The following is a 57,114-nucleotide window of genomic DNA, read 5'->3' on the forward strand; positions in this document are numbered from 1 at the left end:
CAACCCGGTTGAGGGCATCTGGTCCGTCCTGCGACGCACCACCGTGGCCAATCGTGCCTTCGCCGACCCCGATGACTTGATCACTGCCGTCCGACGCGGCCTTCGCCAGCTCCAGTACCGCCACGACGTCCTCGACGGCTGCCTCACCGGCACCGGCCTCCGACGCCAGCCACCATGACGACGTCACGCATTCAAGGTCAGTAGGTGCCCAAAGACCCCGCCATCAGCGAGAACGCTGAGGACGGGGTCTTCGCGTATGTGCAGGCATGTGGCACCCGGAGCGGCCGCATGCCGGGGTCATGGACTGTTGATGGACAGGATCTTGGGGCATTCGTCCTGGTCAGCCCCGGAGTTTTCCGAGTGCCCGTCAGCCCGGCGTCCGGGTTTTCCGAGTGCGCGTCAGCCGGCGTCCGGCCATTGCTCAGGGGGTGGAGGCGGCTCCGGCTCGTCCCGTTCCGCCTGCCGCGCGTTCTCTCCTCGTAGGGCCGTCAGCCAGGGCCATAGATCCGGCAGTGGTTGTGCCGGGCAGGCCAGGCGGTGCTCGACACGGCACCGCTGGAACTGATCCGGCGGACAGACCCCGTAGACGGTCACCCGCCCATCGGGCAGCTCGATCCACCGGTGCTCTGCCGGCACGGTGTGGGCGAGCGGAGCCATGTCCGGTTCCAACATCACCCAGTCATACTCAAGCGTCGCCACCCGATCTTGCGGTAAGCCGCAGTACGGGCAGCGCGACTGTCCGCCGCCGAGCCGGCGCGGCGTCTTTTCTAAAGCCCCCATAGAGTGAGGGTCGACAACTCTGCGGCCCGGGCGTAGAGCGCGAACCAGACGGGATACCTGGGGCAGTCGTGCACTGGTGGAATGGAATACGACCCGGCAGGTGAAACCAGCAACCACCGGCCGAGGAAATGCGGCTGAGACGCGACGAACCCCGCAATCCGGAGACCGGTGGCTAGCACCCTGGGGGCGGCCGTTCACTCAATTCGTAACAACAGCTCTCGATCTTGCGGTTTGCGATTTCCTTTCGGCCATCAACGCACTTGGCATAGCGGGACCGCAGAACCTCGACGCTGACCCCCGCACGCTCGGCAACCTCGGTGGGATCCACCCCGGCGTTGAGTCAGGTCGACAGTGCCGAGTGCCGGAGCTCGTACGGACGCGCAGCGAGCGGGGGAGGCGACCGCGGCCGGTGGCAGGGGCAGGGCGCGGGCTTCCTGCCAGACGCGGTAGTACGTGGACGAGCTCCCGGGACGGACAGGAACCTCGCGATGCGCTTCCGATAACAGGGCGTAGCGCTTAACGCACCGAACGAGATTGCCGCCGCCGGCCACCTCCGGCAGGACGAGGAGCAGCGGGACACCTCCTGCTGAGGGTTTTGCCCGTGCCGCACGGGCACTCGGTCAGTGAGCGCGGAGGTGCTGAGATGGGTGCGACAGAGAGGGCCAAGGCAAAGGCCGAGCAGGTCGTCGGAAAGACGGTGCGAAAGGCGGCCCACGCGCTGCACAAGGATGGGCTCGCAGCAAAGGGTGCCGCTCTCGAAGGACGGGGCAGGATGCGGGACGCGAAAGAGAGGACCAAGGGCTCCTTCAAGCACTGAACGTCAAGGGCAGTGGGGCCGAGCAGGGACAGATCGCGTTCTTGTTCCATCCCTCGCGCTTCGTCCCGGCCGGCGCCCAGGCCGCTGGGACGCCGGCGCGAGCGCGGGCGCGGGCCTCGGAGGTCGTGGCCCGCCGCTTCTTTGAGCGCTCGTGCCCCGCTGCTTCCTTGAGCGCTCGTGCCCCGCTGCTTCCTTGAGCGCTCGTGCCCCGCTGCTTCCTTGAGCGCTCGTGCCCCGCTGCTTCCTTGAGCGCTCGTGCCCGCGGCTTGCTTGAGCGCTCGTGCGCATCGCAGCCTCAACCCCGAAGCCGCCCCGTCGGTCCCCGGCGCCCCGCGCCCGTCGGACGACTTCGCGACATCCTGCACATGGCGGCTCACCGCCCTACTCTGGGGAGCCAAGCGAGCCAAGGGAGCCCGGGGGCGCGTTCGGACTGGGCTTGTGTGCAAGGGGGGTTGGGGATGGTGGGTTCGGAGATCGTTCAGTGGGTGGAGCAGGCCGGTCCCACGGTGTCCGCTGCGGTGGGGGCCTATGGGGCGGCGGTGCTGACGCGGGCGGAGGACACTGCCGCGGATGCCACCGTCAGTGTGGGCCGGCGCATTCTGCAGGCGGTGTGGCGGCGCGGGGACGAGGCAGGCAGGGCCGAGCTGGAGCGGGCGGTGGCCGAGGTTGCCGATGCGCCGGAGGATCCCGACACCCATGCGGTGGTGCGTCAGGTGCTCAAGCGCGCGCTGCGGGACGATCCGCAGCTGCGGGAGGAGCTGGCGGGTCTGTTGCCCGCTCCCGCACCCGGCGTCGTCAACATCACCGCGTCGGGCACCCGCTCGATCGCCGCTCAACACATCGGCACCGCCATCACCGGTGACGGGCGAACCGCACGCCCGTGACAGCCCGCGACTCCGAGCCGGAGCTCCACATCGAGGCACCCGGCAACCGTTCGATCGCCGCCCAGCAGATCGGTGCGGCCATAAGCGGTGACGTGCTGCCCGCCGAGGCCCTGCACGCACCGCACCGGGTCGCGGCCGCTCCGGGTACGTCCAACCTGCCCACGAACGGGCTGTGTCTGGGGCGTGAGAACGAGCTGACCTGGCTGCGGCGCACCTTGAGCGGACAGCGGGAGAGCGCCATCACCCAGAGCGGTACGGTGCACGGGCTGGGCGGGGTCGGCAAGAGCACCCTGGCCCTGCACTACGCGTTCCGCCACCGCAGCGACTACACCCTCATCTGGTGGATCAACGCCGCCTCCCCGGACACCATCGAGCAGTCCCTGACCGAACTCACCCATCGGCTGGTCCCCGAATGGGCAGCGAGAGCGCCTCGCGAGGCGCAGGTGGCATGGGCCATGCAGTGGCTGAGCTGGCATTCGGGCTGGCTGCTGGTGTACGACAACGTCGAGGATCCCGCCGACCTGGCCCCCTACACCGGCTCCCTCAACAACGGGCACCATCTGGCCACCAGCCGGCGCACCCGGGGGTGGCCGGACAGCGCACCCACCTTGTCGTTGGGCAACCTGGATCCTGACCACGCCACCGATCTGCTGTGCACGCTCGTCTTCAAGGACACCACTCCCAGTGCGCGGCAGGTGGCCGATGCCCGTTCCCTGGCCGCGGACCTGGGGTACCTGCCATTGGCTTTGAAGCAGGCCGGCGCGTACCTGGCGCAGAACCGTGGTGTCACCTTCGACGCCTACCGCCGCGGCCTGGGCACCAAGCTGCACAAGAACGCCGATGGCGTCGCCGCCGAGCAGACCATCGCCCGGGTCTGGCACGTCACCCTGCGTGCTCTGGCCCGACGGGACCCGCTGGCCGTGGACGTGCTGTACATCGCCGCCTGGCTCGCCCCCGACGACATCGCTCACACGCTGCTCGCCCTGCCCGGCACCGACCCGGCCACCCTGGCCGAGGCGATCGGGACCCTGGCCGCCTACAGCATGGTCACCGACACCGGCACCACCATCAGCATTCATCGCCTGGTCCAGACCGTTCTCCGCGCGCCCCAGGAGGAGGACGACCGCCGGCCGGAACAAGGACGCGAACGGGCCGAAGAAGCGCTGCTGCGCGCCTTTGTACGTGCCCCCGGTCAGGAGCCCATCGGCGACGCCCAGTGGGACGCCTTGACTCCTCATCTGATCGCCCTCGCCGCCGCCTCCCCGGCCGAGGATCACAACGCCTCTCTCACCGACGCCTACAAGATCACTGCTCGCCGCCTCTACGAGAGGGGTCACTCCGCTCGCGCGATTCCGTTGCTGGAGGTGACCTTGGCCCAGCGGCGGCGGGCTCTGGGTGATACCCACCCCGAGACTCTGACCAGCTGCAACAACCTCGGCTACGCCTACCGGGACGCGGGAGACCTGAAGCGGGCGATCCCCCTGCTGGAGACCACCCTCGCCCAGCGCGAGCAGATGCTCGGCGATGCCCACCCCAGCACGCTGACCAGCTGCAACAACCTCGGGCACGCCTACCGGTTGGCGGGGCATCTGGGGAAGGCGATCCCGCTGCTGGAGGACAGCCTGGGCCGCTGCGAGCAGGTGCTGGGCGACACCCACCCCACCACCCTGAACTGCCGCAACAACCTCGCCGGCGCCTACCGGGACGCGGGAGACCTGAAGCGGGCGATCCCCCTGCTGGAGACCACCCTCGCCCAGCGCGAGCAGGTGCTCGGCGACACCCACCCCGACACGCTGACCAGCCGCAGCGACCTCGCCAGCGCCTACCGGGACGCGGGAGACCTGAAGCGGGCGATCCCCCTGCTGGAGACCACCCTCGTCCAGCTGGAGCAGGTGCTCGGTGACACCCACCCCAGCACCCTGACCGCTCGCAACAACCTCGCCAGCGCCTACCGGCTGGCGGGACGTCTGCGGCAGGCGATCCCGCTGCTGGAGACCAGTCTGGGCCGAAGCGAGCAGGTGCTGGGCGACACCCATCCCGCCACCCTGACCAGCCGCAACAACCTCGCCAGCGCCTACCACGAGGCGGGGCAGCTCTCGCGGGCCATCGCCCTGCTCGAGGCCACCCTCGCCCAGCGGGAGCAGGTGCTCGGCGACACCCACCCCTCCACGCTGACCAGCCGCAACAACCTCGCCAGCGCGTACCGGCGGGCGGGGCGGCTCCAGCAGGCGATCGCCCTGCTCGAAACCACGCTCGCCCAGCGGGAGCAGGTGCTCGGCGACACCCACCCCTCCACGCTGACCAGCCGCAACAACCTCGCCAGCGCCTACCAGGACGCGGGGCGGCTCCAGCAGGCCATCGCGCTGTTCGAGACTGCCCTCGCCCAGCGGGAGCAGGTGCTCGGCGACACCCACCCCTCTACGCTGACCAGCCGCAACAACCTCGCCAGCGCCTACCAGGACGCGGGAGATCTCCAGCGGGCGATCGCACTGTTCGAAACCACCCTCAGCCAGCTGGAGCAGGTGCTGGGTGACACCCACCACTACACGGTGACCACCCGCGCCAATCTCGCCGGCGCGCGCCAAGCCCTGCACGACGTACAGCAGCCCGGTACGGCGACATCGGCAACGTCGGCAACCGAGCCCGGCCGGAACGGGGGTACGGGGCCCGCCTGACGTCCGCAGGCCGGGAAGGAGCCGGGCGGGACGGTGAGCCCGCGTGATCTCGGCGTCGGGTTCGGACTACCGACCGGTCCGTTCGGGTGCGGCGGGGCCGGCCGTCTGCTCGGCCACCGGCCTCTCCCGCCCCGCCGGCCCCGGCCCCGGCCCACACCCGCCGCGCGGTCCGCTGCCGATCCCGACCCCACACCCGCCGCGCGCTCCCCTGCCGACCCTGGCCCCACACCCGCCCCACACTCCCCTGCCAACCCCGGCCCCGCGCCCACCACGCTTCCCGGCCTGGTCAGTCACCCTCCGGCGGCGTCCACGCCACCACCAGGTCCAGCAGGCCGGGGAAGCGGGCGTTCAGGTCGGCCACCCGGACCTGACTGCGGCGCTCCAGGCCGTACTGGCGCTGCCGGGTGACCCCCGCCTCACGCAGGGCCCGGAAGTGGTGGGTCAGTGAGGACTTGGGGCGGTCGAGGCCGAACCAGCCACAGGTGTGGTCGAACTCCTGGGACTCCAGGAGCAGTTTGCGGACGATCCGCAGCCGCAGCGGGTCGCTGAGCGCGCCCAGCACGGTCTCCAGCCGCAGTTCGGAGACGGCCGGCTCGGGCAGCGGGTCGGGCAGGCCGGCTGGCTCCGGCAGCACCTTGATCCGCCCGGCTCGCCCGGTTCGCCCGTCCCGCCCGGTCTCTGTGATCGCCTGCCCGCTCAACTGCGGCTCCCTCTCCCCGACTTCCTGTACGAGTTCGATCGTACTACGTGCTAAGTTCGATCCCGCTCGTACAAGTACGACTCAACCAGTACTGCGTCCCGGGGAGGACTGCGCCATGACGGAGACGACGACCGCTGTACGTGCCCCAGGGGCAGCGCACGGCGGTGAGGTGCCCGTCCGGTGGGTGTGGCTCGCCGCCTGGCCCGTCACGGCGGTGTTCGTGCTGTCCAACGCGGCCACCCCGCTCTATGTGCTGTGGCAGCGCGAGATGGGGTTCAGCAGGGGCACGCTGACCGTGGTCTTCGCCTGCTACATCGCCGGGCTGCTCGCCTCCCTGCTGGTCTCCGGCATCGTCTCCGACCGGCTCGGCCGCAAGCCCGTCCTGCTGCCCGCGCTCGGACTCGCCCTGCTGGCCTGCCTGGTCTTCGCGACCGCCGGCGGGGTCGCCGCACTGGTCGCCGCCCGGCTCTGCACCGGAGTCGCGGTCGGGGCCGTTGTCTCGGCGGGCATGGCGGCGGTGACGGATGTGGCGGGACCCGCCCGGCGCCGGCTGGCGGCGCTCCTCGCGTCCTGCGCGATGGTCTTCGGCGCGGGCGTGGGGCCTCTGCTCGCGGGCGTGCTGTCGGAGACGCTGCCCGGGCCCACGGTCACCGTGTTCGCGGTGGAGGCGGTCCTGCTGGCCACGGCCGTCGCGGTGGTGCTCCGGATGCCGCTACGGCGCCCCGCGCGGACCGGCGCCGGTGCCTGGGTCCGCGTGCCGGGTGTGCCGCGCGGCGCCGGCCGGCCGCTCGCCCTGGGCATCGCCGTGTTCGCGCCCGGCATCACCGCCACGTCCTTCGTGCTGTCGCTCGGGCCCTCGCTGCTGTCGGGGCTGCTGGGCACCGGCAACCGGATCGTCTCCGGGGCACTGGCGTTCGCGATGTTCCTCTGCGCGACCGGTGTGCAGTTCGCGGTACGACGGCTGCGGCGCCGGACGGTCCTGGTCGCCGGGGCCGCCGCCACCGCCGCGGGCATGCTCGCGCTGGTCGCCGCCGTGCACACCGGTTCGGTGCCGGCGCTGGCCGCCGCCGCGCTGCTGGCCGGGGCCGGTCAGGGCATGGGCCAGCTGGGCGGCCTGTCCCTGCTGAACTCCACCGTGCCGGCGGGACGGCTGGCCGAGGCCAACGCGGCGCTCAACGTGGGGGGTTATCTTCCCGCCGGGCTCCTGCCGGTCACCGCGGGCTATGTGAGCGATGCGGTGGGACTGACGACCGGGGCGACGGCCTTCGGCACGGCGCTGGCCGCCTTGGCCGTGGCCGGGGGCGGGCTGGTGGTGCTGGGGCGAGGGGAGCCTCTCGAGTAACCGCACGGTGAGCGCCAAGGGGCGCGGGGAACTGCGCGACCGGCCACGGCGGACCAGCAGACGGAAACGGACCGGAGCCCCGCGGCGCCCCACAGGCACCGGCACCCTCACGCCGACCGCTTGCGCGACGCGGTCTTCTTCGCCGCCGTCTTCTTCGTCGCCGCGCTCTTCGCCCTCGTGCTCTTCGCCGCCGTGCTCTTCGCCGCCGCTTTCTTGGCGGCCCCCTCCCCCGCCTTCGACGTCGACTTGCGCGCAGGCGCGGCCTTCTTCGCCGTGGCCGTCTTCTTCGCCGTGGCCGTCGACTTCTTGCCGCCCGTCTCCTTGGGTGCGGCCCGCCCCCGTCGCAGCTGTCTGACCTCGGCCTCTTCCTCGGCGGCCCCGCGCGACTCCCGGGCCGCCCGCACGCTGTTCTCCAGCGCGGCCATCAGGTCCAGGACCTTGCCGCCGGCTGCGGGGGCCGGGGCCTCGGGCGGGGCCTCGCCGGAGGCCTTCGCCGCGATGACCTCCTCCAGCGCCTCCCGGTACTCGTCGTGCAGGTCCTCCAGGTCGACCTCGCCGAGGGTGTCCATCAGGGCGTCCGCGAGGTCCAGCTCCTTGTCGCGGATGGTGACGGCGGTGTCCGGGGCGACGCCCTCGGGGGCGCGCACCTCGTCCGGCCAGAGCAGACCGTGCATGGCGATGGCATCGCCGACCACGCGCAGCATGCCGAGGCGTTCGCGGCCGCGCAGGGCGTACTTGGCGATGGCGACCTTGTGGCTGCGTTTGAGGGCCTCGCGCAGGAGCGTGTACGGCTTGGCGGCGGGGGCTCCACTGGCCGCGAGGTAGTAGGCCGCGCCCATCTGGAGCGGATCGATCCGGTCGGCCGGCACGAAGGCGACGATCTCGATGGTGCGGGCGGTGGGGATGGGCAGGTGGGAGAGGTCCTCGTCGGTGATCGGGATGATCGCGCCGTCGGCGTCCTCGTACGCCTTGCCGATCTCGGCCTGGGTGACCTCACGCTCCTCCAGTTCGCACACCTTGCGGTAGCGGATGCGGCCGTTGTCCTCGGTGTGGATCTGGCGGAAGGCGATCGAGTGGCTCTCGGTCGCGTTGACCAGCTTGATCGGGATGCTGACGAGACCGAAGGAGATGGCGCCGTTCCATATCGATCGCACGTGTGCCGCACCCTTCCTTTTCCGTTTTTTCCGGTTCGTCTGGGATTGTCATCCTATGACGCCTATCACAGAGGTGGAGGGGCGCCGGGTCGCGCTCAGCAACCTGGAGAAGGTGCTGTATCCGGAGAGCGGCTTCGCCAAAGGGGAGCTGCTGCACTACTACGCGACCACCGCCGGGGCCCTGCTGCCGCATCTGCGCGACCGGGCGGTGTCCTTCCTGCGCTACCCGGACGGCCCGGACGGGCAGCTGTTCTTCACCAAGAACGTGCCGCCGGGTACGCCCGAGTGGGTCACCACCGCCGAGGTGCCGCGGTCGTCGGCGGACGGTCCGGCCCGGATGGTGGTGGTGCAGGACCTGCCGAGCCTGGTCTGGGCGGCGAACCTGGTCACCGAGTTCCACACACACCAGTGGCTGGTACAGAGCCCCGAGGAGGCGGACCGGCTGGTCTTCGACCTGGATCCGGGACCGCCCGCGACCGTCGTGCACTGCTGCGAGGTCGCCCTGTGGCTGCGCGAGCGACTCGCGGTGGACGGGATCGAGGCGTACCCGAAGACCGCCGGGTCGAAGGGGCTGCATCTGCTGGCGGCGGTGCGCGGGAGCTCGTCCGAACGGACGTCCGAGTATGCGAAGGCGCTCGCGGTGGAGGCCGAGCGGGCGATGCCCCGGCTGGTGGTGCACCGGATGACGAAGAGCCTCCGGCCGGGGAAGGTGTTCGTCGACTGGAGCCAGAACGCGGCCCGCAAGACCACGGCCACCCCGTACACCCTGCGCGCCCGCCGCAGTCCGCTGGTGTCCGCGCCGGTGACCTGGGAGGAGGTCGCCGACTGCCGCAGCCCGGGGCAGCTGGAGTTCCGGGCCGACGACATCGCCCCGCGGCTCCAGGACCTCGGCGACCTGATGGCTCCCCTGACGGACCCGGAGCAGGCCGTACCGCTGCCCTGACGGGCCCGGAGGAAGCCGTACCGCCGCCCCGACCGACCCGGAGGAAGCCGTACCGCCGCCCTGGCTACACCCTTCCCCAGGTGTTCCGGTCCCGTGCCATCCCGTGCAGCGCCTCCACGTCGGCCGGCTTGAGCACCCCGCCCCGCCGGGCCAGGCCCGCCAGCTCGGTGTCCCGCAGGATCCGCACCCCGCGCGGCTGCGCCGTCACGGTCACCTCGGCCGGACCCACCAGGGCCAGCAGCGGGCGGACCTCGGCGGTCAGGGCGTAGGAGGCGCGGTCGGCCGTGGCGCGCAGCCGGCGCAGCAGCGGCTCGGCCTCGCGGCGGCCCAGGGTGACCATCGGGTCGGCGATCAGGACCCGGGTCTTGCGGGCGTACAGGGCGTGCACGGCGAAGAGGCCGCCGGGGCCGATCGCCAGGTGGTGGATGCGGTCGCCGCCGGGCAGCGGAAGGGAGTGCAGGGTGTGCCAGCCGGCGCCGTCCAGCCCGTCCAGCGCGCGGCCGACGGTCTCCTCGGCGGTCAGGGCGCGCCGGCGCGGGTCGGGGCGCAGCCGGTGGGCGGGGCCGGGGTCGCGGTCGAGGGCGACGAGCAGGGCCTCGCCGGGGCGGTTGGGGGCCAGGTCGTCGTCCGGGTGGAGGGTCAGCCGGGCGAGTTCCGCGGGGGTCGGCACGGGGGGCGGGCCCACGGTCACCGGGCCGGTCAGGAAGGGTTTCAGGGCGTGCAGCACATCGTCCCTGCCGTCCTCGCGGAGCAGGTTGACCCGGCCGGTCTCACGGTCGTACCAGGCGACGTTGCTGCCGTCCTCGCGGCAGACGTACAGCCGCTCCCGGCCGTGCCGGTAGGCCGGCACCACGCGCAGTCCGCTCATGTGCCATCACCCCTCGACCATGGGAACAGGCGGGGTACTCCCGGGGCAAGACCGGTTACCTTGGATGGCGGCCCTGCGAGGGGGAGTTGGGGAGGCGCCGTTGCGGACCCGCGGAAAGCAGCCCGACGTGCCGGCTCCGGAGAGTCCGTGGAACGAGATCGTGCCCGGCCTGTGGATGGGCGGACACGAGTTCCGGGGCCGTTCCGGACGCCTGGAGGTCGCCGTCGTACATGACGAGTTCGATGTGGTGCAGTCGCTGCTGCGGCTGCCGGGGTACGGGCCCGATCCGGGCGTGGAGCACCACGTGTGGCCGATTCCGGACGGACCGCTGGACGGGACGCAGCTCGCCGGGGTGATCCGGCTGGCGCGGGCGGTGAACGAGGCGCTGGAGGCCGGCCGCCGGGTGCTCGTGCGCTGTTACCACGGGTACAACCGCTCGGGCCTGGTCATCGCGCACGCCCTGGCCCAGCGGGGCGACTCGGCCGATCAGGCGATCCAGCTGATCCGGGCCCGGCGCTCGGCGTGGGCGCTGCACAACGAGTTGTTCGTGGAGTATCTGCGGGCCGGGCTGTCGACCGTGCGGCTGCTGGAGGAGCTGGCCGAGTAGCCTCTCTCCCGGCACCACGCCCGGTGCGCAAAACGGACTTCCGTAAGAATCTGATCACACTTCCCTACGAACCCACGAATTAAGGTGTACGGGCCCGACCCCGACACCCAGGAGCACCGTGCCAGCCCGTCGTTCCGCGCGCACCGCCCTCGCCGTGGCCGCCGTCGCCCTGCTCTCGGCGACGGCGGCGGGCTGCGGGGACAGCGGCGGGCTGCGCGGCGCCGGGGCGACCCCGACCGCCGTCAGCCCGGCCAGGCTCTGGCCCGACCTGCGGCCGGCGTCCAGTCCGGCCTACCCGTACGACGTGGCGGTCCGGGCGACCGTCAAGGGCGTCAGCGTCCCCGGTGACGACATCCGGAAGGTGGATCCGGTGGACGTCGCCGAGGCCGAGTTCCGGGCGCACCCCGACGACTACGGGTCCAAGGGGGCGTACCACGCGACCGTGGACCGGATGAAGGAGTGCCGGCCGGGCGGTGACCGGGCCCGGTGTCCGCTGCTGAAGCCGTACTACCGGGACCTCACCGGGGACGGCCGGCCCGACCTGACGTTCGGCTTCCGGCTGTACCCGACCAACCAGACGGCGGTGCGGGTCTACACCGTCGAGCGGCACCGGCTGGTGCAGGTGCTGGCCGACAACGACGCGATCATCGGGGTGGAGCTGGCCGGCCGGGCCCTGATCGAACGCTCGCCGGCCGACACCTCCGGCTACGAGTACCGCACCACCTGGGTGTGGGACCCGGACCAGCGCGCGATGGCGTTCTCCCGCGACGAGTACCTGCACGTCGGCGACGGCCGCAAGAGCAGGTCCCCGTCCCCGTCGGCCAGCCCCCCGGCGAGCCCGCGATGAGGCTCGCGCTGCCCCGGTGGGCCGGGACACTCGCTGTGAAGGCCGGCGCGTTCATCACGGTGATGTGCTGTGCGCTGGCCGCGCTGCTCGGCGTCCTCGTCCATGTCTCGGTGACCGACCAGACCGTCGGCCAGGCCCGCGACCTGGCGCTGTCCCGGCTCGCGGACGCCACCCGGGCGTACGAGGCCGGGGACACGCTGCTGCCGGGTGCCGGGGTGGACCCCGAGGGGCTGCCCGCGCCGCTGCGGACGCTGGCGGCGGACGGGCAGCGCGGCACGATGGTCGCCACCTACCGGGGGCGCCCGACCATGTGGGCGGCGGGACCGGTGGCCGGGCACCGGGCGCTGGCCGTGGAGGTCGACTACTCGCAGCAGTCCCGCACCATCACCGGTCTGGACCAGGCGATCCTGTGGTCGTCGGTGCTGGCGATCGGGGCGACCGTGCTGGTCGGCGCGTTCGCGGTGACCCGGGTGACCCGGCGGCTGCACGGCACGGCGCGGGTGGCCCGGCGGATCAGCGCCGGTGACCTGGACGCCCGGGTGGACGACCCCCGCACGAAGGACCGGACCCGCCCGCAGGACGAGGTCGCGGTGGTGGCCGCCGCGCTCGACACGATGGCCTCCTCGCTCCAGAGCAAGCTGCTGAGCGAGCAGCGGTTCACCGCGGACGTGGCACACGAGCTGCGCACCCCGCTCACCGGACTGCACGCGGCGGCCGAGCTGCTGCCGCCGGGCCGGCCGACGGAGCTGGTGCGGGACCGGGTGGCGGCGCTGCGCACGCTCACCGAGGACCTGCTGGAGATCTCCCGGCTGGACACCGGACGGGAGCGGCTGGAGGTCGACACGGAGGGGCTGGGCGCGCTGGCCGAGCGGGTGGTGCGGGCATCCGGCACCGAGACGGAGGTGCGGATCCTGCGGGACGCGCGGGTGGAGACCGACCGGCGGCGGCTGGAGCGGGTGCTGGGCAATCTGGTGGCCAACGCGCACAAGCACGGGGCACCTCCGGTGGTGCTGGCCGTGGACGGGCCTGTGGTGACCGTGCGGGATCACGGGGCCGGGTATCCGGACTACCTCGTCGCACACGGGCCGCAGCGGTTCCGTACGGAGGGCGGGGCCAAGGGGCACGGACTGGGGCTGACCATCGCGTTGGGTCAGGCGGAGGTACTCGGCGCTGCGCTGACTTTCGCCAACGCGGCGGACGGGGGTGCGGTGGCGACGTTGACGTTGCCTGCGGCCGGGTCCGGCTCGGGGCCGTAGGTAGGTTGCGGGGCGCGGGTGCGTCGTGGCCGGCCGTGCCCACGCGGCGGAGCCGCACATCAGCACCGGCCCGAGTCCCTTTGGGGCGCCTGCCCGCGCAGACTGCCCTGTTTGGGTAGGTTCCGGGCATGACGAAGGCCGGAACCACCGTGACGGCGGCCCCCGCTCCCGTACGCGCCGTACGCCTGCCCCGGCGCCGCGGCATCGAACTCTCCCTGCTCGTGCTGGCCGTCCTGCTGTCGGTGTACGGCTACTGCGCGGTGGGGCTGGCGCGGACCGGTACCGTCCCGCCCGGTGCCGTCGGTTACGGTGCCGGACTCGCCGGCCTCGCCCTGTTCGCGCATCTCGCGGTCCGGATCCGGGCGCCGTACGCCGATCCCCTGCTGCTGCCCATCGGCGTGCTGCTCAACGGCCTCGGGCTGGTCCTGATCTACCGGCTCGACCTGGAGACACCGGGCGACCAGGCGGCCCCCACCCAGCTGGTGTGGTCCACGCTCGGGGTGGGCCTGTTCATCGGCGTCGTGCTGGTGCTGCGCGACCACCGGGTGCTCCAGCGCTACGCGTACGTGTGTGTGGTGGCCGCCCTGGTGCTGCTGGTGCTGCCGATCCTGTTCCCGGCGGTCAACGGCGCCCGGATCTGGATCCGGATCGCCGGATTCTCCATCCAGCCGGGCGAGTTCGCCAAGGTGCTGCTCGCGGTGTTCTTCGCCGCCTATCTGGCCGCCAACCGCAGCGCCCTCGCGTACACCGGCCGCCGGCTGTGGCGGCTGCAGTTCCCGACCGGGCGGGTGCTCGGGCCGATCCTGACGATCTGGCTGGTGAGCGTGGGTGTGCTCGTGCTGGAGCGGGACCTCGGGACCTCGCTGCTGTTCTTCGGGCTGTTCGTGGTGCTGCTGTACGTCGCCACCGGGCGGACCGGCTGGATCGCGGTCGGGCTGCTGCTGGCCGTGCTCGGCGCCTTCGCCGTCGGGCGTCTGGAGCCGCATGTGGGCGGGCGGATCGAGGACTGGCTGCACCCGTTCGCCACCATCGAGGCAGGGCTCGGCCCCAACCAGCTCTCCCAGTCCCTGTTCGCCTTCGCCGCCGGCGGGGTCCTCGGCACCGGGCTCGGGCTCGGGCACTCGATCCTGATCGGCTTCGCCGCCAAGTCGGACTTCATCCTGGCGACGGCCGGCGAGGAGCTGGGCCTCGCGGGCCTCGCGGCGATCGTGCTGCTGTACGCGCTGCTGGTGGAGCGCGGTTACCGGGCGGGCCTCGCGCTGCGCGAGCCGTTCGGCCGGCTCCTCGCGGTCGGGCTCGCCTCGATCGTGGCGCTCCAGGTGTTCGTGATCGCGGGCGGGGTCACCGGGCTGATCCCGCTGACCGGCATGGCGATGCCGTTCCTCGCCCAGGGGGGCTCCTCGGTGGTCACCAACTGGGCGATGGTGGCGCTGCTGATCCGGGTCAGCGACTCGGCACGCAGCCAGTACGACGGCCGGGAGGCACCGTGACCGAGTACGGCGGGTTCTCCGAGGGCGGGCGGCCGATGGCCAGGTACATCCGGCACGCCTGCGGGTTCTGCGCCCTGCTGCTGGCCGCCCTGCTGGTCAACGCCACCCGCGTGCAGGTCGTCCAGTCCGGCGAGTACGACGGCAACCCGGCCAACCGCCGGGCCGCCATCGCCCGTTACCAGCAGCCGCGCGGCAACATCCTGGTGGGCGGCGAGCCGGTCACCGGGTCCGTGGACACCGGCGAGCAGCTGCGCTACGAACGCACCTACCGGGACGGCCCGTTGTACGCGCCGGTCACCGGTTTCGCCTCGCAGAGGTACGGCACCGCGTTCCTGGAGCACGCCGAGGACGGGGTGCTCTCCGGTACCGATCCGATGCTGGCGCCGCTGCCGCTGTGGAACGACGTGACGCGCGGGCGGACCCTTGGCGGGGACGTCGTCACGACCCTGAACCGGCGGGCGCAGGAGGCCGCCTACCGGGGGCTCGCCGGGCGCAAGGGCGCGGTGGCCGCCGTCGAGCCGGCCACGGGCCGGATCCTGGCCCTGGTGACCAGCCCGTCGTACGACCCGTCCGAACTGTCCGGCAACAACGAGGCGGTGACCTCGGCGTGGGCCCGGCTCAACGATGATCCGGAGAAGCCGATGCTCAACCGGGCGGTGCGCCAGACCTATCCGCCGGGGTCGACGTTCAAGGTCGTCACCGCGGCGGCGGCGCTGGACGCGGGCGTGGTCACCGACCTGGACGCGCGCACCCGCTCACCCGACCCCTACCGGCTGCCCGGCACCACCACCCGGCTGACCAACGAGGCCGACGGCTGCGCGGACGCCTCGGTGCGGGACGCCTTCGAGTGGTCCTGCAACACGGTCTTCGCCAAGCTGGGCGTGGACGTGGGGGTGCGGGACATGGCCGCCACGGCACAGGCGTTCGGGTTCAACGACAGCGGCCTGCGCATCCCGTTCTCCGTGTCACCGAGCACCTTCGACACGCATGTGGACAAGGCGCAGCTCGCGCTGTCCTCGATCGGGCAGTACAACACGCGGGCCACCCCGCTGCAGATGGCGATGGTCGCGGCGGCGGTCGCGGACGGCGGCCGGCTGCGGCCGCCGTACCTGGTGGAGCGGACCACCCGGCACGGCGGCGAGACGATCGCCGGCAGCGGGGCCCGGCCGGGGCGGCAGGTGATGCGGCCGGCCACCGCGGCCCGGCTGAGGGAGCTGATGGCCGGCGTGGTCCGGGAGGGCACCGGCACCCGGGCGGACATCCCCGGCGTGCTGGTCGGCGGCAAGACCGGCACCGCCCAGCACGGGGTCGGCAACACGGGCGTGCCGTACGCCTGGTTCGTCTCCTGGGCGCAGGCCGCGGACGCGCCGGAGCCGCAGGTGGCGGTCGCGGTGGTGGTGGAGGACGCCTCGGCCGACCGGGGCGAGATCAGCGGCGGCGGGGACGCGGCACCGATCGCGAAGGAGGTGATGCGGGCGGTGCTCGGGGGCGGGACGGGAGCCGACGCCGGCGGACGGCCCGACGCCGGACGCCGCCCGCCGGCGGACGTCGTTCCCCCCGGCACGGACCGGAGGGAACAAGGGAACCGGAGGGATCGGGAAGACCGGTGAGACCGGTAGCCCGGTGAGACCGGGGAGCCGGTGGTGGTCAGCCGATCGGCTTGAGCATCTCGGAGCGGACCTCGACGGTGTTCCGGGCGGCGTTCTCCAGGTCCACGTCGGCGGCGTCCTTCTCGGAGCGGTCGATCTCGCCGACGATGGCCGCCGTATTGCCGTCCGCCCACGCGCAGACCGGGTAGGTCATCTTCACCAGGGCGGTCTCCTGCCGCAGGACCTGGCAGGTGACGGTGACGTCCGAGCCGGGCACGGCGACGTCCCGCGCGGGCTCCTCGACCGTCACGCTGTCGGCCTCGGCGGCGCCTTCGAGCATCTTGCGGCGGACCGAGGACTCGTTCTTGAACCGGCCGTACATGCCGGATACGAGCAGCATGCCCTGGGTCTCGTCGCCGCGCGGGCTGTAGCGGCCGACGGCGGCGTGGATGTCCTTGGCGTCCCAGGCGCCGTCGGCCTCCTCCTCGATCTTCTTGCCCTCCGTGCCGGAGAGGTCCTCGGCGAGCGTGTACTTCCCGTCGAGCAGGGTGTGGGGCAGCACCAGTTTGTTCTTCGCCGCCGGGAAGCCGCTCTCGGCCACCGTTCCGATCACGATGAGCAGCGCCACGACGGCGGCGACGACACCGCCCACGATGCCGAACACCAGGCCGATCCGCCGCTTCTTCGGAGGCGGGACCATGGGCGGTACGCCCCAGCCGGGGTACAGCTGCTGCTGGGCGGGGTAGGGCTGCTGGGGGTACGGGGAGCCGTACGGTCCCGGAGCCTGCGGGGGCTGCTGGCCGTAAGGGCCCGGGTTCTGCGGCGGTGGAGGCATGGACACGCCAGCACGCTACTGCACCCGGGTGAACGAGCCGGCACCCGGACCCCCGCGCGCCCGATCAGTCCTCCGCCGCCCCGGACTCGATCGCCGCCTCCACCTCGGCCACCCGCTCCCGCTCCTCGGCGGCGAAGCGCTCGGCGTCCAACCGCTCGGCCAGCTCCTCGTCCTGGGCCATCAGCAGATCCAGGTTGGAGTCGCCCAGCTCGAACACGCCCATGTCCGCGTAGGCCTGCTGGAGCCGCTTGCCCCACAGGCCGATGTCCTTGACGCACGGGACGATGCGGCTGAACAGCAGCTTACGGAAGAGCCGGAGGAACTCGGACCGCTCGCTCAATGCCTGCGCCTCGGCCTTCGGGATGCCGAAGTTCTCCAGCACCTCCACGCCGCGCAGCCGGTCGCGCATCAGATAGCAGCCCTCGATGACGAACTCCTCGCGCTCGCGCAGTTCGGCGTCGGTGAGCTGCCGGTAGTAGTCGCGCAGCGCCATCCGCCCGAAGGCGACGTGCCGGGCCTCGTCCTGCATGACGTACGTCAGGATCTGCTGGGGCAGCGGCTTGGTCGTGGTGTCCCGGATCATGCCGAAGGCGGCCAGTGCCAGGCCTTCGATCAGCACCTGCATGCCCAGGTAGGGCATGTCCCAGCGGCTGTCGCGCAGGGTGTCGCCGAGCAGGGACTGGAGGTTGTCGTTGATCGGGTAGACGAGCCCTATCTTCTCGTGCAGGAACCGGCCGTATATCTCGGCGTGCCGGGCCTCGTCCATGGTCTGGGTCGCCGAGTAGAACTTGGCGTCCAGGTCGGGCGCCGACTCCACTATCCGCGCCGCGCAGATCATCGCGCCCTGCTCACCGTGGAGGAACTGGCTGAACTGCCAGGAGGCGTAGTGCCGGCGCAGCTCACCCTTGTCCTTGTCGGAGAGCTTGTCCCAGTACGGGGTGCCGTACAGGGACATCGCCTCCTCGGGCGTGCCGAGGGCGTCGTACGGGTCGACCTCCAGACCCCAGTCGATCCGGGTCTGTCCGTCCCACTGCTTGTCCTTGCCCTTCTGGTACAGGGCGAGCAGGCGGTCACGGCCGCCGTCGTACTCCCAGCTGAACCGGGCCGCGCCGGCGGCGGGCACCTGCCAGAGGGAGTCCTTGGGGTCGTTGGCATAGAGGTCGTGCGTCGGCATACCCGGCAGGCTCACACGTAGACGCCGAGTCAACAAGTGCTGCGCGGGGGATTGACGGGCTTGCTGACAAGCAGTCTCATAAGACGCACGACGACTACCCCCGGGTAACGAGGTGAGGGAGCCATGACGACCCTGACGGAAGCGGACGCGCTGGACGGGCTGCACGACGCGCTCGGCCTGCTCAAGGACCGGGAACAGGTGGCCGAACGGCTGCTCGTCTCTTCCGCCAAGCACTCCTTCGATCCGGACAAGGAGCTGGACTGGGACGCGCCCTTCGAGGAGGGCAAGTGGTTCTGGCCGCCGGAACTGGTGTCGCTGTACGACACGCCGATGTGGAAGCGGATGAGCGAGGAACAGCGCATCCTGCTCTCCCGGCACGAGGCGGCCGCGCTGGCCTCGCTCGGCATCTGGTTCGAGATCATCCTGATGCAGCTGCTCGTCCGGCACATCTACGACAAGGCGGCGACGAGCGCGCATGTGCGGTACGCGCTCACCGAGATCGAGGACGAGTGCCGGCACTCGAAGATGTTCGCGCGGCTGATCGAGCACGGGGGCACGCCCTGGTACCCGGTGAGCCGCGCCCACCAGAACCTGGGCCGCCTCTTCAAGACCATCTCCACCACCCCCGGCTCCTTCACCGCCACGCTGCTCGGCGAGGAGGTGCTGGACTGGATGCAGCGGCTGACCTTCCCGGACGAGCGGGTCCAGCCGCTGATCCGGGGCGTCACGCGCATCCACGTCGTGGAGGAGGCACGCCATGTGCGGTACGCCCGTGAGGAGCTGCGGCGCCAGATGGTGACCGCGCCGAAATGGTCCCAGGAGTTCACCCGGGTCACCTCCGGGGAGTTCGCGCGGGTCTTCTCCGTCGCCTTCGTCAACCCCGAGGTCTACACCAACGTCGGGCTCGACAAGCGGGAGGCGATGGCCCAGGTGAAGGCCAGTGGCCACCGCCGGGAGGTCATGCAGTCGGGCGCGAAGCGGCTGACCGACTTCCTGGACGACATCGGGGTGCTGCGGGGTGTGGGGCGGCGGCTGTGGAGGTCCTCGGGGCTGCTGGCCTGATGCAGGCCGCGGGAAGCGGGGGCGCCGGCAACCGCCGACCCCCGCAGGCCCCCGCGATTAGGCTGACCCGCATGACCCCGTCGGCCACCCCCGCCTATCGTCGGCTCAGTGTCGAGGAGCGACGAAGCCAGCTCCTCGTCGCCGCGCTGTCCCTCTTCGCGCACCGGGCGCCCGAGGACGTCTCGCTGGACGACGTGGCGGAGGCGGCCGGGGTCTCGCGGCCGCTGGTGTACCGGTACTTCCCGGGCGGCAAGCAGCAGTTGTACGAGGCCGCGCTGCGGTCGGCCGCCGAGGAGCTCCGGCAGTGCTTCGGGGAGCCCCGCGAGGGCCCCCTGCTGCCCCGCCTGTCCCGCGCCCTGGACCGCTATCTGGCCTTCGTCGACGAGCACGACACCGGCTTCAGCGCCCTGCTCCAGGGCGGCAGCGTGGTGGAGACGTCCCGTACGACCGCGATCGTGGACGGGGTGCGCCGGTCCGCCGCCGAGCACATCTACGAGCACCTCGGCATCGCCGATCCCGGGCCCCGGCTGCGCATGACCGTCCGGACGTGGATCACGGCCGTGGAGGCGGCCTCCCTGATCTGGCTGGACGAGGACAAGCAGCCGCCGGCCGGGGAGCTGCGCGACTGGCTGGTGGACCAGTTCGTGGCCGCGCTCAGCGTCACCGCGGGCCGCGACCCGCAGACCGCCGCGCTGGTCGGCGCGCTCGCCGAGGATGGCCGAGACTGAAGCCGTGAAGAGCCAGGACACTCCCTTCGAGGGCGGCCCCATGGACGGGCGCGTGCTGCCCGTCCTCGTCGGCCCCACCGGGCACCCCCCGAAGACGTACCGCATCCCCGTCCCGGACCCGGACGGCGGCCCGCCCACCGTGCTGGTGTATCACCGCGTGCCGCGGGGGCACAGCAGGCGGCTGGGGCTGATCCAGGGGTGGAAGTACCGGTACGACCCGGACGACACGTCCGAGGGGAAGCTCAGGTGGCCCTGGTCCAAGCCATCGGGCTCGCCGCGCGGCGAGCCGGGCGACACCCAGGGGTGACAGGGTTGCGCCGAACCGCGCAGCCCGGCGTGCGCCACATACGCATCATCTGATTATCGCGGTGCGATGGGAGGTGGAAAGCCCACCCTCGCCGCAACGGAGATGATGTCGTGTCAGGAAGGCTTCTGCGTCTGGCCTGTACGGCCGCGGTGGCGGCCCAGGCCGTCCTCGCGCCCGTGCCCGCCGCGGCCGCACCGGAACCGCAGCCGTCCGTGGCCGAGCTGCTGACGGACCTTCAGCAGCTGTACCGGCAGACCGAACAGGCCACCGAGACGTACAACGCCACCACGGAGCAGCTGGAGCTGCAGCGCGCCGAGGTGGACAGGCTCGACGGTGAACTGGCCCGCGCCCGGCTCGCCCTGCACGGCAGCCGCACCGACGTAGGCCGCCTGGCCCGGCAGCAGTACCAGAACAGCGGCGGTCTCGGTCCCTACGTCCGCCTCCTCCTCGCGCCCGACCCGCAGCACGCGCTGGACGAGGGCCATGTCATCGGCGAGCTGGCCCGCGCCCGGGCCCGGACGGTGGCCCGGCTCGCCGCCACCGAGAAGCGGAAGGACACACTGGCCCGGGCGGCCCGCAAGGCCCTCGACACCCAGCTCACGCTGGCCGGCCGGCAGAAGAAGCAGCGCGACGACGTGCGGACGAAACTCGCCGACGTGGAACGGCTGCTGGCCGGGCTCACCCCGGACCAGCTCGCGGCCGTGGCCCGGCTGGAACAGCAGGGGGTCGCCGAGGCCCAGCGGCGCCTCACCACCGCGGGCTCCCTTCCCGCCGACCGCCCGGCCTCGTCCGCGGGCGAGCGCGCGGTCCGCTACGCCATGCAGCAGGTCGGCAAGCCCTACGAGTGGGGCGCGGCGGGCCCCGACGCGTACGACTGCTCCGGCCTCACCTCGCAGGCGTGGTCCCGCGCGGGCACCCCCATCCCGCGTACCAGCGAGGAGCAGTGGGAGCAGTTGAAGCGGGTGCCGTTGAAAGAACTCCGGCCGGGCGACCTGGTCGTGTACTTCCCCGAGGCGACGCACGTGGCGATGTACGTGGGCGAGGGGAAGGTCGTCCAGGCGCCGAGGCCGGGCGAGAAGGTCACGGTCTCCCCGATCGCCGGCTATCCGATCCTCGGCGCGGTACGTCCCGGCCCGGCAGAACGGGGCTAGCCCGGGCAGAACTTCTTCTCCGCCGCGGCCGCGCCGTCCTCGAACCCCTTCCGGAAGTTGTCGTTGACCGGCACGCGCTTGAGGTCCCGGACGTCGCAGTCGTTCTTCATGGCCGCGTAACCCGCCTTGTAGCCCGCCGCGTACTGCTCCTGGGCGTTCTTGCGCGCCCCCTGCTCGGCCGAGCCGCACCTGACCTCGGGGCCGCCCGCCTGCCGGGCGCTGACGGTGCCGGCGGCATGGCTGATGGTCGCGGAGAACCCGCCGTCGGCATCGGTCCGCACGGTGCCCTCGGCGCCGTGGGCGGACTCGATGAACACGGCCTTGTCCGGCGTGAAGTCCTCGCCGACGACCTCCAGGTGCGTCGGGCCGTCGGCCCGCGAGACACCGCAGGTGGGCGACGCCGCCGCGGCCGACGGGGCGGCGAGCGTCACCGCCCCCACTGTCAACGCCGACACCGCCAGGGGTGTCAGCACCGCCAGGCGTACGCGTCGACCGTCCATGGGGAACTCCTACGTGACTCGTCCCCCTCCGGCCCCTGCCCTCCAGCGTCTCTCCGCCGGTGAGAGGTGTCAAAAGGGGGACGGTCCCGTCAGGCCCCGGCGACCGACGCCAGGTAGGCGGCCGTCTTCTCGGGCTCGTAGAAGAAGTCCTCGAAGTCGGCCGGGTCGTTGAAGGCGTTGGCGAATCGATCCGCCACCGGCTGGAGCCCGCCCGCCGCGCCCAGGAGGTTCAGTACGTGCTCCGGCGGCGGCGCCAGCATCGCGTTCGTCCACTTCGTGACGTGCTGGGCGGTGGCCCAGTACCGGTCGAACGTCTGCCGCATCCACTCCTCGTCGAACGGCTCGTCGCCCCGCTCCAGGATCGAGGCGAGGTATGCCGCCGCGCACTTGGACGCCGAGTTGGAGCCCTGTCCGGTGATCGGGTCGTTGGCGACGACCACGTCGGCCACGCCCAGCACCAGCCCACCGCCGGGCAGCCGGCCGACGGGGTTGCGGACGGTGGGGGCGTACCGGCCGGCGAGCGTGCCGCCGGCGTCGGTGAGTTCCACCTTCGTGGCCCGCGCGTGCTCCCAGGGCGTGAACTTCTCCATGAGTTCCAGGGTCAGGGAGAGGTGCTCCGCCGGGTCCTTGACGCCGTTGAAGACGTCGAGCGGGCCGCCGGGTATGCCCTCCCAGAACAGGATGTCGGCGCGGCCGGAGGTGGTGAGCGTCGGCATGATGAACAGCTCGCCGACGCCGGGGACCACGTTGCAGCGGACCGCGTCGAACTCCGGGTGCTCCGGGCGCGTACCCAGGCCGTGGACGTAGGCCACCGCGAGCGCCCGCTGCGGCTCGCTGTACGGGGAACGCTCGGGGTCGCGGGCGAACATCGACACCAGCTCGCCCTTGCCGGCCGCGACCAGGACGAGGTCGTAGGTGCGGGAGAAGTAGTCGAGGTCACCGACCGCCGCGCCGTGGATGACCAGCTGGCCGCCGCGCTGCGCGAAGGTCTCCATCCAGCCGGCCATCTTCACCCGCTGGTCGACCGACTGCGCATACCCGTCCAGCCTGCCCACCCAGTCGATCGCCCGCTGGGTGGGGCCCGGGTCGTGCGAGCCGGGGGCCGCGACCGAGACGCCGAGTCCCTCGATCTTCGGGGCCTGGGACTCCCAGAAGTTCAGCTGGAGATCGCGCTCGTGCTGGAGGGCCGTGTCGAACATGCACTGCGTCGACATGACCCGGCCGGAGCGGATCTCGTCGGCGGTCCGGTTCGACATCAGGGTGACCTCGTAGCCGTGCGACTGCAGGCCGAGGGCGAGCTGGAGACCGGACTGGCCGGCTCCGACGACGAGTATCTTGCGCATGCGGGTGGTGCCTCCTACGGGGGCCGAGTATGACTCGGGGACTACGCGGGGGTTTCGTCCAGCGCGTGGCCGACGAGGGCCAGCAGGGTCTCGATGACCGAGATCCGGCGTCGCGCGTCCATGATCATGACCGGGATGTGCGCGGGTATGGTCAGCGCCTCCCGTACGTCCTCCGGCTCGAACAGCTCGCTGCCGTCGAAGTGGTTGACCGCGACGACGTACGGCAGTCCGCAGCTCTCGAAGTAGTCCAGTGCGGGGAAACAGTCTTTCAGGCGGCGGGTGTCGGCCAGGACGACGGCGCCGATCGCGCCACGCACCAGGTCGTCCCACATGAACCAGAACCGCTGCTGGCCCGGCGTGCCGAACAGGTAGAGCACCAGGTCGTCGTCGAGCGTGATGCGGCCGAAGTCCATGGCCACGGTGGTGGTGAGCTTGCCCGGCGTGGCGGAGAGGTCGTCGGTTCCCTCGCTGGCCTCGGTCATCAGCGCCTCCGTCTGGAGGGGCGTGATCTCCGAGACGGAGGTGACCAGCGTGGTCTTGCCGACGCCGAAGCCGCCCGCCACCACGATCTTCGTCGCGATGGGGGCGCGCGTCCGGTCCGTCTGCCAGGATTTCAGGTCCTCGTCGGGCTCGGCGAACCCGGCGACGAGGGGAGTCCCCCCGAAGGAGGCGGTGGCTTCAGAGACGGCGGAGTCCACTCAGCACCCTTTCCAGCAGAGCGCGGTCCGGACGGCCGGTGCCGTGACCGGTTCCGGTGCCGTACACACGGATCTTTCCCTGGTCCGCGAGATCGCTCAGGAGCACGCGGACCACGCCGAGCGGCATCTTCAGCAGCGCGGCGATCTCGGCCACCGTGCGCATACGGCGGCACAGTTCGACGATGGCCCGCATCTCCGGCATGACCCGGGTGGCGAGGGAACCGTTCGTCAGTTCCTTGCGCTCCTCCGGGGCCTCCAGTGCCGCCACGAACGTCTCCACGAGGAGGACGTGGCCGAAGCGGGTACGGCCGCCGGTGAGCGAGTAGGGGCGGACGCGGGCGGGTTTGCGGTCGCCGCCGCGCACGGGGAGTTTCGGTGTGCCGCTCATCGGGCGCTCCCCGTCGACTCGGCCTCCAGGGATTTCCGCAGCTCGCTGCGGAGTTCGGGCGTCAGGACGTGGCCGGCGCGGCCGACGAAGAGCGCCATGTGGTACGCCACGACGCTCATGTCGCACTCGGCGGAACCGTGGACGCCGAGCAGCGAGCCGTCGCTGATCGACATGACGAACAGGCTGCCCTCGTCCATCGCGACCATCGTGTGCCTGACACCGCCGAACTCCAGCAGCTTGGCGGCGCCGACGGTGAGGCTGCCGATGCCGGAGACGATGGTGGCGAGGTCGGCGGAGGACCCGCGGGGGCCCTTCGTCGGGCGGGCCTGACGGGACTGCTCGGCGTGGCCGGGGTCGGACGAGAGCAGGAGCAGTCCGTCGGAGGAGACCACGGCGACGGACTGGATGCCGGGTACTTCCTCGACCAGGTTGGTCAGCAGCCAGTGCAGGTTGCGGGCTTCACTGCTCAGTCCGTAAGTGGTGGGCGCGGTCAACTGCTTGCCTCCTCGGCTGTGCCCCCCGTGGCTTCTTCGGCGTGTGCGTAGCTGGTCGGCCGCTGGTTGTTGGCCGTCTGCTCGGCGATCTCCGCCTCCACGTCGCGGTAACCGGCCTCGGCGCCGCTGCGGAAGCCGCCGAGCCTGCGGCGCAGGGCTTCGGCGTCGACGCTCTGGTTGCGGCGGCGGGGCGGGGCGGTGGGTGCGGTGAGCTTGGGTGTGCGCTTGGGGAGGCCCTTGCTGGTGAGCTGTTCCTCCGGGTCGGGCTGCGGTGCGGGTGCCTGCGGCGCTTCGGCGGGTGCGTGCGGCTCGGCTTCACCGGGTGCGTGCGGTGCCTGCGGGTGCGGGTCCGCCTCGGCTTCGCCTTCGCCGTCCGTGTTCCCACCCGCACCACCCGTGCGGGTCTCGTCGTCGCGTGCGGGTGGCCCCTGTGGGGCGTCCCCGCCGTCGGCGGCCGCCGGGTCGTGGGGCCCGCCCGCAGCCACCCTCGCCGGCTCAACCGACTCGGGCAGCTCAGCCGACTCGAGCAGCTCTGTCCGCCCCGTCGACTCCGTCGGCTCCGTGCGCTCCGTCGGCCGGGTCCGCTCCGTCAGCGCCGTCCGCTCGGCCGGCTCCGTGGGCTCCGTGCGCTCCGTCGACTGGGCCCGGTCGGTCCGCTCCGTCGGCTCGGTCGGGTCCGTCCCGTCCTGTGGGGTGGGCGGGAGGAGGAGTTCCATCGTTGTCTCGGCGTGGGTCTCCGCCGGGGTCTTCGGGCGGGTCTCCGTGTCCTGGGCGGGTGGGGCGGCCTGCTCGTGGGACAGGTCGCCGAAGATGTCCCGTACGGCCTGTTCCGCCGAGTCGGCCGGAGGGGCCTCCTCGGGGGACTGCCGGGACTCCGGGGACTCCGGGGATTTCGGGGACTCCGGGGGCTCCTCGGAGGCGTTCCGTAGTGCCTGCTCCGCCAGGGTGACCAGGGGGTCCGTGTGCTTGGTGCGGGCGTGCAGGACGTTGGAGTTGGCCTCGGCGTCGGCGCCGGGGAGGGTGCGGGTGCCGGTGGCGCCGGGGGCCGTGGTCCGGGGCGGGAGCGCGGTCGGCGGGGCCTCGGCGAGCAGCGCGGCCGGCAGGACCACCACCGCGGCGATGCCGCCCTGCTTCTGCTCGCGCAGCTGGACACGGACCCCGTGCCGGTGGGCGAGGCGCGCGACGACGTACAGGCCGAGGCCGAGCCCCTCGTCGCCCTCCTGGTCGTACGGGGACTCGGGAGTGAAGTCGGCGAGGCGGGCGTTGAGGCCGGCGAGCCGCTCCTCCGTCATGCCGATGCCCTCGTCCTGGACCGACAGCATGACCTCGCCGGACTCCAGCAGCCAGCCGGAGACCTCGACGGGCACGTCCGGCGGGGAGAACGAGGTGGCGTTCTCCATGAGCTCGGCCAGGAGGTGGGAGAGGTCGTCGGCGGCGAAGCCGGCCACGTGCGCGTGCGGCGGGAGGGCCGCGATGCGGACGCGTTCGTAGCGCTCGATCTCGCTGACCGCCGCCCGGACCACGTCGACCAGCGGCACCGGCCCGGGGTGCTGCTGGACGTGCTCGGTGCCGGCGAGGACCAGGAGGTTCTCGCTGTGCCGGCGCATGACCGTGGCGAAGTGGTCCAGTTTGAAGAGGGTGGCCAGGCGGTCCGGGTCCTGTTCCCGCTCCTCCAGGCCCTCGATGACCGCGAGCTGGCGCTCGACCAGGCCCAGGGTGCGCAGGGCCAGGTTGACGAAGGTGGAGCCGATGCTGGTGCGCAGCCGCCCCAGCTGGGCGGCGGACTCGGCGAGTTCGGTGCGCAGTTCCTCGCGGGCGTCGGCCATCTTCTGGCGCTGGCCGACCAGGTGCCTGCGGTCGGTCTCCAGGGTGGCCACGCGCTCGTGCAGGGCGACGGCGTGCGCGTGGAGGGCGTTGACCGAGCGGACCACCTGGGCGAACTCGTCGTTGCGGCCGGTGAAGGCGATCGGCTCCTGGGCCGCCGGGTCCTCGGACTCCGCGAGGCGGGCCGAGCCGCGGCGCAGCACCGACAGGGGGCGGGTGAGGGTGCGGGCCATGGCGGTGGCGATGCCGATCGCGACCAGCATCAGTGCGCCGAGGACGGCGATGCGGATCTCCAGGGCGGTGACGTCGTCGTCCCGGAGCGTTTCGAGGTCCTTGGTGCGGTGGTCGTAGAGCGCGGACTCGGCGCCGCGCATCAGGTCGACGCGGGCGGACAGGGCCGCGTCCAGCTTCTTGGTGCTGGTGGTCAGCTCGCTGTCGGCGAGGGTGGGCTGGTCGGTGAGCGTGGCCAGGTACTTATCGGCCGAGTTGACCTCGGGTCCGGTGACCGTGGAGTCGTAGGAGTCCACGGCCGCCTTGGGGGCGGTCTCGCGGAAGTCGGCGAGGGCCGCGTCGGCGCGCAGCCGGGCCTGCTGGGCGGCGACGGTGAGCGCGTCGCGCTGCTTGCGGTCGGCTTCGCTGCTGGTGGCGGACGTGCTGGGCAGGCCGGTGGCGGGGTCGATCACCGTCTGGGTGCGGGACGGGATGTTCAGCGCGGCCAGCAGCAGGCCGCGGGCGGCGGCGGACTGCTGGACGGCGGAGTCCAGTTCGGCGAGGGCGTGGGCGCCGGAGCCGGCGCGTGGGGGCAGCTGCTCGGCCAGTTGCTCGGCGAGCCGGTGCAGTTCGGTGATCGTCGCCGAGTACGCCTGGTGGGCCTGGAGGGCCGTGGTCTTGCCGGTGAGGGCGGCCCGGCGGACGGTGTCGATGCCGTCGAGGTCGGTGCGCAGGCCCGCCGGGGTGTCGGTGTCGGCGCGCAGCTCCTCGACCTGCCGGTCCACGCGGGCGCTGCGGTCCTCGGAGGGAGCCTTGGCCTTGGGGCGGCCGGCCGCGATGTAGGAGGTGACCTCGTCGCGTTCGTCGGCGAGCGAGTGGGCGAGGGTGAGCGCGTCCTGGGTGCGCGCGGCGAGCGTCACCAGGTCCTGGGAGTCGCTGACGTCCTGGGAGGCGGTGAGCAGGGCGGGTGCCCCGGCCCCGGCCACGGCGGCGGCCACCACGGCGACGGCGACGATCAGCCGGGTGCGCACATGGGTGGGGCGGCCGGTGCCCACGGGGGTCTGGGTGACGGTCCCCTCGGGGGCCGTCTGCCTGCCTGTGCGCCGAGGCCGCTTCTTCTGCACCGGTGCTCGCATTCCTGAACTCGTCTACCCAAGGGCCCGGGTGGCGCCTCGTCATCTCGGTGCCAAGTGGTGCGTACACCCGGTTCGTACGGTTCCCGACCCTCCCAGCGCCGGTGGGCAGTGGTCGCGCATCACCTGACCCGCCACCCGAAGGAGTGAACATCGGAGGGGAGTTGACGGGCAAGTTCCCGTGGCGCGTGCAGGGCCCCTGCGCGGCGGGCCGGTTGGACGCACGCGGCAGGCTTTGGCAGTATTCGCCACCACGTCTTCCCGGAGTGGATCATTCTGCCCCAAACCAGGCGCCTGACCTGCACGGTCGTGAGAATTCGCCGGATGGTTGCCAGCCTTTGGCGCAGCACGTGAAGGGCTCGTGCAGACTGGCCGAATGCGCACTGATCTCGTTTCGGAATCCGGCGACGCGGCCCGCCCCAACGAGGACTTCGCCGGTGTCGGACTACCCGCCTCCGGACAGGGTGGTTGCGTGATCGTCCTGGACGGGGTGACGCCGCCCGGCGGCGCGACGGGCTGTCTGCATTCCGTCCCCTGGTACACGGCCCGGCTGGGCGGCGCGCTGACCGAACTGACCGTTTGCAGCCGAGATCTGACGCTCTCGGAGATCCTCGCGCGGGCGATCCGCCGCACCGCCGACACCCACGCGGACACCTGTGACCTTTCTCACCCGCGAACCCCCCAGGCAACCGTCGTTCTGACCCGCTGGTCCGCCGGCACGGTCGAGTACCTGGTGCTGTCCGATTCCGCGCTGCTGCTGCGCGGCCACGACGGCACGGTCACGCCGGTGCTGGACGACCGGCTCGCCCGGCTGCCCCGGTCCGCGCTCGCCACCGACGCCCTGATCGACGCGAATCTGCGCAACAAGGAGGGCGGCTTCTTCACGGCCGCCGCCGATCCCGCCGTGGCGGCCCGGGCGGTCACCGGCACCCTGCCCCGGCGCGAGGTCCGGGCCCTGGCCGCGCTGACGGACGGCGCGACCCGCTGGACGGAGAAGTTCCGGGAGGGCGACTGGACGGCCCTGTTCGACGTGGTCGCGAAGGAGGGCGCCCGTTCCCTGGTCGACCGGGTGCGGGAGCTGGAGACGGCGGACCGGGAGGAGCGGGCGTTCCTGGGGCGGAGCAAGACGCACGACGACGCGACGGTGGTCTACGTGGAGCTGTGACCGGTGCGGGCGGTCACTTCGCCATGACGTCGTTGAGCTGGTGGAGCAGCCGGGCCAGTTCGGCGACCTCGTGGCGGTCCCAGTGGGCGAGCTGGCGGACGTAGCGACCGCGGCGGGCCTCGCGGACCGTGCCGACGCGGCGGCGGCCCTCGTCGGTGAGGGTGACGAGCCAGGCGCGGCCGTCGGCGGGGTCGGGTTCGCGGGCGATCAGGCCGAGGTCCTCCAGCGCGCGCAGCTGGCGGGACATGGTGGCCTTGCCGACACCGATGTAGGCGGCGAGTTCCGTGGCGCGCTGGCCGCCCAGTTCGTCGAGCCGGATGAGCAGGCCGTACGCGGAGGACTCCAGGTCGGGGTGGACCTCCCTGGCCATCTCGCCCTGATTGGCCCGGGCACGCCGGAGCAGCACGGTCAACTCGCGCTCCAGTGCCAGGAATTCCTGGTCTGCACCACTGGGCGTCCCTTGGCCGGCGGCGCACGATGCGCTGCCGTTTCCGTCCTCGTGCACGTCAGTACCCCTGATCGGTTTCGCGGTCCTGAAAGTTTCTGTCAAACGTCGTCATTGCCCCAGCTCCGTAAGTATTTCGCAGGCGTAGACCAACGGCGTCGTCCGGACCCCCTTCCCACGCCGTATCTACGTGCGTAGCTTCTTTATCAGACAATTAATGGCATGCCCACGCCAGTGGGTCGGCGGTCAGTGCCATGGTCCCCCACACCACTCCCCCCACTTCACTCCCCGGAGGCACGTCATGACCGTGCTCAGACCCGGCCTCATCCGCTCGCTCCGGCCGCGCCCCCTCGCCGTCCTCGTCACGGCCCTGCTCGCGGCGCTCTCCCTCACGCTCCCCCTCACCTCCGCCCGGGCCGCGGCCACGCCCACCCGCGGCTCGGCCCACATGGGCATGGGCGTCCTCGCCCACGACGGCCAGAACGGCACCCCGAGCACCGGTGACGTCACCCAGACCGAGGGCGTGGACGTCTCCGCACACCAGGGCAACGTCGCCTGGTCCACCCTGTGGGGCAGCGGAGTGCGCTGGGCCTACACCAAGGCCACGGAAGGCACGTACTACACGAACCCGTACTTCGCCCAGCAGTACAACGGCTCCTACAACGTGGGCATGATCCGCGGCGCCTACCACTTCGCCACGCCCGACACCACCAGCGGTGCCACCCAGGCCAACTACTTCGTCGACCACGGCGGCGGCTGGTCCCGGGACGGCAAGACCCTACCCGGCGCCCTCGACATCGAGTGGAACCCGTACGGCGCCGCCTGCTACGGCAAGACCGCGAGCCAGATGGTCAGCTGGCTCGCCGACTTCATCAACACCTACAAGTCGCGCACCAGCCGGTACCCGGTGATCTACACCGCCACCAGCTGGTGGACCCAGTGCACCGGCAACTACGGCGGCTTCGCCGTGAACAACCCGCTGTGGATCGCACGCTACGCCTCCGATCCGGGGACGCTGCCGGCCGGGTGGTCGTACTACACGATGTGGCAGTACACCTCCTCCGGACCGACCGTCGGCGATCACGACAAGTACAACGGGGCGCTCGACCGGGTGCAGGCCCTCGCCCTCGGCTGAGGCACCGGAAGGCCGGCCGGCGGTCACCGTCCCTGGGCGGCCGCCGGCCGCGTCGCCTCGGCCGCCTCGGGTGGCCGGGCCCGCCGCCGCCCCCGGCGGCCTTGCGTTGGTGCTCGGCGCCGCCCGGGATCATGCTGGTCAGGAGAGCCTGCCGAGCAAGGGCGAGATGAGCGGCGATGGAGCGACAGTCGACGTACACGGCCACGGCCACCATCGATGAACGGGGCATCCTCACCGGCTGGAGCGAGGGTGCGCGGCGGCTGCTCGGCTACGACTCCTCGGCGGTCGTCGGCCGGCCCGCGGCCGCGCTGCTCGCCGCCGACGGCGCCGCGGTCCGGCGGGCGGTGGCCGGTCACAACCGCTGGAACGGCACCGTCCCGCTGCACCACCAGGACGGCCGGCGCCTGGAACTGTGCGTGCTCGCGCACCGCCGCACCTCGAAGACCGGGGCCACCGACTGGCTCGTGGTGAGCGCCGTGTCGCCCCGGGTCCAGCCGCCCCGGGGTGAACCGCTGGAGGAGTGGACGTTTCTCCAGTCGCCCTTTCCCCTGGCCATCTTCGACACGGAGCTGCGCCTGGTGCGCGCCAACCGCCGACTGGAACACGCCCTGGCCCTGCCGGAGGCGGCGATGCGCGGGCTGGGCCTCGCCCACATCGTGCCGGGGGCGGCCGGCGAGGAGGCCGAGCGGTCGATGCGGCTGGTGCTGGAGTCCGGCCGGGCGCAGGAGGTGCCGGGCCGCCTCGGCGCGGACCTCGGCCGGGCCACCGTCCTCACCCCGCTGAAGGACGCCGGCGGCCGGGTACGGGCCGTCTGCCTGTCCGTGCCGCCGGCCCAGGACGCGGCCGGCCGGCACCGCCCCTCGGGCGAGACCGGCATGCCCGCCGGGACGGCGGCGGAGCAGACCCGCGCCGCCCAGGAACTGAGCGAGGTCACGGTCCCCCGGCTGGCCGACGCCATGGCGGTCGACCTGGTGGACTCCCCCGGCGGCGAGGAGGCCGGGGCCGCCGGCCCGTACTCGGGCACCGTGGTCCTGCGCCGGGCCGCCCTGCGCGCGGTCCCGGACGGCGGCGGGCCCGTCCACGGCACCGGCGTCGGCATCGGCATCGGCATCGGCGAGGCGATCGTCTGTCCCGTGGACTCGCCGCCCGCCCAGTGCCTGGCGGCGGCCCGGCCGCTGCTGTACGACACGGCGGACCCGGCCCTCGCCGAGTGGACCGCCCTGGACCCCGGCGCCGCATGGCTGCGCGCGTCCGGGGCGCGTTCCCTGCTGGCGGTGCCGCTGCTGGCGCAGGGCAGCACGCTCGGTGTGGCGCTGTTCGGCCGGCGCCCGGAGCGGGGGCCGTTCGGGCCGGAGGAGCTGCGGCTCGCCCAGGAGTTCACCGCAAAGGCGGCCGCCGGTATCCAGCAGGCCCGCGCCTTTTCCCGGACCCGCACCACCACCATGGCGCTCCAGCAGAGTCTGCTCCCGCACACCCTGCCCGACCAGGCGGCCCTGGAGATCGCCACCCGCTATCTGCCGGCCGCGACCCGGGCCGGCGTGGGCGGCGACTGGTTCGACGTGATCCCGCTGTCCGGGGCGCGGGTGGCGCTCGTCGTCGGCGACGTGGTGGGGCACGGGATCCGCGCCTCCGCCACCATGGGCCGGCTGCGCACGGCGGTGCGCACGCTGGCCGACGTCGACCTGCCGGCCGACGAACTACTCACCCACCTGGACGACCTGGTGCTGCGGCTGGCCGCCGACGAGGGCAGCGCGGAGCCGGCCGCCGAGACCGCGGGCGGCATCGGCACCACCTGCCTGTACGCCGTCTACGACCCGGTCTCGCGCCGGTGCACCCTCGCCCGGGCCGGGCATCCGCCGCCCGCCGTGGTCACCCCGGACGGCACCGTCCGCTTCCTCGACGTGCCCGCGGGGCCGCCGCTCGGGCTCGGCGGGCTGCCCTTCGAGGCGATCGAGACGGAACTGCCCGAGGCCAGCCTGCTCGTGCTGTACACCGACGGGCTGCTCGAGGCCCGCGACCACGACATCGACGAGGCGCTGGACAAGATGTTCGCGGCGCTCGGCCGGCCCGCGAAGTCGCTGGACTCGGTGTGCGACCGGGTCCTCACCGAGCTGCTCACCCACCGCCCCGACGACGACATCGCCCTGCTGGTGGCCCGTACCCGGGTCCTGCACGAGGACCGGGTCGCCTGCTGGGAGCTGCAGAGCGACCCGACCGTGGTCTCCCTGGCCCGCCGGTACGCCACCGAGCAGCTGTCCGCGTGGGGCCTGGACGAGGTGGCGTTCAGTACCGAGCTGATGGTCAGCGAGCTGGTCACCAACGCCATCCGCTACGGCCGCCCGCCCATCCAGTTCCGGATGATCCACCAGAACAGCACCCTGATCTGCGAGGTGTACGACTCCAGCGGCACCACCCCGCACATGCGCCGGGCCCGGATCTTCGACGAGGGCGGCCGGGGCCTGCTGCTGGTCGCCCAGCTCGCCGAGCGCTGGGGCACCCGGCACGACCGGGTCGGCAAGACGGTGTGGGCGGAGCAGTCGCTGACCGCCCACACCGGGTGACTCAGCCGCTGCCACCGTTACCCCCGCGTCCGCCCTGGCCGCTGGTCTCGCAGCCGACGCCGGCGCAGGTCCCGCCGTTCCCGCCCTGCCCGCCGTCCCCGCCGTCGCCCGTGCCGACCGCGTCGCCGCCGTTCCCGCCGGCGCCGCCGTTGACGCTGCCCGCGCAGACGCCGGCGCAGATGCCGCCGTTGCCGCCCTTGGTGCCGTTGCGGCTCGGCGCCCCGTCGGTGCCGGCGCCGCCGTTGGCGCTGCCGTTGCACATACCGGCGCAGATGCCGCCGTCGGATCCGTTGGTCCCGTTGACGGTGCCGTCGCAGTTGCCGGCGCAGATCCGGTCACCTATGCGGACGCCGCCGCTGTCGATGTGGATGCCGCCGTCCAGATGGAGGCCACCGTCCAGATGGAGGCCGCCGACGGCGGGCGGGCTGCTGCCCGATCCGGTGCCGACGGGGCCGGTGTCGGCCATCGCGGCCGGTGCCATCGCGCCCCCGGCGATCACCATGGTCGAGACCGCGAGGCCGAGACCGAACTTCCAAGAATGCCTGCGCATGGATTTCCCTTTCTGCCAGTCCGCCGAGTTTTTGTCCGCAAAAGTGCCCCGGCCCTTGGTGTCGGGCCGGGGCGCCCCTTTTCGGTTCCGTGCGCGTTCGCGGGTCACGCGGTGAACGGCGAGGTGTCCTGCACCAGCGAGAGCCAGTCACCGTTCAGCAGCTGACGCTCCCAGGTGTCGAACTCCTTCTCCGAGATCTTGTACTTCTTGGCCACCTCGGCCTTCGTCGCACGGCCTGACAGCACGGTCAGCACGATCCGTGCCCTGTCCAGCCGGGTGAGTTCCGACTTCGGCTTGTCGGGCAGGTCACGGAAGGCGAAGCAGCCTGGCTTGCCGGGTTCTCCGGGCTCACCCGGTCGGCCGGGCTCGCCGCCCTTGCCGCCTTCGCCTCCCTCTCCGCAGTGCTTGGTCTGGTGGAGCAGGGCCGCGTAGCCGCTGGGGGCGGACGCCGTGGGGGTGGCCGCCTGGGCGGCGCACCCGGCGCCGGTGACGAGGGCCACGGAGGCCGCCACGAGGATGAGGGGACGCCGCCAGGGGATGGTGCACATCGTGCTCTCTTTTCCGGTCAGAGTGTCAGGTGAGGGGTTCCGGGGTCGGGGACGTGCCCCGGGCGGGGGGGTGGAGGCTCGCTCGGCCTCCACCCCCTTGACGGTCAGAAGAGGCTGATCCCGCCGGTGCCGCCGGCGCCGCCGAGGCCACCGAAGAAGCCGCTGCCGCCCTTGCCGCCGGTACCGCCGGCGCCGCCCTGGAGGACGCTGTTGCCGCCCTTGCCGCCGCCGCCACCGGCGCCGCCCTGGAGGATGCCGTCGCCGCCACCGCCGCCGCTGCCGCCGCTACCGCCGGAGAGGAAGCCGAAGGCGCCGTCTCCGCCCTTGCCGCCCTTGCCGCCGATGACGCCTTCGCCGCCGCCACCGCCGCCACCGCCGCCACCACCGGCGAGGATGCCCAGGCCGCCTCGGCCGCCGGCACCGCCGTCGCCGCCTACGCCGGTGACGCTGCCGCCACCGGAGCCACCGGCTCCACCGCCACCGCCGACGACACCGTCGCCGCCGGCGCCACCGGCACCTCCGGCACCACCTCCGTCGACGAAGGCGACGGTCGACGTGGGCATCGGGGCGGCCATCGCCTCGGACACGGGGAGGAGGACACCGCCGGTGACCACCGCGGCCGCGGCCATGACCGTCGCCAGACGGAGACCTCGGCGCTTCGGGCGGGCTGTGTCGTGGGTGTGAACGTTACGCGTCATGAGTGTGCTCCCAAATCTGTGAGAAGTGCTGTGCAGAATTCCGGAGGGGAATTCCGTGAAGGCCCGGAAAGGACTTCTGGAGAGGATTCCCGGAAAATACTTCCGGAGAGGTTTTCCGCCTCCGTGCCGCCTCGTTTCCTGTCCGGTGAGGCCGCACTTCAAGTAGGCCCGAACGGGAAATCCGGGTCACGTTCCGAGGACTCGGGACTTGACGCAGCCGCGGACGCCGGTTAAAGCCCGGGCAAGCGGTACAGGTCAGCTGAGGACCGGCCGGGCCCAGGAGGGCGGTTCCGGCGGCGGAACGCGGTCAGCCGGTGCCGGCGCTGGTGTCGGCGCCGGTGCCGGTGCCGGCGCGAGGCCGCGCGGGCCGGCGTCGTGGACGGCGCCACGCAGGGCCGCCACGAAGTCCAGGCAGGTGTCGTAACGGTCGTCGGGGACCTTCGCCAGGGCCCGGTGCAGGACCTCGTCGGCGGCACCCGGGATGTCCGGCCGCTCCTCGCTCAGAGCGGGCGGCGGGTCGTACTGGTGGGCCCAGAGCAGCTCCATGTGGTCCGCCCGCTGGAAGGGCGGGGCCCCCGCGAGGGTCTCGTGCACCACACAGGCCAGGCTGTACTGGTCGGACCTGCCGTCCACCGGGCGCCCGGCGACCCGCTCGGGCGCCACGTAGTCCAGCGTGCCGACGAACTCGCCCGCCGTCGTGAACCCGGTGAGCGACAGCGACTTCTTCGCCAGCCCGAAGTCGGTGAGGTAGACGTGCTCGGGGTGGTCGCTGTCGACGCCCTTGGCCACCAGCACGTTGCCGGGCTTGACGTCCCGGTGCACCAGGTCGCGCGCGTGGGCCGCGTCGAGCGCGGAGGCCAGCTGGGCGGCGATGCGCAGCGCGGCCGGCAGCGGGAGCGGGCCCTCGCGGTCCAGCAGGGCGCGCAGGTCGAGGCCGGCGACGAAGCACATGGCGATGTACAGGATGCCGTCGGCCTCGCCGGCCTCGAAGACGGGCACGATGTTGGGGTGGTCGATGGCGGCGGCCACCCGGGACTCCTGCGCGAAGCGGCTGCGGAAGGACTCGTTGCGGGTGTACTCGGGGGCGAGCAGTTTCAGGGCGACCGTGCGGCCGAGGCGCAGGTCCTTGGCGCAGTAGACGACGGCCATGCCTCCCCGGCCGAGTTCGCGCTCCACCCGGTAGCCCGCGATCTCGGCCCCGATCAGGCCGGAGGGGCTCTCGGGGGGCCAACTCACGCCTGAATTCTACCGGGCCGTCCCGATCCGGGGGGCGTGGCGAAGGCCCGGGCGTCCCTCACGGGACCCGGGCCTCGCCTTTCCGGAGGCGTCCGTCACGCCGCCACCGGAACCTCCGGCGCCGCGCCGTTCGTGGCGGGCGCGAGCGCCAGCTCCAGGACCTGGCGGACGTCGGTCACGGCGTGGACGTCGAGCTTGTCCAGCACCTCGGCCGGGACGTCGTCCAGGTCGGGCTCGTTGCGCTTGGGGATGATCACGGTGGTCACCCCGGCGCGGTGGGCGGCGAGCAGCTTCTGCTTCACACCGCCGATCGGCAGCACCCGGCCGGTCAGCGAGACCTCGCCGGTCATGGCGACGTCCGTGCGGACCAGGCGGCCGGAGAGCAGCGAGGCGAGGGCCGTGGTCATCGTGATGCCCGCGCTCGGGCCGTCCTTCGGCACCGCGCCCGCCGGGAAGTGGATGTGCACGCCCCGGTCCTTCAGGTCCGCCACCGGCAGCTCCAGTTCGGCGCCGTGGCTGCGCAGGAAGCTCAGCGCGATCTGCGCCGACTCCTTCATCACGTCGCCCAGCTGGCCGGTGAGGGTCAGCCCCGCCGCGCCCGTCTCCGGGTCGGCCAGGGACGCCTCCACGTAGAGCACGTCACCGCCGGCGCCGGTGACCGCGAGACCGGTCGCCACCCCCGGCACGGCCGTACGGCGCTCGGCCGGGTCCTGGGCGGACTCGGGCACGTGATGCGGCCGCCCGATCAAATCGCGCAGATCGGCGTCGGTCACCGTGAACGGCAGCTCGCGCTCGCCCAGTTCGTGCTGGGCGGCGATCTTGCGCAGCAGCCGGGCGATGGACCGCTCCAGCGTCCGTACGCCCGCCTCCCGGGTGTACTCGCCGGCGAGCTTGCGCAGCGCGCCCTCGTCGAGGGTGACCTCGTCCTGGTCCAGGCCGGCCCGCTCCAGCTGGCGCGGGAGCAGGTGGTCACGGGCGATGACGACCTTCTCGTCCTCGGTGTAGCCGTCCAGGCGGACGATGTCCATGCGGTCGGCGAGCGCCTCCGGGATGGCCTCCAGGACGTTGGCGGTGGCGAGGAAGACCACGTCGGACAGGTCCAGCTCGACCTCCAGGTAGTGGTCCCGGAAGGTGTGGTTCTGTGCCGGATCGAGCACTTCCAGGAGGGCGGCGGCCGGGTCGCCCCGGAAGTCGGACCCCACCTTGTCGATCTCGTCCAGGAGGACCACCGGGTTCATCGACCCGGCCTCCTTGACTGCGCGCACGATCCGCCCGGGCAGCGCCCCGACGTACGTACGGCGGTGACCGCGGATCTCGGCCTCGTCGCGGACGCCGCCGAGGGCGACGCGGACGAACTTCCGCCCCATCGCGTGCGCGACTGACTCGCCGAGGCTGGTCTTTCCGACGCCGGGCGGGCCGACGAGCGCGAGCACGGCACCGCCGCGCCGCCCGCCGATGACACCCAGGCCGCGGTCGCTGCGCCGCTTGCGCACGGCCAGGTACTCGGTGATGCGCTCCTTCACGTCCTCGAGGCCCGCGTGCTCGGCGTCGAGGACCGCCTTGGCGCCCTGGATGTCGTACGCGTCCTCCGTCCGCTCGTTCCACGGCATCTCCAGGACGGTGTCCAGCCAGGTGCGGATCCAGGAGCCCTCGGGCGACTGGTCGGAGGCCCGCTCCAGCTTGTCGACCTCCTTCAGAGCGGCCTCGCGGACCTTCTCCGGCAGGTCGGCGGCCTCCACCCGGGCGCGGTAGTCGTCGGACTCCTCACCGTCCTTCTCGCCGTTCAGCTCGCGCAACTCCTTGCGGACGGCCTCCAGCTGACGGCGCAGCAGGAACTCGCGCTGCTGCTTGTCGACGCCCTCCTGGACGTCCTTGGCGATGGTCTCGGCCACCTCCTGCTCGGCGAGGTGGTCGCGCAGTTGCTGGGTGGCGAGCTTGAGGCGGGCCACCGGGTCGGCGGTCTCGAGCAGTTCGACCTTCTGTTCGGTGGTCAGGAACGGCGAGTAGCCGGAGTTGTCGGCCAGCGCCGCGACGTCGTCGATGGCCTGGACACGGTCCACGACCTGCCAGGCTCCGCGCTTCTTCAGCCAGTCGGTGGCGAGCGCCTTGTACTCCTTGACCAGTTCCGCGACCTGGCCGGGCAGCGGCTCGGGCACGCTCTCCTCGACGCGGGCGCCCTCGACCCAGAGCGCGGCGCCCGGGCCGGTGGTACCGGCGCCGATCCGCACCCGGCTGCGGCCGCGGATCAGAGCCCCCGGGTCACCGTCGGCCAGCCGGCCGACCTGCTCGACCGTGCCCAGCACGCCGGTCTTGGCGTACGTGCCGTCGACGCGCGGTACCAGCAGGACCTTGGGCTTCCCGGGTTCGGACCGGGCGGCGGCCTGCGCGGCCTCCACCGCGGCGCGCACCTCGGCGTCGCTCAGGTCCAGCGGAACCACCATGCCGGGCAGCACGACCTCGTCGTCGAGCGGCAGCACGGGCAGGACGAGCGTGAACGCCGTGGACTCAGCAGCCATGATCTCCCCTTAGGCAGTCAACTTGAGCTATGCCGACTCAATGTTCTGCCGCCGCGTATTGTTCCCGGGTTTTTGTTCGCTGTGAGCGATCATGTGCGACTCAGGGGTGCCGTCGAAGGAGCGCGCGCGGGTGCGGGTTGCGCAGCTCGTGCGCCCCACGTGGCCGAGCCGCATGCCGGTACGGCCACGCGCCCCTTCAGGCCGGCTGGTGCCGACGGCGCACAAAGGGCCAGGCGGAGACGCCTATCGCCAAGGCGATCAGGTGGCCCCAGTTGGTCAGAGGGTCCGCGTACGCCATCAGGTCGTCGAGGAGCAGGCCGGCCGTCAGGGTCAGGACAGGCCAGCGCAGCCAGGGACCGAGCAGACCCGCCAGCGCACCGATGCTGGCGGCCACGCCGAAGCTGATGCCGTAGTCGAGGCGGTGCAGGGAGGTGCCGGGCAGGTGCCCGGCGAGGACGGCGAGGCCCACCGGGACCTCGGTGGCGAGGGTGGCCAGGACATGGCCGGCCAGGAAGACACCGGCGGCCCGCACCCCGCCTATCCGCCGCTCCAGCGCGGTGAGCACCAGCACGAACGCGACCGCGTACGGCGAGACGATCCCGCCCGCGATCCACAGCGCGCTGGCCAGCAGCACCAGCGCGGGCGTGCGCATCAGGTGGGCCACGTCCGTACTGGAGTCCTGGTGGAGCGCGTGCACCAGCCCGGGGTCGGCCAGCGCCGCGATCAGGGAGGTGACGGCCAGGACGGCCGCGTAGGCGAAGGTGAAGGGGGTGCCGGCCGGGGTGGGCAGCAGGCGCCACAGCCGCGGCAGCGGCAGGTGCCGTGGTGCGGCCGCGGGCGCAGGGGCGGGAGCGGGGGCTTCGGCCGGGGCGGGGGTGCCGCCGCGCTGGCGCGGCATGCCGTCCAGCAGTCCGGCGAGCACCGGGGGCGGGACGACGGCGGCGTCGGGAAGGGGCGTGCCCGTCATGGGCGGGGACGCGTGCGCAGGGCCCGTCGTGATCCGTTCCACGGTGAGGCGCTCCTTCCGTCCCGCCCCACCCTTCGTGCTCGGCGCGCCCCTGTCTATGACCGACGCCACGCGAGAGCCGATTCACAGCAACCTCTCATCCACCGGCTGCGTCCGGCCCCGGGTTCCGGCCACTCGTCCGTGGGTGTCATGGACAATTCCCGTGAAGGCGAGGCTCTGTTCGAGCAGGATGGGGTCATGACTGCCGTGTACGACACTCCCGTGGTCCTGGACCGCCGCGACGGCCCGTACGGCGAGGTGGTGCTGCGCAGGCACGGTGCGCTGCTCCAGATCATCGCCAACGGCTGTTTTCTGATGGACACCTCCGACGGCCGCTCGGAGCGGCTGTTGGTCGACGCCGCCCGCGCCGCGCTGGACGGGCGCCCGGCACCGGAGGTGCTGATCGGCGGCCTGGGGGTGGGATTCTCGCTCGCACACGCCGCCGCCGATCCCCGGTGGGGGCGGATCACCGTGGTGGAGCGCGAGCCCGCCGTCATCGGCTGGCACCGGGACGGACCGCTGGCCGAGGTGTCCGCCGGAGCGCTCGCCGACCCGCGCACCGCGATCGTGGAAGCGGATCTCGTGGCGTACGTCAATGAGACATCGGACACGTTCGACGCCCTGTGTCTCGACATCGACAACGGCCCCGGCTGGACGGTCACGGAGGGCAACGACAGCCTCTACGTACCGGCCGGACTCGCCGCCTGCGCCAGGGTGTTGAGGCCCGGTGGGGTGCTCGCGGTGTGGTCGGCCGAACGGTCTCCGGAATTTGAAGGAAGCTTGCGGAATGCCGGGTTCCGGCAGGTGCGTACCGAAGAGGTCCCGGTTGCCCGGGGCGTTCCGGACGCCGTTCACCTCGCGGTCCGACCTGGATAGCGACAGCGCGGTGAGTCCCCGTAATGTGCTGCCCTGACGCGGATCATTCAAGCGTCAAACGCAGACATGGGATCACCCCACTGATTCCGGAAAGCAACAACAGGGGCGGGCGATGGAGCAGACACACACCTCCCAGAGCGGCGCGGCGACGACGACCCCGGGCACGCAGCGCCGGGTGCTGGTCGTCGAGGACGACCCCACGATCGTCGACGCCATCGCGGCCCGGCTCCGCGCCGAGGGATTTCTGGTGCAGACGGCGGCCGACGGCCCGGCCGCGGTCGACACGGCGGAGGCCTGGCAGCCCGACCTGCTGATCCTCGACATCATGCTGCCCGGCTTCGACGGGCTCGAGGTCTGCCGGCGGGTGCAGGCACAGCGACCGGTGCCGGTGCTGATGCTCACCGCGCGGGACGACGAGACGGACATGCTGGTCGGGCTCGGCGTCGGCGCCGACGACTACATGACCAAGCCGTTCTCGATGCGGGAGCTGGCGGCACGCGTGCACGTGCTGCTGCGCCGGGTGGAGCGGGCCGCGCTGGCCGCCGCCACCCCCCGCTCCGGCATCCTGCGCCTCGGCGAGCTGGAGATCGACCACGCACAGCGCCGGGTGCGGGTGAAGTCCGAGGACGTCCACCTGACGCCCACCGAGTTCGACCTGCTGGTGTGCCTGGCGAACACCCCGCGCGCGGTGCTCTCCCGGGAGCAGCTGCTGGCCGAGGTCTGGGACTGGGCGGACGCCTCCGGCACCCGCACGGTCGACAGCCACATCAAGGCGCTGCGGCGGAAGATCGGCGCCGAGCGGATCCGGACCGTGCACGGCGTGGGCTACGCGCTGGAGACACCGACCCCATGAGCGACGGCGGGCGCCAGGCCGCACGGAGGAGCCCCGGGAACCTCACCGAGGACCCCTGGGGCGGCGTACGCCCGTTCTCGATCAAGACCAAGCTGGGCGCGCTGGTCATCATCGCGGTGCTCATCACCACCGGACTGTCGATCGTCGCGGTGCACACCAAGACGGAACTGCGCTTCATCACGGTCTTCTCGATGATCGCCACACTGCTGATAACGCAGTTCGTGGCCCATTCGCTCACCATGCCGCTGGACGAGATGAACGCGGTGGCCCGCTCGATCTCCCAGGGCGACTACACGCGCCGGGTGAAGGAGAACCGCCGGGACGAACTCGGCGACCTGGCCCAGACGATCAACGTCATGGCCGACGAGCTGGAGGCCCAGGACCGGCAGCGCAAGGAACTGGTGGCGAACGTCTCGCACGAGCTGCGCACCCCGATCGCGGGTCTGCGCGCGGTACTGGAGAACATCGTCGACGGGGTCACCGAGGCCGACCCGGAGACCATGCGCACCGCCCTGAAGCAGACCGAGCGGCTCGGCCGGCTGGTGGAGACGCTGCTGGACCTCTCCCGGCTCGACAACGGCGTCGTACCGCTGAAGATGCGGCGGTTCGAGGTGTGGCCGTACCTCTCGGGCGTGCTGAAGGAGGCCAACATGGTCGCCTCCGCACGCGCGGGGATCGCCTCGGGCTCGGGCAGCCACACGCGTACGGACGTGCATCTGCACCTCGACGTCTCGCCGCCGGAGCTGACCGCGCGCGCGGATCCCGAGCGCATCCACCAGGTCGTCGCGAACCTGATCGACAACGCGGTCAAGCACAGCCCCCCGCACGGCCGGGTGACCCTGCGGGCGCGGCGCGGGCCGCAGCCGGAGTCGCTGGAGCTGGAGGTCCTGGACGAGGGACCGGGCATCCCCCGGTCGGAGTGGCACCGGGTGTTCGAGCGGTTCAACCGCGGGGCGGTCACCCGGCCGCACGGGCCGGGCAGCGACGGCGGCACGGGGCTGGGGCTGGCGATCGCCCGGTGGGCGGTGGATCTGCACGGCGGCCGGATCGGTGTGGCCGAATCCGAGCGGGGCTGCCGGATCATCGTCACCCTTCCGGGACTGACTTCCGCCCCGAGTTGACGTAAGGTCCGAACCGGAAGCACAAGATCCACGACGGTCGCTGCCGTTCCACGCAGCTGGACACGTGTGATCAGGGCAGGCCCGCGCCACCCGTCGAACGAAGGCGCGCCGGGCCCGGGCCGACGCACCCTCTCACATGCGGAACCACGCTTGTTTCCCGCCATATCAAGCCCCGAAACAAGATTTCCGATGTGACTTACGCGACGATGAACGGGCCCGACCTGACCTTCGCGGTCTTGGAGGCGTAGCCTTTATTCCCGCTGTCCATCACCTTGTGAAGCGGAAGAGGGCGGTTGCCGCCGTGTCGCCACAGTCCCCCAGTAACTCGAGCATCTCGACCGACGACCAAGCCGGGAAGAACCCCGCTGCCGCGTTCGGTCCGAACGAGTGGCTCGTCGACGAGATCTATCAGCAGTACCTCCAGGACCCGAATTCGGTAGACCGTGCCTGGTGGGACTTCTTCGCCGATTACAAGCCGGGTGCTCCTGCCACCCCGGCTCCGGCGGGCACTGCGGCCACGGGGGCCGCAGAGACCACCACGGCCCCGAAGCCCCAGCCCGCGGCCCCGGCCCCGGCCCCCCAGGCCGCCGCCCCGGCTCCCGCGAAGCCCGCCGCGGCCCCCGCAGCTCCCGCGGCCAAGGCCGCCCCCGCCACGGCCAAGCCGGCGCAACCCGCACAGGCGCCCGCTCAGCCGAAGGCGAAGGCCGCCCCCGCCACGGAGGCCCCCGAGGGCCCCGAGCTGGTCACGCTGCGCGGCCCGTCCGCCGCGGTCGCCAAGAACATGGACGCCTCGCTGGAGATGCCGACCGCCACCTCGGTCCGCGCCGTCCCGGTGAAGCTGCTGTTCGACAACCGGATCGTCATCAACAACCACCTCAAGCGAGCCCGCGGCGGGAAGATCTCCTTCACGCACATCATCGGGTACGCGATGGTGCAGGCCATCAAGGCCATGCCGTCGATGAACTGGGCGTACGGCGTCAAGGACGGCAAGCCGACCCTGATCAAGCCGCCCCACGTCAACCTCGGCCTGGCCATCGACCTGGTGAAGCCCAACGGTGACCGCCAGCTCGTCGTGGCCGCCATCAAGAAGGCCGAGACGCTGAACTTCTTCGAGTTCTGGCAGGCCTACGAGGACATCGTCCGTCGCGCCCGCGACAACAAGCTGACGATGGACGACTTCACCGGTGTCACGGTCTCCCTGACCAACCCCGGTGGCCTCGGCACCGTCCACTCCGTGCCCCGCCTGATGCCCGGCCAGTCCGTGATCATGGGCGTCGGCTCCATGGACTACCCCGCGGAGTTCCAGGGCACCAGCCAGGACACCCTGAACAAGCTCGGCGTCTCCAAGGTCATGACGCTCACGTCGACCTACGACCACCGGGTCATCCAGGGCGCCGCCTCCGGCGAGTTCCTGCGCCAGGTCGCGAACCTGCTGCTCGGCGAGAACGGCTTCTACGACGACATCTTCGAGGCGCTGCGGATCCCCTACGAGCCGGTCCGCTGGCTGCGGGACATCGACGCCAGCCACGACGACGACGTCACCAAGGCCGCCCGCGTCTTCGAGCTGATCCACTCCTACCGGGTCCGCGGCCACGTCATGGCCGACACCGACCCGCTGGAGTACAAGCAGCGCAAGCACCCCGACCTGGACATCGTCGAGCACGGCCTCACCCTGTGGGACCTGGAGCGCGAGTTCGCCGTCGGCGGCTTCGCCGGCAAGTCGATGATGAAGCTGCGCGACATCCTCGGCGTGCTCCGCGACTCGTACTGCCGCACCACCGGCATCGAGTTCATGCACATCCAGGACCCCAAGCAGCGCAAGTGGATCCAGGACCGCGTGGAGCGCCCGCACTCCAAGATGGAGCGCGAGGAGCAGCTGCGCATCCTGCGCCGCCTGAACGCCGCCGAGGCCTTCGAGACCTTCCTCCAGACGAAGTACGTCGGCCAGAAGCGCTTCTCGCTGGAGGGCGGCGAGTCCGTCATCCCGCTGCTCGACGCGGTGATCGACTCCGCGGCCGAGTCCCGCCTGGACGAGGTCGTCATCGGCATGGCCCACCGCGGCCGCCTGAACGTGCTGGCGAACATCGTCGGCAAGTCGTACGCGCAGATCTTCCGCGAGTTCGAGGGCAACCTCGACCCGAAGTCGATGCACGGCTCCGGCGACGTGAAGTACCACCTGGGCGCCGAGGGCACCTTCACCGGCCTGGACGGCGAGCAGATCAAGGTCTCGCTGGTCGCCAACCCCTCCCACCTGGAGGCGGTCGACCCGGTCCTGGAGGGCGTCGCCCGCGCCAAGCAGGACATCATCAACAAGGGCGGCACGGACTTCACGGTCCTGCCGGTGGCGATCCACGGCGACGCGGCCTTCGCGGGCCAGGGCGTGGTGGCCGAGACCCTGAACATGTCGCAGCTGCGCGGCTACCGCACCGGCGGCACGGTCCACATCGTCATCAACAACCAGGTCGGCTTCACCGCGGCCCCCGAGTCCTCGCGTTCCTCCATGTACGCGACGGACGTCGCCCGCATGATCGAGGCCCCGATCTTCCACGTGAACGGCGACGACCCCGAGGCCGTCGTGCGCGTCGCGCGGCTCGCCTTCGAGTTCCGCCAGGCGTTCAACAAGGACGTGGTGATCGACCTCATCTGCTACCGCCGCCGCGGTCACAACGAGTCGGACAACCCGGCCTTCACCCAGCCGCTGATGTACGACCTGATCGACAAGAAGCGCTCGGTGCGCAAGCTGTACACCGAGTCCCTGATCGGTCGCGGCGACATCACCCTGGAAGAGGCCGAGCAGGCCCTCCAGGACTACCAGGGCCAGCTGGAGAAGGTCTTCACGGAGGTCCGCGAGGCCACCTCGCAGCCGGCCGCCGGGGACGTCCAGGCGCCCCAGGACGGCTTCCCGGTCGCGGTGCCGACCGCGGTGACCGCCGAGGTCGTCAAGCGGATCGCCGAGTCCCAGGTCAACGTCCCCGACCACATCACCGTCCACCCTCGGCTCCAGCCGCAGCTCCAGCGCCGGGCGTCGATGGTCGAGGACGGCACGATCGACTGGGGCATGGGCGAGACCCTGGCCATCGGCTCCCTGCTGCTGGAGGGCACCCCGGTCCGGCTGGCGGGCCAGGACTCCCAGCGCGGCACCTTCGGCCAGCGTCACGCGGTGCTGATCGACCGGGAGACCGGCGAGGAGTACACCCCGCTCCAGTACCTCTCCGAGGACCAGGCCCGCCTGAACGTCTACAACTCCCTGCTCTCCGAGTACGCGGCGATGGGCTTCGAGTACGGCTACTCGCTGGCCCGCCCGGACGCGCTGGTGATGTGGGAGGCGCAGTTCGGCGACTTCGTCAACGGCGCCCAGACGGTCGTCGACGAGTTCATCTCGTCGGCGGAGCAGAAGTGGAGCCAGACCTCCGGCGTCGTCCTGCTGCTGCCGCACGGCTACGAGGGCCAGGGCCCGGACCACTCCTCGGCCCGCCCGGAGCGTTTCCTCCAGCTGTGCGCCCAGAACAACATGACGGTCGCGATGCCGACCTCGCCGGCGAACTACTTCCACCTCCTGCGGTGGCAGGTGCACAACCCGCACCACAAGCCGCTGGTCGTCTTCACCCCGAAGTCGATGCTGCGCCTGAAGGCGGCGGCCTCGAAGGCGGAGGAGTTCACGACGGGCGACTTCCGCCCGGTCATCGGTGACAGCACGGTCGACCCGGCCGCGGTCCGCAAGGTCGTCTTCTGCGCCGGCAAGGTCTACTACGACCTGGAGGCCGAGCGGGTCAAGCGCGGGGTCACGGACACGGCGATCATCCGCATCGAGCGCCTGTACCCGCTGCCGGGTGCGGAGCTCCAGGCGGAGATCAAGAAGTACCCGAACGCCGAGAAGTACCTGTGGGCGCAGGAGGAGCCGGCGAACCAGGGTGCCTGGCCGTTCATCGCGCTCAACCTGATCGACCACCTGGACCTGGCGGTCGGCGCGGACGTCCCGCACGGCGAGCGGCTGCGGCGCATCTCGCGCCCGCACTCCTCGTCCCCGGCGGTGGGTTCGGCCAAGCGCCACCAGGCCGAGCAGGAGCAGCTGGTGCGTGAGGTCTTCGAGGCGTAAGCCTCCGGCGGTTCAGCCGACGCTCAGGGCCCGGTGCCGAGTTCCTGCTCGGTGCCGGGCCCTTTCGCCTACCCGGGGGGCGGGTGAGACCGTGCGCGGCTGCGGGTGCCCTGTGGCTGGTCGCGCAGTTCCCCGCGCCCCTTACGGGGCGCTCCACGCCCGGCTCAGCCCAGGTACGCCTCGAAGTCCCAGTACGGCCGTACCCGTTGGCGGGCCGAGAGGGTGTGGGGGTGTTGGGCGCCGAGGGTGCGGGTGAGGGCGAGGAGGGCGTCGTCCTCCAGCTTGCCCGCCTCCTCCTGCTCCTGGGTCGCCCGCAGGTCCGCGGCGAGGGCCACCTGACAGGACAGGGTGAGCGGATGCTCGTGCCCCAGTGTGTGGCGGGAGCGGCGCAGGGTGTCCCGGCTCAGCTCCACCGCGTCCTCGAACCGGCCGTTGAAGTTGCGCGCGCCGGCCGCGTTGAGGGCGCAGCCCAGCACCCACGGATGGTCCTGGCCGAGGGTGGCGCCGAGTCCGGCGAGCGCGGACTCGAACATCGACAGCGCCTCGCCCCGCTCGCCCGCGGCCTGCATCACCAGGCCGGTGTTGGAGAGCATGCCGGTGGCGACGGGGTGCGCGGGACCGAGCAGTGTCCGGTAGCCGGCCTCGGCCTCGTCGATGAGGTCGCGGGCCTGGCTGAGATCGCCGTGTTCGCGCAGGTAGTTGCCGTAGTTGGTGAGGAACGCCAGGGTGCGGTAGTGCTCGCGGCCGTGCAGCTGGATCAGCTGGTCCAGCAGGCCGGCCATGCCCGGGCCGACGTCCGGGGCGTGCCCGCCGTCGCGGCGCCGGCACATGGCCAGCTGGGAGCGGGCTTCGAGGGTCTGCGGGTGCTGCGGGCCGAGCACCTGAACATGGAGCCGTACGACGGGTTCCTGGCGGGCCAGCGCCTCCCGGTAGCGGCCGAGCAGCCGCAGGCTGTGGGTGACCGCGTTGCCCGAGTGCAGGGTGTTGATGTGCCGGGCGCGCAGCACGCTCTCGCGCCGGGCCAGCGTCTCCAGGTCGAGGTCCAGCGCCTCGGCGTACCGGCCCAGCATGCGCAGGATGACGCCGAGGTTGTGCCGGGCGACCAGCGTGGGCGGCTCGTCCGGGCCGAGGAGCCGTTCATTGCCGTCGAGCACCTCGCACTGGAGGTCGTACGCCTCCTGGTAGCGGCCCATGGAGCGCAGGCCGGAGGCGATGGCGCTCTTGCTGACCAGCTCGCCGATCTCGTTGCGCCGGGGCGCGGCCCGCAGCTGCTTCAGCACGCCCCGGTGCAGCTCGTACAGCTCGCGGAACCGGCCGCTGTTGCGGAGCATGTTGCCCTCCTGGGTGGCCAGGTCGAGCATCGGCTGGTCGATGGCGTCCATGAAGTGGGACCAGTGCGTGCGCACCTGCTGGGCCAGCTCCAGGCCGTTGCTGTACTCGCCGCTGCGGGTGCAGTACCGCAGACAGTTCAGGACCAGCTCCTGCACCCGCGGCTGCCGGCTCTCCAGGGCGCCGGAGGGTTCGAGGTGGGGCAGCAGTTCGGCGTAGCGGGGCCAGTTGCGGCTGTCGGCCGGGTTGCCCGGGTCGGCCTCGGCGAGCAGGGTGCGCACCGCGCGCCGGTGCAGCTCGTGGCTGGCGTCGCCGGTCAGCTTGGAGACGATGTCGTGGACGAGCCGGTGCATGTGCACCGACTCCTGGTGCGGGCCCATCTCGGCGGCCAGCGGCCCGCGGGTCTCGCGGGTGAGCACCGAGTAGTTGACCAGGGTGTCCAGCGCCCGGGTCCAGGCGGGCAGGTCGGTGGACATCCAGCGCAGTTCCTCGGGCAGCTCGGCGCGCGGGTAGGCGCGGATGAGGCCGAGCGGGATGCGTCCGGGGGCGAAGGAGGTGCACAGGCCGAGCACCTCGATGGCCTGCGGCTGGGCGCGGCGCAGCCGGTTGAGCAGTATGGCCCAGGAGGTGAGCGAGGACTGCGGGAAGCCCTCGCCGGTGACGGGCTCGTCGACGGTGGACAGCCGCCGTTCGCGCACCATCCTGAGGTACTCGGCGGCCTCCATGCCGGACTCGCCGAGCCAGGACGCGGCCTGCACCAGCGGCAGCGGCACGTCACCGAACTCGGCGGCCACCTCGTCGGCCTCGCGTGCGGTGATGTGCGGGGCGCGGCGCATCAGATAGGCGGTGGACTCGGGGCGCAGGAACGCGGGGATCTCCAGCACGTCGGTGTGCTCGCTCCAGCCCCGGTTGCGGGAGGTGATCAGCACATGCCCGGTGCCCTGCGGGAGCAGCGTCGTCACGCCGTCGGTGTCGTCCCAGCCGTCGAAGACCAGCAGCCAGTTCGCGTACGGCTCGCCGCGCCGCAGGGCGTTGCGGACCGCGCGGATGCGTTCGCCGGGCTCGCCGCCGATGCGCAGGCCGAGTTCGACGGCGAGTTCACCGAGGCGGTCGCGCTGGATCGTGCGGTCGTCGCTGTTGACCCACCACACCAGGTCGTAGTCGGTGCTGAAGCGGTGCGCGTACTCGGCGGCCAGCTGGGTCTTGCCGATGCCGGACATGCCGACGAGCGTGCAGGCGGCGGCGCCGCGCTCGGCGTCGGCGAGCCGCTGGTGGAGCTCGCCCAGCAGGTCGTCGCGGCCGGTGAAGCGCGGGTTGCGGCGGGGCACCTCGCCCCAGATCTCGCAGCGCTCGTCCGGGTAGCGGATCCGGCCGGGCAGCGCGCGGGGGCGGGCGAGCGGCTCCAGGCCGAGCCGGCGCAGCAGGCGTTCCTCGGCGGCCTCCTCGCTCAGCGCCCACAGGCTGGCCGGTTCCAGTACAGCGGTGGCGGGCAGCAGCGGCCGGTTGGTGAGGTTGACCGCGGCGAACCGGTCGGCGTGCGCGGCGACGAAGCCGCGCAGCGCGTCGTTCCATTCGCCCGGCGGGCGCGGGCCCAGTTCGAAGAACCAGTCGTTGAGGACCAGCAGCACCTTTCCGCTGGCCAGCAGCAGGTCGCCGAGCGAGTCCTCCAGCGCGACCTCGCGGGGCGGGTCCCAGCGCTGGAGGGTGGCCCGGTGGCCGTGCCGCTCCAGGCACTGGGCGATCCATGCCGCCCACGAACGGTAGTACCCCGGGAAGACCACGAGCACATGCTCGGGTGCCGCGCCGTTCGCGCCCGGCCGCCGCTGTTCCGCCATCGCCGCTCCCTGTTCCGCCGCGGCCGCCGCCTCATGGGCAGCCGCATGCATAACGTAACGCAATAGCCCCTCTACGGAGCGTCATCCGGGCGGCCGGGCGGTCATCCCGAGGCGTGCGTGATGGCTGCCCATGTGCCGGACGAACTCCCTTCCGTACGGGGTCAGTTCATCGGACTCGGCCAGCACGGACAAGGCCTCGGCGACCTGCTCCCGGCAGGCCTCGAACCGCTCGGCGGCGCGCCGCCGCCAGGACCGGGCGGGGCCGGCGCGGGCCCTCCACCACAGGTCGGTGAGGGCCAGGTGGGCGTACGCGCCCTGGAGCACGCCCGGGACCGGGCGCGGATCGCGCCGCCAGCCCACCCGGTGCAGGCTGCCGCCGGGCCGCCACAGCGGGACCATTTCGTCCAGCACGGCCAGCTTGGTGTGGTGCGTCTCGTGCACCAGCAGCTCGACCAGCTCCCGGCGGTCGGCCGGCAGCTGGGCCAGGACGGCGCCGGGCGCGGTCCGCGCGGTGGCGCTCAGCGGCGGGCCGGCACCCGCGGGCGGCACGAGCGGGACGACGGCGCGGACGAGCGCGGTGGTCTCGGCGGCCCGGGCCGGGTGGGTCGCGGCCAGCAGGGCGTGCGCGTCCCGCCACCGGGCGGCCCACGCGGCATGGTCGGAGTAAGGGCGCTCGGCGGCGGGCAGCGCGGCCGGTCCGATGCCGCCCGGGGGCACCCGGTAGGGGTCCACGTCGTCCAGTACGGCGGTGCCGCCGGGCAGCGTGCGCAGTGCGGACCAGGCGAGGGCGCCGTCGGCGGTCCACCGGGTGCCGGGCCCGGCCGGGGCGGGTCCGGGCAGCAGCAGCGTCTGGCCGGTGCCGTCGGTGATCCGTACGGCCCCGGCCCGGCCGCTGAGCCGGGCCCGGCCGCGGGCGCAGCGCAGCAGTCCGATGCCGGGCAGCGGCAGGATGCCGGCCGGCAGGACCCGGGTGGTGGTGAACCGGCAGCCGGCGCGCAGGGCGGCGGCGACGGCCACCGCGCCCAGACCGGCGAGCCCCTCGTGGAAGCCGGGGCCGTCGGGCGCGGCGAGCACCGCGGCCAGCCAGGCCCCGGTCGTCGGATAGTCGAGTACGGCGCGTACGGCGGTGGCGTCGGTCCGCTCGGCCCGTTCCAGCAGCGCCCAGTCGTCCTCGAAGCGCCGCCGTACCGCCGCGGGCAGGGTGCCGCGCACGCCGTCGGCCCGGACAAGGAGGGACTTCAGCAGCAGCATCCGCCGGGCATGGAGGGCGGCGCGCAGGGTCTCGGTGGCGGCGGGCACCGGCCGGGTGCGGGCCAGGGCGGCGAGAATCCCGGGCGGGACCGGGGCGGGGACCGCGGCGGGGACCAGGCCGGGGGCCGGGGCAGAGACCGGGGCGGGGGCCGGGGCCGAGACCGGGGCAGAAACCGGGCCGGTCGGCCGTATGTCTCCCACGGGACCGACGGCTCGCGGGGTCATGCCACGGTGTCCTCGTCGCGCACGGTTCGCGCAGGACCGGCCGAAAACGCACGCCCGGGCCGGCCCGGCATGATCTCGTCGTCACCACCGGTGGTGTACCAGACCCGGCGCAGCCCCTCCGGGTCGGCGAGCACCCCGGCGACCGCCGCGAGCACCGCCGGATCGTCCATGGCACGCAGCGTCCGCAGGTCGACGTCGGTGAGGTCGGGCGGGAACACGGCCTCTTCAGCATCCGAACCGAGGCCGGCCACCCGTGTCCTGGACTCCCCCACCCTCGGCTCCTCCCTGCCCCACGCCCGCCCCGCACAGCCGCAGCGGCTGCCCACTTCTTCCCGACAGGCCGGAAGCAGAAACCCGGGACCGCTCAACTCCGGTCACGTTCGCTCGCGTCGGCCCAGTCCTGGGACCACGGCCACCAGGGCGGGGCCGTTTCCCGCCACGCCTGCTCGGGCAGCGACCGGGCGTCCACGGGCTGCGGTTCGCGCTCCGCCCGCCGGGTCAGCTCGACATCGGCCCAGTCGACCTCGCGCAGCGCGCCGACGAGCCGTTGCCACTGCTCCAGGGCCGCCCGGAACGCGCCGCCGGCCGCACCGGGCCGCCCCATCAGCGCCAGCACCGCCCCGCAGCCGTGCCGGGCCCGGGCGGCCGTCACCGAACCCGGGTCGCCACCGTGGGCCGCCTCCGCCTCCCGCTCCGCGTTCTCGTAGGCCTGGAGCGCCTCCATCAGCACGGGGGCGCCCGCGTGGTACCAGCCCTCCAGTCGCACCCGGCCCAACTGGAGCCACGCCTCGGCCCGTACAGCCGCGTCGCTCGCCGCGCGCACCGCCTGGCCGAGCAGATGCCGGCTCTCGAACAGGTCGGGCAGGAAACCGACATGGCGGAAGCGCTGGGCGAGCGCGCTGCCGACCAGGCCCTGGAGCCGACCGCGGTGCGCGGACCGGGCGGGCAGCGACTTCAGCGCCTCGCGCAGCACGTACTCGGCCCGGTCCACCACTCCGGCGCCGTCGCCGGCGGAGGCCCGCCGCAGCAGCGACTCGCCCCAGGCGGTGAGGAGCTGGACGCGCAGGGCACCGTCGGCGGGGGCGAGCAGCACCGCCCGCTCGTACGCCGTGTCGGCCTCCGCGGTCTCCCCGGCCGCGTCATGGAACGCGGCCAGCGCGGCCAGGCACGGCAGCCGCAGGGCCGGGTCGTCCCCGGCGGCCCTCTCCGCCTCGCGCAGCGCCTGCCGGGTCTCGGCGTCCTCGGCCCCGGCCGCGCGCAGCGCCCGCGCCAGATCGAGCAGGGCGGGCCCCCGTACGGCGTCGGCAGCTCCCTCCCGCGCCAGCAGCGCGCAGGCTTCCCGCAGTTCGGGGATGGCCGCGCCGGGATGCCGCAGATCGAGCAGGATCCGGCCGCGCAGGAGCAGCCGCGACCGATGGGCGGCCACCTCCCACGGCACGCCTTGCGATACGGCGACTCCGCGCCCTGCGACGCCTTGCGATACGGCGGGCACACCGTTCTCACCGACGGCGGGCGCGGGCAGGCTGTCCTGACCGGCGGGGAGTACGGGCTCGCTCTGCTCACCGGCGGGGGGCGCGGGCATGCCATCCTGACCGGCGCCCGGCGCGGGCACACCGTTCTCACCGACGGCGGGCGCGGACACGCCGACCTCACCGGCGCCCGGCGCGGGCACACCGTCCTGACCGACGGCGGGCGCGGACACGCCGACCTCACCGGCGGCGGGCGTGGGCCCGTCGTCCGGGTCTCGGCCGCCGGTCGCCGCTACCGCAGCGTCCCCGCCGTCACCGGATCCGCCGGAACCCTCCCCCGGCCGTCGAACCGTCCCGCCCGTTCCGTCACCGCGCGCTGCGGCGCCCTCGCCGCCGGCCTCGCCCGGCCCGTCGGCGGCCTGGTCCGAGGCCACCGCGCCCCCGGCCTGCCCCGCGGGACCCCCCTGCCCCGCGGGACCGCCCTGCCAGGCGCGGGCGTCCGCGGTGACGCGGGGCCAGGGCGGTGTGCCGGGGTCCAGGGTGCGGAGCGCGTCGGTCAGGTGGTCCGTCTCCGCCGTGAGCCGCCACAGCTCCCGGCGGCAGGAGGCGAGTTCCAGGGCGGCCTCGGCCCGCTCCCGGCTGTCGGCGGGGGCCGCCGTGTACGCGGTGGCGAGTTCGGCCGCGGCCTCCCGCAGCAGCCCGGCGCGCCGCCCCTCGGCACGCGCGCCCGCCGTACCGGCCTCCGCGCGCAGCACCCGGCCGAGGACCAGGCGGGCCCGGGCCGCGGGGCCGGGCGCAAGGGCGGTGCCGGGGCCGGCGGTGGCGGCGCGGGCCTGTTCCCGGGCCCGGCGCAGCGCCTCGGGGTCGGCCAGCTGCTGCCACTGGGCGAGCAGCCGCTCGGCCTCGGCCAGCGGGTCGGGGGTGACCAGGTCCGGCAGGTAGAACCGCAGCACGCGCGCGGGGATGCGGGCGAACAGCTCGGCCTCCACGCTCCGCTCGCCGTCCCGTGCCCCGGTGCCGTCGGCGAGCTGCCCGGCGCCGGCGGCCGGATCGTGGTCGGCGAGCCGGGCCGCGGCCAGGGCGGCGAAGTTGCGGGTGCCCTTGCCGAAGTGCCGTTCCACATAGGCCGAGCAGTGCTTGAGGACCAGGCCCGCGGTGTCCTGGTCGAGGGCGGACAGGAGCAGGTCCTGCATCCGGGGCGAGTAGGCGAAGCACGGCTGCTCCTCGGTGCCGGGCAGCTGCCGCAACACTCCGCCGAGCAGTACCTCGGCCAGTTCCATGGGGCCGGTGTCGGGCAGCATGGCGCGCTGCACCAGCCGCATCACCGGCAGGGTGAGGGGCGCGGCGGCGAGGTAGACGGCCAGCCGGAGGGCGCCGGGTGAGGCGCCGGCGCGGAAGGCGCGCAGCAGGTCGTCGTCGCTGCGCGGCGGCGGGGCGGTGGCCGGGGCGGCCGGGCCGGTGGCCGGGTGGGCGAAGCCGGCCCAGGCGTGCTCGCGGGTCGGCCCGGTGCCGGCGAGCAGCCGGGCGAACGCCTCGAACGCCTCCGGGGTGGGCTGGAGCACGGGTACGGGCCGGGCGCCGGGCGGTGGCTCCTCCCACGGCTCGTCCTCGGGCAGGAAGTCGAGGCGCCCGCCACTCTCCCCGGCGCGGACCAGCAGGCCGGGCTCGGCGGGCAGCGCGGTACGGCCCCACAGCCGGGGCGGCAGCGGCTGGACCACGGCCAGCGGGGCGGTGCGCGGCCAGCCGTGCAGCAGGCGCTGCGCGGCGCCGTTCTGCCACAGCGGGCCGACGCAGTCGCTGATGACGAAGGTGAGCCGGCGCCCGCTGGGGTCGTGCAGCTCATCGGCGGGACGCAGCCGGGTGCGCCGGCCGGGACCGGCGGTCGTACCGACGAGCGGGGTGCCGGCGTCGTCGGCGTACAGGTGGTGGACGCGGACGGAGGCGAACGCGCCGGACTGCTGGCAGGCCTGGCGCAGTTCCTCCACCATCTCGCCCCAGACGGCCATGGCGGGGCCGGTGTCCATGAGCAGTTGGACGTCGCAGCGCCGGCGGCGGCCGGGCCGGGTGACGGGGAGCAGGATGCCGCTGGCGGCGGCCCGGTCGGCGGTGGCCGCCTCGTCGATCCGCTCGTCCTGGCCGCGGACGGAGGCCGTGCGGTAGCGGCCGAGAGCGCGCAGTGCCCGCTGGAGTCCGAGCAGTCCGGGCAGGGCGCCCGCGGCGGGGGCGCGGACCGGGAAGGCCGCGGGGGCTCCGTCGGCCCGGGCGCGCGGGGCGGGGCCGGGGGTGTGCAGCGGGACGGCGGGAGCGGGCACGTCCGCGCGGGGCGCCGGCGGGGTGTCCGGGCCGGCCGCCGCGGGGTCGCCGGGCGGTAAGGCCCCCGCCTCCGGCTCGGGGCCGGGCGGCCCGCTCGGGCCGGGTCCGGGCGTGCCAGGGCCGGGCGTGCCGGTGCCGTCGCGGGGTGGGGCCGCGCCCAGCCGCCGGGCCAGCCAGAGCGCGTCCGCCACGTCCTCTGCGCTCGGTTGGAGCCCGCCCTGGCGCAGCTTGCCGATCAGCTCGTCCAGGCGCATCCCCGGCATCCGTCTCTCACCTCGTACGGTCGAGCGGTTGCATCAGCATCTCGGCGATCCGCTCCCGGGTGAGGCCCTGTGCGTGCGGATCGTGCTGGGTGAGGAACAGGGCGTTGAGGAGCTGGTCGGCGGCGAGCACCTCGCCGGGTTCGCGCTCCAGGAACCTGCGGATCAGGTCGGCGCCGGCGGCGGCGCCGTCCGTGCCGAGGTGTGCCTCGACCATGGCGGTGAGCTGCTCCTCGCCGGGCGGGTCCAGCTCCAGCTGGACGCAGCGGCGCAGCAGCGGGGCGGGGAAGTCGCGTTCGCCGTTGGAGGTCAGCACGATCACGGGGAACGCGGTGCACGCGATGCGCCCGCCGTGCACGGACACCCGGTCGCCGTCGTGCGTGAGCACCTCCACGACGGGTTCCCGGTCGGCCAGCCGCTCCAGCTCCGGGATCGAGAACTCGCCCTCTTCCAGGGTGTTCAGCAGATCGTTGGGCAGGTCGAGGTCGCTCTTGTCCAGCTCGTCGATGAGGAGCACGCGGGGCTGCCCGGCGGGCAGGAGCGCCGTACCGAGCGGCCCGAGCCGGATGTAGGAGCCGATACGGGAGGCGGCGGCACCGCCGTCGTCTCCGCGGGCGCGCTCCAGCTGGACGTCCTGGAGCCGGGCTATGGCGTCGTACCGGTACAGGCCGTCCTGGAGGTTGGTGCGGCTGACGATGGGCCAGCGCAGCACCTTGCCCAGGCCGAGTTCGTGCGCGATCGCGTAGGCCAGGGTGGACTTGCCCGTCCCCGGATTGCCGGTCACCAGCAGGGGCCGGCGCAGGTAGAGGGCGGCGTTGACCGCGTCGACCTCGGCCGGCCGGGGCGCGTAGTTCTCGACCAGACGGCGGCGCACTCCGAGCCGGCGGGCGCTGCTGGGGTCCTCCGGGCCGCTCTCCGCGCCCTCCCGGGAGGAGGCGAAGTCGCGCCAGGGCGGCGGTGCCGGCAACCGCCGCATGCCGTCGTGCGGCTGACCCACTCCGCGGTAGATCCGCCAGTCGTTCACCTTGGGCTCCTCCCGGCTCTGGTGATCATGCAGCGGGCCCGGCCGTCCGACGTACGAGGCTACCGCCCGCCGGCCCTGCCCGCCGAGGTTCGCGGCGTCCGGTCGCCCACCCTGTGCCCCACGAACGCCCGTACGACTCAATGGAGTTGACGGGGTGTCTGCCGGGCACGGCGGGACCACCGGCGGAGTCAGCCGCCGGGCGCGGCCAGCGGCGGCGGCCGCATGCTCTCCGTCCCGTACGGCTGCCGGTCCGGCGGGTCGAACAGTACGGCGACCTTTCCGCACAGGCCGTACGCCCGGGCGGTGTCCGGGTCGGCCAGGCGGATGCGCAGATCGCGGACCGGACCGTGCAGCCCGTCCGCGTGCCCGGCGAGGCCCAGCAGAGCGGCGGCCTGCCGATGAAAGTCCCCGCATTCGCCGTGATCATGCCGATCGCGGCGCCACAGCACCACCGAGTGCCCGGAACGCAGCGCGTCCCGCATCGCCGCGTAGCCCTCACCGCTGCCGACGGGACCGCAGTAGACGGGCACGCACGCGTCGCCCATCGCCGACAGGGCGCCGTAGTACGGGTACTTGCCCCCGGCCCGGACCCCCGGCGGATGCCCCTCGGCAGGGGGCCGGCCGTGCAGGGTCTGGTGCGCCAGCGGCCCGCGCAGGACGCCCTTCCAGCGCCGGCGCCACTCCGGGGAGGGCGGCAGGCCGTTGCGCCGGACGTCCCGGATGACGACGGTCCGCCGCATCCCGAGCGGCATGGCCCGCTCGTCCACGAAGTCGTCGTCCTCGTCGTCCTCGTCATCGCCGCC

Annotated in this window: 47 protein-coding genes and 1 pseudogene (1 of these 48 only partly in view); 21 read left to right on the forward strand and 27 right to left on the reverse strand. The window is 72.8% G+C overall.

Annotated features, from left to right (window positions below; genetic code table 11):
* From ACZ7DL_RS00005 to ACZ7DL_RS00015, 3 genes and pseudogenes are all read right to left on the reverse strand, one after another.
* The coding region (locus ACZ7DL_RS00005; protein ID WP_470770109.1) for a hypothetical protein at window positions 1–187 on the reverse strand (187 nt) is incomplete at its 3' end.
* Between the two features lie 212 nt (window positions 188–399).
* The gene (locus ACZ7DL_RS00010; RefSeq protein ID WP_470770110.1) at window positions 400–780 is read right to left on the reverse strand and encodes a DUF6083 domain-containing protein; all 381 of its coding nucleotides are present in this window, start codon (window positions 778–780) and stop codon (window positions 400–402) included.
* Window positions 781–952: 172 nt separating this feature from the next.
* Window positions 953–1,241, reverse strand: a pseudogene (locus tag ACZ7DL_RS00015) (tyrosine-type recombinase/integrase); the annotation flags it as partial.
* 182 nt (window positions 1,242–1,423) lie between these two features.
* Here ACZ7DL_RS00015 and ACZ7DL_RS00020 point away from each other — a divergent pair.
* The 3 genes from ACZ7DL_RS00020 (at window position 1,424) to ACZ7DL_RS00030 (ending at window position 5,156) form a co-directional block, all read left to right on the forward strand.
* Window positions 1,424–1,597, forward strand: a complete 174-nt coding sequence (locus ACZ7DL_RS00020; RefSeq protein WP_470770112.1) for a hypothetical protein — start codon at window positions 1,424–1,426, stop codon at window positions 1,595–1,597.
* A 458-nt stretch (window positions 1,598–2,055) separates the two neighbouring features.
* Window positions 2,056–2,481, forward strand: coding sequence for a hypothetical protein (locus tag ACZ7DL_RS00025; RefSeq protein WP_470770114.1), 426 nt, complete (start codon window positions 2,056–2,058; stop codon window positions 2,479–2,481).
* Window positions 2,478–5,156: a tetratricopeptide repeat protein gene (locus ACZ7DL_RS00030; RefSeq protein ID WP_470770116.1), complete on the forward strand. Its 2,679-nt coding sequence runs from the start codon at window positions 2,478–2,480 to the stop codon at window positions 5,154–5,156. The genes ACZ7DL_RS00025 and ACZ7DL_RS00030 overlap by 4 nt, the downstream gene beginning before the upstream one ends.
* Before the next feature lie 286 nt (window positions 5,157–5,442).
* Here the strand turns inward: ACZ7DL_RS00030 and ACZ7DL_RS00035 are convergent, their stop codons facing one another.
* Entirely contained in the window at window positions 5,443–5,841 is a 399-nt protein-coding gene (locus ACZ7DL_RS00035; protein WP_470771162.1) for an ArsR/SmtB family transcription factor, read from the reverse strand.
* Window positions 5,842–5,971: 130 nt separating this feature from the next.
* Here ACZ7DL_RS00035 and ACZ7DL_RS00040 point away from each other — a divergent pair, with 130 nt between their 5' ends.
* Window positions 5,972–7,198: an MFS transporter gene (locus ACZ7DL_RS00040; RefSeq protein ID WP_470770118.1), complete on the forward strand. Its 1,227-nt coding sequence runs from the start codon at window positions 5,972–5,974 to the stop codon at window positions 7,196–7,198.
* Window positions 7,199–7,305: 107 nt separating this feature from the next.
* Here ACZ7DL_RS00040 and ku read toward each other — a convergent pair whose 3' ends face one another.
* Entirely contained in the window at window positions 7,306–8,352 is a 1,047-nt protein-coding gene (ku, locus tag ACZ7DL_RS00045) for a non-homologous end joining protein Ku (RefSeq protein ID WP_470770120.1), read from the reverse strand.
* A gap of 55 nt (window positions 8,353–8,407) precedes the next feature.
* Between ku and ligD the strand changes: the two genes are divergently transcribed.
* On the forward strand, window positions 8,408–9,295 hold the full coding sequence (ligD, locus tag ACZ7DL_RS00050; protein WP_470770122.1) for a non-homologous end-joining DNA ligase: 888 nt from the start codon (window positions 8,408–8,410) through the stop codon (window positions 9,293–9,295).
* Between the two features lie 64 nt (window positions 9,296–9,359).
* Here the strand turns inward: ligD and ACZ7DL_RS00055 are convergent, their stop codons facing one another.
* The gene (locus tag ACZ7DL_RS00055; RefSeq protein WP_470770124.1) at window positions 9,360–10,163 is read right to left on the reverse strand and encodes a nuclease-related domain-containing protein; all 804 of its coding nucleotides are present in this window, start codon (window positions 10,161–10,163) and stop codon (window positions 9,360–9,362) included.
* Between the two features lie 100 nt (window positions 10,164–10,263).
* On the opposite strand from ACZ7DL_RS00055, the gene ACZ7DL_RS00060 reads away from it, so the two are divergent.
* The 5 genes from ACZ7DL_RS00060 (at window position 10,264) to ACZ7DL_RS00080 (ending at window position 15,973) form a co-directional block, all read left to right on the forward strand.
* Window positions 10,264–10,770 (forward strand): protein-tyrosine phosphatase family protein, encoded by a 507-nt coding sequence (locus tag ACZ7DL_RS00060; protein WP_470770126.1) that lies wholly within the window; start codon window positions 10,264–10,266, stop codon window positions 10,768–10,770.
* Window positions 10,771–10,888: 118 nt separating this feature from the next.
* On the forward strand, window positions 10,889–11,617 hold the full coding sequence (locus ACZ7DL_RS00065) for a hypothetical protein (RefSeq protein ID WP_470770128.1): 729 nt from the start codon (window positions 10,889–10,891) through the stop codon (window positions 11,615–11,617).
* A complete protein-coding gene (locus tag ACZ7DL_RS00070) occupies window positions 11,614–12,873 on the forward strand; it encodes an ATP-binding protein (RefSeq protein ID WP_470770130.1) in 1,260 nt (419 codons plus the stop codon). The genes ACZ7DL_RS00065 and ACZ7DL_RS00070 overlap by 4 nt, the downstream gene beginning before the upstream one ends.
* Before the next feature lie 128 nt (window positions 12,874–13,001).
* Complete coding sequence (locus ACZ7DL_RS00075) at window positions 13,002–14,363, forward strand: FtsW/RodA/SpoVE family cell cycle protein (protein WP_470770132.1); 1,362 nt, start codon at window positions 13,002–13,004, stop codon at window positions 14,361–14,363.
* Between the two features lie 35 nt (window positions 14,364–14,398).
* Complete coding sequence (locus ACZ7DL_RS00080; protein WP_470771163.1) at window positions 14,399–15,973, forward strand: penicillin-binding transpeptidase domain-containing protein; 1,575 nt, start codon at window positions 14,399–14,401, stop codon at window positions 15,971–15,973.
* 37 nt (window positions 15,974–16,010) lie between these two features.
* Here the strand turns inward: ACZ7DL_RS00080 and ACZ7DL_RS00085 are convergent, their stop codons facing one another.
* Both ACZ7DL_RS00085 and ACZ7DL_RS00090 read right to left on the reverse strand, forming a co-directional pair.
* Complete coding sequence (locus ACZ7DL_RS00085; RefSeq protein WP_470771164.1) at window positions 16,011–16,787, reverse strand: hypothetical protein; 777 nt, start codon at window positions 16,785–16,787, stop codon at window positions 16,011–16,013.
* A gap of 64 nt (window positions 16,788–16,851) precedes the next feature.
* Window positions 16,852–17,961: a ferritin-like domain-containing protein gene (locus tag ACZ7DL_RS00090; RefSeq protein ID WP_470770134.1), complete on the reverse strand. Its 1,110-nt coding sequence runs from the start codon at window positions 17,959–17,961 to the stop codon at window positions 16,852–16,854.
* 123 nt (window positions 17,962–18,084) lie between these two features.
* On the opposite strand from ACZ7DL_RS00090, the gene ACZ7DL_RS00095 reads away from it, so the two are divergent.
* The 4 genes from ACZ7DL_RS00095 to ACZ7DL_RS00110 all read left to right on the forward strand — a co-directional run bounded on the left by ACZ7DL_RS00095 (window position 18,085) and on the right by ACZ7DL_RS00110 (window position 21,209).
* On the forward strand, window positions 18,085–19,023 hold the full coding sequence (locus ACZ7DL_RS00095) for an AurF N-oxygenase family protein (protein WP_470770136.1): 939 nt from the start codon (window positions 18,085–18,087) through the stop codon (window positions 19,021–19,023).
* 71 nt (window positions 19,024–19,094) lie between these two features.
* Window positions 19,095–19,751: a TetR/AcrR family transcriptional regulator gene (locus ACZ7DL_RS00100; RefSeq protein WP_470770138.1), complete on the forward strand. Its 657-nt coding sequence runs from the start codon at window positions 19,095–19,097 to the stop codon at window positions 19,749–19,751.
* A gap of 4 nt (window positions 19,752–19,755) precedes the next feature.
* Window positions 19,756–20,058 (forward strand): hypothetical protein, encoded by a 303-nt coding sequence (locus ACZ7DL_RS00105; protein ID WP_470770140.1) that lies wholly within the window; start codon window positions 19,756–19,758, stop codon window positions 20,056–20,058.
* 110 nt (window positions 20,059–20,168) lie between these two features.
* Complete coding sequence (locus ACZ7DL_RS00110; RefSeq protein ID WP_470770141.1) at window positions 20,169–21,209, forward strand: C40 family peptidase; 1,041 nt, start codon at window positions 20,169–20,171, stop codon at window positions 21,207–21,209.
* On the opposite strand, the gene ACZ7DL_RS00115 is transcribed toward ACZ7DL_RS00110, so the two are convergent.
* The 6 genes from ACZ7DL_RS00115 to ACZ7DL_RS00140 form a co-directional block, all read right to left on the reverse strand.
* The gene (locus tag ACZ7DL_RS00115; protein WP_470770142.1) at window positions 21,206–21,709 is read right to left on the reverse strand and encodes a hypothetical protein; all 504 of its coding nucleotides are present in this window, start codon (window positions 21,707–21,709) and stop codon (window positions 21,206–21,208) included. The genes ACZ7DL_RS00110 and ACZ7DL_RS00115 overlap by 4 nt on opposite strands.
* A gap of 89 nt (window positions 21,710–21,798) precedes the next feature.
* Entirely contained in the window at window positions 21,799–23,052 is a 1,254-nt protein-coding gene (locus ACZ7DL_RS00120; protein WP_470770144.1) for a styrene monooxygenase/indole monooxygenase family protein, read from the reverse strand.
* A gap of 41 nt (window positions 23,053–23,093) precedes the next feature.
* Window positions 23,094–23,750: a GTP-binding protein gene (locus ACZ7DL_RS00125; RefSeq protein WP_470770145.1), complete on the reverse strand. Its 657-nt coding sequence runs from the start codon at window positions 23,748–23,750 to the stop codon at window positions 23,094–23,096.
* Window positions 23,731–24,138 carry a DUF742 domain-containing protein gene (locus tag ACZ7DL_RS00130; RefSeq protein WP_470770146.1) on the reverse strand — a complete coding sequence of 136 codons (408 nt, stop codon included), beginning with the start codon at window positions 24,136–24,138 and terminating at the stop codon, window positions 23,731–23,733. The genes ACZ7DL_RS00125 and ACZ7DL_RS00130 overlap by 20 nt, the downstream gene beginning before the upstream one ends.
* Window positions 24,135–24,632, reverse strand: a complete 498-nt coding sequence (locus ACZ7DL_RS00135) for a roadblock/LC7 domain-containing protein (protein WP_470770148.1) — start codon at window positions 24,630–24,632, stop codon at window positions 24,135–24,137. The genes ACZ7DL_RS00130 and ACZ7DL_RS00135 overlap by 4 nt, the downstream gene beginning before the upstream one ends.
* The gene (locus ACZ7DL_RS00140; RefSeq protein ID WP_470770150.1) at window positions 24,629–27,790 is read right to left on the reverse strand and encodes a sensor histidine kinase; all 3,162 of its coding nucleotides are present in this window, start codon (window positions 27,788–27,790) and stop codon (window positions 24,629–24,631) included. The genes ACZ7DL_RS00135 and ACZ7DL_RS00140 overlap by 4 nt, the downstream gene beginning before the upstream one ends.
* 385 nt (window positions 27,791–28,175) lie before the next feature.
* Here ACZ7DL_RS00140 and ACZ7DL_RS00145 point away from each other — a divergent pair, with 385 nt between their 5' ends.
* Complete coding sequence (locus ACZ7DL_RS00145) at window positions 28,176–28,964, forward strand: protein phosphatase 2C domain-containing protein (RefSeq protein WP_470770152.1); 789 nt, start codon at window positions 28,176–28,178, stop codon at window positions 28,962–28,964.
* Between the two features lie 13 nt (window positions 28,965–28,977).
* Here ACZ7DL_RS00145 and ACZ7DL_RS00150 read toward each other — a convergent pair whose 3' ends face one another.
* The gene (locus ACZ7DL_RS00150) at window positions 28,978–29,469 is read right to left on the reverse strand and encodes a MarR family winged helix-turn-helix transcriptional regulator (protein ID WP_470770154.1); all 492 of its coding nucleotides are present in this window, start codon (window positions 29,467–29,469) and stop codon (window positions 28,978–28,980) included.
* A gap of 241 nt (window positions 29,470–29,710) precedes the next feature.
* Between ACZ7DL_RS00150 and ACZ7DL_RS00155 the strand changes: the two genes are divergently transcribed.
* On the forward strand, window positions 29,711–30,544 hold the full coding sequence (locus ACZ7DL_RS00155; protein WP_470770156.1) for a lysozyme: 834 nt from the start codon (window positions 29,711–29,713) through the stop codon (window positions 30,542–30,544).
* 176 nt (window positions 30,545–30,720) lie between these two features.
* Window positions 30,721–33,105 (forward strand): SpoIIE family protein phosphatase, encoded by a 2,385-nt coding sequence (locus ACZ7DL_RS00160; protein ID WP_470770158.1) that lies wholly within the window; start codon window positions 30,721–30,723, stop codon window positions 33,103–33,105.
* A gap of 1 nt (window position 33,106) precedes the next feature.
* Here ACZ7DL_RS00160 and ACZ7DL_RS00165 read toward each other — a convergent pair whose 3' ends face one another.
* From ACZ7DL_RS00165 to ACZ7DL_RS00190, 6 genes are all read right to left on the reverse strand, one after another.
* On the reverse strand, window positions 33,107–33,655 hold the full coding sequence (locus ACZ7DL_RS00165; RefSeq protein WP_470770160.1) for a hypothetical protein: 549 nt from the start codon (window positions 33,653–33,655) through the stop codon (window positions 33,107–33,109).
* A 104-nt stretch (window positions 33,656–33,759) separates the two neighbouring features.
* On the reverse strand, window positions 33,760–34,203 hold the full coding sequence (locus ACZ7DL_RS00170) for a DUF1153 domain-containing protein (RefSeq protein WP_470770162.1): 444 nt from the start codon (window positions 34,201–34,203) through the stop codon (window positions 33,760–33,762).
* 104 nt (window positions 34,204–34,307) lie between these two features.
* Window positions 34,308–34,901, reverse strand: coding sequence for a hypothetical protein (locus tag ACZ7DL_RS00175; protein ID WP_470770163.1), 594 nt, complete (start codon window positions 34,899–34,901; stop codon window positions 34,308–34,310).
* A 255-nt stretch (window positions 34,902–35,156) separates the two neighbouring features.
* Window positions 35,157–36,137: a serine/threonine-protein kinase gene (locus ACZ7DL_RS00180; RefSeq protein ID WP_470770164.1), complete on the reverse strand. Its 981-nt coding sequence runs from the start codon at window positions 36,135–36,137 to the stop codon at window positions 35,157–35,159.
* A gap of 95 nt (window positions 36,138–36,232) precedes the next feature.
* On the reverse strand, window positions 36,233–38,653 hold the full coding sequence (lon, locus tag ACZ7DL_RS00185) for an endopeptidase La (protein WP_470770166.1): 2,421 nt from the start codon (window positions 38,651–38,653) through the stop codon (window positions 36,233–36,235).
* Between the two features lie 196 nt (window positions 38,654–38,849).
* Complete coding sequence (locus ACZ7DL_RS00190) at window positions 38,850–39,662, reverse strand: rhomboid-like protein (protein ID WP_470770167.1); 813 nt, start codon at window positions 39,660–39,662, stop codon at window positions 38,850–38,852.
* Between the two features lie 195 nt (window positions 39,663–39,857).
* On the opposite strand from ACZ7DL_RS00190, the gene ACZ7DL_RS00195 reads away from it, so the two are divergent.
* The 4 genes from ACZ7DL_RS00195 to ACZ7DL_RS00210 all read left to right on the forward strand — a co-directional run bounded on the left by ACZ7DL_RS00195 (window position 39,858) and on the right by ACZ7DL_RS00210 (window position 46,605).
* Window positions 39,858–40,535 (forward strand): spermidine synthase family protein, encoded by a 678-nt coding sequence (locus ACZ7DL_RS00195; protein ID WP_470770168.1) that lies wholly within the window; start codon window positions 39,858–39,860, stop codon window positions 40,533–40,535.
* A gap of 112 nt (window positions 40,536–40,647) precedes the next feature.
* Window positions 40,648–41,388 (forward strand): response regulator transcription factor, encoded by a 741-nt coding sequence (locus ACZ7DL_RS00200; protein WP_470770169.1) that lies wholly within the window; start codon window positions 40,648–40,650, stop codon window positions 41,386–41,388.
* Window positions 41,385–42,509 carry a HAMP domain-containing sensor histidine kinase gene (locus tag ACZ7DL_RS00205; RefSeq protein WP_470770171.1) on the forward strand — a complete coding sequence of 375 codons (1,125 nt, stop codon included), beginning with the start codon at window positions 41,385–41,387 and terminating at the stop codon, window positions 42,507–42,509. The genes ACZ7DL_RS00200 and ACZ7DL_RS00205 overlap by 4 nt, the downstream gene beginning before the upstream one ends.
* Window positions 42,510–42,810: 301 nt before the next feature.
* Window positions 42,811–46,605: a multifunctional oxoglutarate decarboxylase/oxoglutarate dehydrogenase thiamine pyrophosphate-binding subunit/dihydrolipoyllysine-residue succinyltransferase subunit gene (locus ACZ7DL_RS00210; RefSeq protein ID WP_470770173.1), complete on the forward strand. Its 3,795-nt coding sequence runs from the start codon at window positions 42,811–42,813 to the stop codon at window positions 46,603–46,605.
* 164 nt (window positions 46,606–46,769) lie between these two features.
* On the opposite strand, the gene fxsT is transcribed toward ACZ7DL_RS00210, so the two are convergent.
* The 6 genes from fxsT to ACZ7DL_RS00240 all read right to left on the reverse strand — a co-directional run.
* Window positions 46,770–49,769 (reverse strand): FxSxx-COOH system tetratricopeptide repeat protein, encoded by a 3,000-nt coding sequence (fxsT, locus tag ACZ7DL_RS00215; protein WP_470770174.1) that lies wholly within the window; start codon window positions 49,767–49,769, stop codon window positions 46,770–46,772.
* Between the two features lie 81 nt (window positions 49,770–49,850).
* Window positions 49,851–51,245, reverse strand: coding sequence for an aKG-HExxH-type peptide beta-hydroxylase (locus tag ACZ7DL_RS00220; RefSeq protein WP_470770175.1), 1,395 nt, complete (start codon window positions 51,243–51,245; stop codon window positions 49,851–49,853).
* On the reverse strand, window positions 51,242–51,517 hold the full coding sequence (locus ACZ7DL_RS00225; protein WP_470770177.1) for a hypothetical protein: 276 nt from the start codon (window positions 51,515–51,517) through the stop codon (window positions 51,242–51,244). The genes ACZ7DL_RS00220 and ACZ7DL_RS00225 overlap by 4 nt, the downstream gene beginning before the upstream one ends.
* 92 nt (window positions 51,518–51,609) lie before the next feature.
* Window positions 51,610–55,290, reverse strand: coding sequence for an SAV_2336 N-terminal domain-related protein (locus ACZ7DL_RS00230; protein WP_470770179.1), 3,681 nt, complete (start codon window positions 55,288–55,290; stop codon window positions 51,610–51,612).
* A 7-nt stretch (window positions 55,291–55,297) separates the two neighbouring features.
* Window positions 55,298–56,311, reverse strand: a complete 1,014-nt coding sequence (locus tag ACZ7DL_RS00235) for an AAA family ATPase (protein WP_470770181.1) — start codon at window positions 56,309–56,311, stop codon at window positions 55,298–55,300.
* Between the two features lie 188 nt (window positions 56,312–56,499).
* Window positions 56,500–57,114: the end of a VMAP-C domain-containing protein gene (locus tag ACZ7DL_RS00240; protein ID WP_470770183.1), read on the reverse strand. Its footprint extends 1,809 nt past the window's final position; the window shows 615 of its 2,424 coding nt (coding positions 1,810–2,424); its start codon lies off the right edge, out of view; its stop codon occupies window positions 56,500–56,502.

It is taken from the genome of Streptomyces sp. NPDC036984 (assembly GCF_055607665.1).

Excerpts from the sequence above, each read along its gene's own strand:
- ACZ7DL_RS00080 (WP_470771163.1), top strand. The coding sequence starts at position 14,399 with ATGGCCAGGTACATCCGGCACGCCTGCGGGTTCTGCGCCCTGCTGCTG.
- ACZ7DL_RS00120 (WP_470770144.1), bottom strand. The coding sequence starts at position 23,052 with ATGCGCAAGATACTCGTCGTCGGAGCCGGCCAGTCCGGTCTCCAGCTC.
- ACZ7DL_RS00090 (WP_470770134.1), bottom strand. The coding sequence starts at position 17,961 with ATGCCGACGCACGACCTCTATGCCAACGACCCCAAGGACTCCCTCTGG.
- ACZ7DL_RS00040 (WP_470770118.1), top strand. The coding sequence starts at position 5,972 with ATGACGGAGACGACGACCGCTGTACGTGCCCCAGGGGCAGCGCACGGC.
- ACZ7DL_RS00175 (WP_470770163.1), bottom strand. The coding sequence starts at position 34,901 with ATGACGCGTAACGTTCACACCCACGACACAGCCCGCCCGAAGCGCCGA.
- ACZ7DL_RS00130 (WP_470770146.1), bottom strand. The coding sequence starts at position 24,138 with ATGAGCGGCACACCGAAACTCCCCGTGCGCGGCGGCGACCGCAAACCC.
- ACZ7DL_RS00200 (WP_470770169.1), top strand. The coding sequence starts at position 40,648 with ATGGAGCAGACACACACCTCCCAGAGCGGCGCGGCGACGACGACCCCG.
- ACZ7DL_RS00095 (WP_470770136.1), top strand. The coding sequence starts at position 18,085 with ATGACGACCCTGACGGAAGCGGACGCGCTGGACGGGCTGCACGACGCG.
- ACZ7DL_RS00055 (WP_470770124.1), bottom strand. The coding sequence starts at position 10,163 with ATGAGCGGACTGCGCGTGGTGCCGGCCTACCGGCACGGCCGGGAGCGG.
- ACZ7DL_RS00070 (WP_470770130.1), top strand. The coding sequence starts at position 11,614 with ATGAGGCTCGCGCTGCCCCGGTGGGCCGGGACACTCGCTGTGAAGGCC.
- ACZ7DL_RS00085 (WP_470771164.1), bottom strand. The coding sequence starts at position 16,787 with ATGCCTCCACCGCCGCAGAACCCGGGCCCTTACGGCCAGCAGCCCCCG.
- ACZ7DL_RS00025 (WP_470770114.1), top strand. The coding sequence starts at position 2,056 with ATGGTGGGTTCGGAGATCGTTCAGTGGGTGGAGCAGGCCGGTCCCACG.
- ACZ7DL_RS00075 (WP_470770132.1), top strand. The coding sequence starts at position 13,002 with ATGACGAAGGCCGGAACCACCGTGACGGCGGCCCCCGCTCCCGTACGC.
- ACZ7DL_RS00020 (WP_470770112.1), top strand. The coding sequence starts at position 1,424 with ATGGGTGCGACAGAGAGGGCCAAGGCAAAGGCCGAGCAGGTCGTCGGA.
- ACZ7DL_RS00195 (WP_470770168.1), top strand. The coding sequence starts at position 39,858 with ATGACTGCCGTGTACGACACTCCCGTGGTCCTGGACCGCCGCGACGGC.
- ligD (WP_470770122.1), top strand. The coding sequence starts at position 8,408 with ATGACGCCTATCACAGAGGTGGAGGGGCGCCGGGTCGCGCTCAGCAAC.
- ACZ7DL_RS00155 (WP_470770156.1), top strand. The coding sequence starts at position 29,711 with ATGACCGTGCTCAGACCCGGCCTCATCCGCTCGCTCCGGCCGCGCCCC.
- ACZ7DL_RS00220 (WP_470770175.1), bottom strand. The coding sequence starts at position 51,245 with ATGACCCCGCGAGCCGTCGGTCCCGTGGGAGACATACGGCCGACCGGC.
- ACZ7DL_RS00170 (WP_470770162.1), bottom strand. The coding sequence starts at position 34,203 with ATGTGCACCATCCCCTGGCGGCGTCCCCTCATCCTCGTGGCGGCCTCC.
- ACZ7DL_RS00115 (WP_470770142.1), bottom strand. The coding sequence starts at position 21,709 with ATGGACGGTCGACGCGTACGCCTGGCGGTGCTGACACCCCTGGCGGTG.
- ACZ7DL_RS00145 (WP_470770152.1), top strand. The coding sequence starts at position 28,176 with ATGCGCACTGATCTCGTTTCGGAATCCGGCGACGCGGCCCGCCCCAAC.
- ACZ7DL_RS00100 (WP_470770138.1), top strand. The coding sequence starts at position 19,095 with ATGACCCCGTCGGCCACCCCCGCCTATCGTCGGCTCAGTGTCGAGGAG.
- fxsT (WP_470770174.1), bottom strand. The coding sequence starts at position 49,769 with ATGGCGGAACAGCGGCGGCCGGGCGCGAACGGCGCGGCACCCGAGCAT.
- ACZ7DL_RS00205 (WP_470770171.1), top strand. The coding sequence starts at position 41,385 with ATGAGCGACGGCGGGCGCCAGGCCGCACGGAGGAGCCCCGGGAACCTC.
- ACZ7DL_RS00165 (WP_470770160.1), bottom strand. The coding sequence starts at position 33,655 with ATGCGCAGGCATTCTTGGAAGTTCGGTCTCGGCCTCGCGGTCTCGACC.
- ACZ7DL_RS00010 (WP_470770110.1), bottom strand. The coding sequence starts at position 780 with ATGGGGGCTTTAGAAAAGACGCCGCGCCGGCTCGGCGGCGGACAGTCG.
- ACZ7DL_RS00230 (WP_470770179.1), bottom strand. The coding sequence starts at position 55,290 with ATGCCGGGGATGCGCCTGGACGAGCTGATCGGCAAGCTGCGCCAGGGC.
- ACZ7DL_RS00160 (WP_470770158.1), top strand. The coding sequence starts at position 30,721 with ATGGAGCGACAGTCGACGTACACGGCCACGGCCACCATCGATGAACGG.
- lon (WP_470770166.1), bottom strand. The coding sequence starts at position 38,653 with ATGGCTGCTGAGTCCACGGCGTTCACGCTCGTCCTGCCCGTGCTGCCG.